General features: G+C 47.4%; 55 protein-coding genes and 1 pseudogene (1 of these 56 only partly in view). 29 read left to right on the top strand and 27 right to left on the bottom strand.

Translation table 11 applies throughout. The features are described 5' to 3' along the window. Window positions 1–129 precede the first annotated feature (129 nt). Entirely contained in the window at window positions 130–285 is a 156-nt protein-coding gene (locus tag ACJHWK_RS17075) for a Hok/Gef family protein (RefSeq protein WP_197731663.1), read from the bottom strand. 329 nt (window positions 286–614) lie between these two features. Here ACJHWK_RS17075 and ACJHWK_RS17070 point away from each other — a divergent pair, with 329 nt between their 5' ends. Both ACJHWK_RS17070 and ACJHWK_RS17065 read left to right on the top strand, forming a co-directional pair. Next, window positions 615–1673 (top strand): nucleoid-associated protein, encoded by a 1059-nt coding sequence (locus ACJHWK_RS17070; RefSeq protein WP_001586997.1) that lies wholly within the window; start codon window positions 615–617, stop codon window positions 1671–1673. Next, window positions 1645–3078, top strand: a complete 1434-nt coding sequence (locus ACJHWK_RS17065) for a hypothetical protein (protein ID WP_046788432.1) — start codon at window positions 1645–1647, stop codon at window positions 3076–3078. Before ACJHWK_RS17070 ends, ACJHWK_RS17065 begins: the two co-directional genes overlap by 29 nt. 30 nt (window positions 3079–3108) lie before the next feature. On the opposite strand, the gene ACJHWK_RS17060 is transcribed toward ACJHWK_RS17065, so the two are convergent. From ACJHWK_RS17060 to ydaS, 7 genes are all read right to left on the bottom strand, one after another. Next, complete coding sequence (locus tag ACJHWK_RS17060) at window positions 3109–3627, bottom strand: antiterminator Q family protein (RefSeq protein WP_001586995.1); 519 nt, start codon at window positions 3625–3627, stop codon at window positions 3109–3111. A 208-nt stretch (window positions 3628–3835) separates the two neighbouring features. Further along, window positions 3836–4210 (bottom strand): DUF977 family protein, encoded by a 375-nt coding sequence (locus ACJHWK_RS17055; protein ID WP_069907426.1) that lies wholly within the window; start codon window positions 4208–4210, stop codon window positions 3836–3838. A 16-nt stretch (window positions 4211–4226) separates the two neighbouring features. Continuing rightward, on the bottom strand, window positions 4227–4988 hold the full coding sequence (locus ACJHWK_RS17050) for a DUF1627 domain-containing protein (RefSeq protein WP_410234872.1): 762 nt from the start codon (window positions 4986–4988) through the stop codon (window positions 4227–4229). Window positions 4989–5010: 22 nt separating this feature from the next. After that, on the bottom strand, window positions 5011–5757 hold the full coding sequence (locus tag ACJHWK_RS17045; protein ID WP_098737459.1) for an ATP-binding protein: 747 nt from the start codon (window positions 5755–5757) through the stop codon (window positions 5011–5013). Between the two features lie 6 nt (window positions 5758–5763). Beyond that, window positions 5764–6621: a YdaU family protein gene (locus tag ACJHWK_RS17040; RefSeq protein WP_098737461.1), complete on the bottom strand. Its 858-nt coding sequence runs from the start codon at window positions 6619–6621 to the stop codon at window positions 5764–5766. A gap of 12 nt (window positions 6622–6633) precedes the next feature. Then, window positions 6634–7056 carry a toxin YdaT family protein gene (locus tag ACJHWK_RS17035; protein ID WP_000693797.1) on the bottom strand — a complete coding sequence of 141 codons (423 nt, stop codon included), beginning with the start codon at window positions 7054–7056 and terminating at the stop codon, window positions 6634–6636. A 22-nt stretch (window positions 7057–7078) separates the two neighbouring features. Beyond that, a complete protein-coding gene (gene ydaS, locus ACJHWK_RS17030; RefSeq protein WP_000712069.1) occupies window positions 7079–7375 on the bottom strand; it encodes a toxin YdaS in 297 nt (98 codons plus the stop codon). Window positions 7376–7498: 123 nt separating this feature from the next. Between ydaS and racR the strand changes: the two genes are divergently transcribed. The 3 genes from racR to ACJHWK_RS17015 all read left to right on the top strand — a co-directional run bounded on the left by racR (window position 7499) and on the right by ACJHWK_RS17015 (window position 8583). Then, a complete protein-coding gene (gene racR, locus ACJHWK_RS17025) occupies window positions 7499–7975 on the top strand; it encodes a DNA-binding transcriptional repressor RacR (RefSeq protein ID WP_033561865.1) in 477 nt (158 codons plus the stop codon). A gap of 307 nt (window positions 7976–8282) precedes the next feature. After that, window positions 8283–8417 (top strand): hypothetical protein, encoded by a 135-nt coding sequence (locus ACJHWK_RS17020; RefSeq protein WP_000233806.1) that lies wholly within the window; start codon window positions 8283–8285, stop codon window positions 8415–8417. 10 nt (window positions 8418–8427) lie between these two features. Then, entirely contained in the window at window positions 8428–8583 is a 156-nt protein-coding gene (locus ACJHWK_RS17015; RefSeq protein WP_001169151.1) for a YdaF family protein, read from the top strand. Here the strand turns inward: ACJHWK_RS17015 and ACJHWK_RS17010 are convergent. Beyond that, the gene (locus ACJHWK_RS17010) at window positions 8580–9068 is read right to left on the bottom strand and encodes a superinfection exclusion B family protein (protein WP_001312793.1); all 489 of its coding nucleotides are present in this window, start codon (window positions 9066–9068) and stop codon (window positions 8580–8582) included. The genes ACJHWK_RS17015 and ACJHWK_RS17010 overlap by 4 nt on opposite strands. Window positions 9069–9509: 441 nt before the next feature. On the opposite strand from ACJHWK_RS17010, the gene kilR reads away from it, so the two are divergent. From kilR to ttcA, 10 genes are all read left to right on the top strand, one after another. Continuing rightward, window positions 9510–9731, top strand: coding sequence for a killing protein KilR (gene kilR, locus ACJHWK_RS17005; protein WP_000560223.1), 222 nt, complete (start codon window positions 9510–9512; stop codon window positions 9729–9731). Further along, entirely contained in the window at window positions 9731–9901 is a 171-nt protein-coding gene (locus tag ACJHWK_RS17000) for a YdaE family protein (protein ID WP_002431205.1), read from the top strand. Before kilR ends, ACJHWK_RS17000 begins: the two co-directional genes overlap by 1 nt. 74 nt (window positions 9902–9975) lie before the next feature. Then, window positions 9976–10251, top strand: coding sequence for a protein RacC (locus ACJHWK_RS16995; RefSeq protein ID WP_000632297.1), 276 nt, complete (start codon window positions 9976–9978; stop codon window positions 10249–10251). 101 nt (window positions 10252–10352) lie between these two features. Then, window positions 10353–12953 carry an exodeoxyribonuclease VIII gene (recE, locus tag ACJHWK_RS16990; protein ID WP_098737463.1) on the top strand — a complete coding sequence of 867 codons (2601 nt, stop codon included), beginning with the start codon at window positions 10353–10355 and terminating at the stop codon, window positions 12951–12953. Beyond that, entirely contained in the window at window positions 12946–13779 is an 834-nt protein-coding gene (gene recT, locus ACJHWK_RS16985; protein ID WP_000166322.1) for a recombination protein RecT, read from the top strand. The genes recE and recT overlap by 8 nt, the downstream gene beginning before the upstream one ends. 56 nt (window positions 13780–13835) lie before the next feature. Further along, the gene (ralR, locus tag ACJHWK_RS16980) at window positions 13836–14030 is read left to right on the top strand and encodes a type I toxin-antitoxin system endodeoxyribonuclease toxin RalR (protein ID WP_072130784.1); all 195 of its coding nucleotides are present in this window, start codon (window positions 13836–13838) and stop codon (window positions 14028–14030) included. Further along, window positions 14023–14211: a DUF1187 family protein gene (locus tag ACJHWK_RS16975; protein WP_001302840.1), complete on the top strand. Its 189-nt coding sequence runs from the start codon at window positions 14023–14025 to the stop codon at window positions 14209–14211. Before ralR ends, ACJHWK_RS16975 begins: the two co-directional genes overlap by 8 nt. A 99-nt stretch (window positions 14212–14310) precedes the next feature. Continuing rightward, entirely contained in the window at window positions 14311–14526 is a 216-nt protein-coding gene (xisR, locus tag ACJHWK_RS16970; RefSeq protein ID WP_000079604.1) for an excisionase XisR, read from the top strand. 1 nt (window position 14527) lies between these two features. Continuing rightward, a complete protein-coding gene (locus tag ACJHWK_RS16965; RefSeq protein ID WP_000040843.1) occupies window positions 14528–15763 on the top strand; it encodes a tyrosine-type recombinase/integrase in 1236 nt (411 codons plus the stop codon). A gap of 51 nt (window positions 15764–15814) precedes the next feature. Next, window positions 15815–16750 (top strand): tRNA 2-thiocytidine(32) synthetase TtcA, encoded by a 936-nt coding sequence (ttcA, locus tag ACJHWK_RS16960; RefSeq protein ID WP_001559049.1) that lies wholly within the window; start codon window positions 15815–15817, stop codon window positions 16748–16750. Between the two features lie 128 nt (window positions 16751–16878). On the opposite strand, the gene dbpA is transcribed toward ttcA, so the two are convergent. From dbpA to ydaN, 4 genes are all read right to left on the bottom strand, one after another. Beyond that, the gene (gene dbpA / locus ACJHWK_RS16955; RefSeq protein ID WP_000123748.1) at window positions 16879–18252 is read right to left on the bottom strand and encodes an ATP-dependent RNA helicase DbpA; all 1374 of its coding nucleotides are present in this window, start codon (window positions 18250–18252) and stop codon (window positions 16879–16881) included. Window positions 18253–18281: 29 nt separating this feature from the next. Beyond that, window positions 18282–18455 carry a protein YnaL gene (gene ynaL / locus ACJHWK_RS16950; RefSeq protein WP_001296046.1) on the bottom strand — a complete coding sequence of 58 codons (174 nt, stop codon included), beginning with the start codon at window positions 18453–18455 and terminating at the stop codon, window positions 18282–18284. A 274-nt stretch (window positions 18456–18729) separates the two neighbouring features. After that, window positions 18730–19713, bottom strand: a complete 984-nt coding sequence (zntB, locus tag ACJHWK_RS16945) for a zinc transporter ZntB (protein WP_000387388.1) — start codon at window positions 19711–19713, stop codon at window positions 18730–18732. 13 nt (window positions 19714–19726) lie between these two features. After that, a complete protein-coding gene (gene ydaN / locus ACJHWK_RS16940) occupies window positions 19727–19774 on the bottom strand; it encodes a protein YnaN (RefSeq protein ID WP_211180494.1) in 48 nt (15 codons plus the stop codon). Between the two features lie 193 nt (window positions 19775–19967). Between ydaN and dgcM the strand changes: the two genes are divergently transcribed. Next, entirely contained in the window at window positions 19968–21200 is a 1233-nt protein-coding gene (gene dgcM / locus ACJHWK_RS16935) for a diguanylate cyclase DgcM (RefSeq protein ID WP_001523166.1), read from the top strand. A gap of 20 nt (window positions 21201–21220) precedes the next feature. Here dgcM and smrA read toward each other — a convergent pair whose 3' ends face one another. The 3 genes and pseudogenes from smrA to ACJHWK_RS16920 all read right to left on the bottom strand — a co-directional run bounded on the left by smrA (window position 21221) and on the right by ACJHWK_RS16920 (window position 24518). Then, a complete protein-coding gene (gene smrA / locus ACJHWK_RS16930) occupies window positions 21221–21784 on the bottom strand; it encodes a DNA endonuclease SmrA (RefSeq protein ID WP_001046832.1) in 564 nt (187 codons plus the stop codon). A gap of 253 nt (window positions 21785–22037) precedes the next feature. Then, window positions 22038–23493, bottom strand: a pseudogene (locus tag ACJHWK_RS16925) (DHA2 family efflux MFS transporter permease subunit). Beyond that, window positions 23490–24518, bottom strand: coding sequence for an HlyD family secretion protein (locus ACJHWK_RS16920; protein ID WP_001523164.1), 1029 nt, complete (start codon window positions 24516–24518; stop codon window positions 23490–23492). The pseudogene ACJHWK_RS16925 and the gene ACJHWK_RS16920 overlap by 4 nt, the downstream one beginning before the upstream one ends. Before the next feature lie 96 nt (window positions 24519–24614). Between ACJHWK_RS16920 and ACJHWK_RS16915 the strand changes: the two genes are divergently transcribed. Continuing rightward, window positions 24615–25430, top strand: coding sequence for an AraC family transcriptional regulator (locus ACJHWK_RS16915; RefSeq protein WP_000156573.1), 816 nt, complete (start codon window positions 24615–24617; stop codon window positions 25428–25430). A 172-nt stretch (window positions 25431–25602) separates the two neighbouring features. Here the strand turns inward: ACJHWK_RS16915 and ACJHWK_RS16910 are convergent, their stop codons facing one another. Then, window positions 25603–26511, bottom strand: a complete 909-nt coding sequence (locus ACJHWK_RS16910; protein WP_000885457.1) for a LysR family transcriptional regulator — start codon at window positions 26509–26511, stop codon at window positions 25603–25605. A 175-nt stretch (window positions 26512–26686) separates the two neighbouring features. Here ACJHWK_RS16910 and abgA point away from each other — a divergent pair, with 175 nt between their 5' ends. From abgA to uspE, 6 genes are all read left to right on the top strand, one after another. Continuing rightward, the gene (abgA, locus tag ACJHWK_RS16905) at window positions 26687–27997 is read left to right on the top strand and encodes a p-aminobenzoyl-glutamate hydrolase subunit AbgA (RefSeq protein ID WP_001523163.1); all 1311 of its coding nucleotides are present in this window, start codon (window positions 26687–26689) and stop codon (window positions 27995–27997) included. Then, the gene (gene abgB / locus ACJHWK_RS16900; RefSeq protein ID WP_001523161.1) at window positions 27997–29442 is read left to right on the top strand and encodes a p-aminobenzoyl-glutamate hydrolase subunit AbgB; all 1446 of its coding nucleotides are present in this window, start codon (window positions 27997–27999) and stop codon (window positions 29440–29442) included. The genes abgA and abgB overlap by 1 nt, the downstream gene beginning before the upstream one ends. 36 nt (window positions 29443–29478) lie before the next feature. After that, on the top strand, window positions 29479–31005 hold the full coding sequence (gene abgT / locus ACJHWK_RS16895; RefSeq protein ID WP_170886125.1) for a p-aminobenzoyl-glutamate transporter: 1527 nt from the start codon (window positions 29479–29481) through the stop codon (window positions 31003–31005). 10 nt (window positions 31006–31015) lie between these two features. Continuing rightward, entirely contained in the window at window positions 31016–31531 is a 516-nt protein-coding gene (gene ogt, locus ACJHWK_RS16890; RefSeq protein WP_000945046.1) for a methylated-DNA--[protein]-cysteine S-methyltransferase, read from the top strand. A 194-nt stretch (window positions 31532–31725) separates the two neighbouring features. Beyond that, window positions 31726–32478: a fumarate/nitrate reduction transcriptional regulator Fnr gene (gene fnr, locus ACJHWK_RS16885; protein WP_000611911.1), complete on the top strand. Its 753-nt coding sequence runs from the start codon at window positions 31726–31728 to the stop codon at window positions 32476–32478. Between the two features lie 151 nt (window positions 32479–32629). Next, window positions 32630–33580, top strand: coding sequence for a universal stress protein UspE (gene uspE / locus ACJHWK_RS16880; protein WP_001262123.1), 951 nt, complete (start codon window positions 32630–32632; stop codon window positions 33578–33580). Window positions 33581–33629: 49 nt separating this feature from the next. Here uspE and ACJHWK_RS16875 read toward each other — a convergent pair whose 3' ends face one another. Continuing rightward, complete coding sequence (locus ACJHWK_RS16875; protein WP_000605090.1) at window positions 33630–33887, bottom strand: DUF2534 family protein; 258 nt, start codon at window positions 33885–33887, stop codon at window positions 33630–33632. A 243-nt stretch (window positions 33888–34130) separates the two neighbouring features. On the opposite strand from ACJHWK_RS16875, the gene ynaI reads away from it, so the two are divergent. Next, on the top strand, window positions 34131–35162 hold the full coding sequence (gene ynaI, locus ACJHWK_RS16870) for a low conductance mechanosensitive channel YnaI (protein ID WP_000559903.1): 1032 nt from the start codon (window positions 34131–34133) through the stop codon (window positions 35160–35162). Window positions 35163–35212: 50 nt separating this feature from the next. Here ynaI and mppA read toward each other — a convergent pair whose 3' ends face one another. Together mppA and pgrR are read right to left on the bottom strand one after the other, a co-directional pair. Beyond that, window positions 35213–36826 carry a murein tripeptide ABC transporter substrate-binding protein MppA gene (gene mppA, locus ACJHWK_RS16865; protein ID WP_000683027.1) on the bottom strand — a complete coding sequence of 538 codons (1614 nt, stop codon included), beginning with the start codon at window positions 36824–36826 and terminating at the stop codon, window positions 35213–35215. 336 nt (window positions 36827–37162) lie between these two features. Then, a complete protein-coding gene (pgrR, locus tag ACJHWK_RS16860; protein WP_000817700.1) occupies window positions 37163–38062 on the bottom strand; it encodes a DNA-binding transcriptional regulator PgrR in 900 nt (299 codons plus the stop codon). Window positions 38063–38199: 137 nt separating this feature from the next. Between pgrR and ACJHWK_RS16855 the strand changes: the two genes are divergently transcribed. The 3 genes from ACJHWK_RS16855 to mpaA all read left to right on the top strand — a co-directional run bounded on the left by ACJHWK_RS16855 (window position 38200) and on the right by mpaA (window position 40848). After that, window positions 38200–39120 (top strand): alpha/beta hydrolase, encoded by a 921-nt coding sequence (locus tag ACJHWK_RS16855; protein WP_001523155.1) that lies wholly within the window; start codon window positions 38200–38202, stop codon window positions 39118–39120. A 70-nt stretch (window positions 39121–39190) separates the two neighbouring features. After that, window positions 39191–39829 (top strand): SDR family oxidoreductase, encoded by a 639-nt coding sequence (locus ACJHWK_RS16850; RefSeq protein ID WP_001523154.1) that lies wholly within the window; start codon window positions 39191–39193, stop codon window positions 39827–39829. 290 nt (window positions 39830–40119) lie between these two features. Beyond that, a complete protein-coding gene (gene mpaA, locus ACJHWK_RS16845; protein WP_000219121.1) occupies window positions 40120–40848 on the top strand; it encodes a murein tripeptide amidase MpaA in 729 nt (242 codons plus the stop codon). Here mpaA and ycjG read toward each other — a convergent pair. Next, window positions 40823–41788: an L-Ala-D/L-Glu epimerase gene (gene ycjG, locus ACJHWK_RS16840; protein WP_001366252.1), complete on the bottom strand. Its 966-nt coding sequence runs from the start codon at window positions 41786–41788 to the stop codon at window positions 40823–40825. The two genes, mpaA and ycjG, sit on opposite strands and share 26 nt — an antisense overlap. A gap of 118 nt (window positions 41789–41906) precedes the next feature. On the opposite strand from ycjG, the gene tpx reads away from it, so the two are divergent. Beyond that, window positions 41907–42413, top strand: coding sequence for a thiol peroxidase (gene tpx / locus ACJHWK_RS16835; RefSeq protein WP_000084387.1), 507 nt, complete (start codon window positions 41907–41909; stop codon window positions 42411–42413). 43 nt (window positions 42414–42456) lie between these two features. Here tpx and tyrR read toward each other — a convergent pair whose 3' ends face one another. From tyrR to ACJHWK_RS16820, 3 genes are all read right to left on the bottom strand, one after another. Beyond that, window positions 42457–43998: a transcriptional regulator TyrR gene (gene tyrR / locus ACJHWK_RS16830; protein ID WP_001306544.1), complete on the bottom strand. Its 1542-nt coding sequence runs from the start codon at window positions 43996–43998 to the stop codon at window positions 42457–42459. Window positions 43999–44145: 147 nt separating this feature from the next. Further along, a complete protein-coding gene (locus tag ACJHWK_RS16825; protein WP_000138728.1) occupies window positions 44146–45207 on the bottom strand; it encodes a YcjF family protein in 1062 nt (353 codons plus the stop codon). Continuing rightward, window positions 45204–46601, bottom strand: a complete 1398-nt coding sequence (locus tag ACJHWK_RS16820) for a YcjX family protein (protein WP_000825768.1) — start codon at window positions 46599–46601, stop codon at window positions 45204–45206. Before ACJHWK_RS16820 ends, ACJHWK_RS16825 begins: the two co-directional genes overlap by 4 nt. Window positions 46602–46755: 154 nt before the next feature. On the opposite strand from ACJHWK_RS16820, the gene ACJHWK_RS16815 reads away from it, so the two are divergent. Further along, on the top strand, window positions 46756–47754 hold the full coding sequence (locus ACJHWK_RS16815; protein ID WP_000075360.1) for a LacI family DNA-binding transcriptional regulator: 999 nt from the start codon (window positions 46756–46758) through the stop codon (window positions 47752–47754). 110 nt (window positions 47755–47864) lie between these two features. Here the strand turns inward: ACJHWK_RS16815 and ompG are convergent, their stop codons facing one another. The 3 genes in view from ompG to pgmB are tightly spaced (at most 44 nt apart) and all read right to left on the bottom strand, a layout consistent with a single transcriptional unit that may run on beyond the window. Further along, a complete protein-coding gene (gene ompG, locus ACJHWK_RS16810; RefSeq protein WP_248889910.1) occupies window positions 47865–48770 on the bottom strand; it encodes a monomeric porin OmpG in 906 nt (301 codons plus the stop codon). A 44-nt stretch (window positions 48771–48814) separates the two neighbouring features. Beyond that, window positions 48815–49897, bottom strand: coding sequence for an ABC transporter ATP-binding protein (locus tag ACJHWK_RS16805; protein ID WP_170886128.1), 1083 nt, complete (start codon window positions 49895–49897; stop codon window positions 48815–48817). Between the two features lie 13 nt (window positions 49898–49910). Next, a protein-coding gene (gene pgmB / locus ACJHWK_RS16800; protein ID WP_001523149.1) for a beta-phosphoglucomutase crosses the window boundary here: on the bottom strand, window positions 49911–49982 show its final stretch. Its footprint extends 588 nt past the window's final position; only the last 72 of its 660 coding nucleotides appear in the window; the start codon falls outside the window, past its right edge; the stop codon is at window positions 49911–49913.

Here is a 49982-nt window from a genome sequence, read left to right as displayed (position 1 = left end):
GCTTACCAATATGGGCCAGAATTGCTGACCAGTTATCGTGAGAGTAATTCATCGGCACGTTAAATCATATCAGGCGTAATACCACAACCCTTAAGTTAGCGCTTATGGGATTTCTCCCCGCCGGTCCTCTTACTCCCCAAGTTCGTAAGCTGTGAAGACAGCGACCTCCGTCTGGTCGGTTCGGATTCGTACCTCGCAGAGGTCTTTCCTCGTTACCAGTACCGTCACTATAACGGTTAAACAGATGACGATCAGGGCGACTAACATCGCCTTTTGCTGCTTCATAGCCTGCTTCTCCTTGCCTTTCGGCACGTAAGAGGCTAACCTACATGTGCAAAGCATGAAATTGGCCTCAGATTAATGTTAAGCGTCTTGCCGGATGCGTAATGTTAACTGGGGCTTTTCTCTATCTGCCTTTGATGTTCATGCCCGAGGCAGATAGCCTCAAGTATCCGCAGCTATTTGTCTGCTGTTACCACCTACCTGCGCCAATCACTGACTCTACAAAGATCTATCCGCGATAACATTTTGAGTTTAAGAACTTTTGCGTACGCACCAAAAGATGCATATACTAGACTAGTCATAGTTCTAATCTGCTTGATTATGGAGTCAGGATGAGTTTCCTTTCTGAACAAGACGTACAAAATTTAGTCATTAATAAAATGATCTTTCACGTTGTAGGTAAGAATCTTGAAGCACCGACACTTCTCAAAGAAATAAAACCAGTTCAGCATGTGGATTTTTTTCTTGAACGTATCAAATCTTCACTGAAAGGAAATCTTTTCACTTTTCTGGAGAATTCAAATACCGAAAGAATCCTGCGTATCATTAGAGATAAAGCAGATGCTGAAGCTAATTGTTTTACAGAACAATCGAAGCTACTGGCCAGTGATTTTCAGTCACACCATTCTAGCGGTAACACGAGTATGGGATGCTTTTTCTTATTTGAATTGGTTTCAGATAAGGAAAAATTCTATGCAATTATAAAATACGATAATGAAGATGTGGTTCGTTATGTTCTTGACGAAAAGTTATCTGAAGAACAAATGCCTACTTTAGAAAGATTTCATGAAACTTTCGTAAAAAAAGCTGAGGCAATGCAAAAAATAGCGTTAATTCAACTTGATCCAAGTGGGAAAGGCGGGAAAGTTATTGTAAAAGACAGGAGTAAAAGAACCAATATTTCAGGATATTTTAAAGGCTTCTTAAATGTTAAAAGAGTCAACTCTGAAATTGAACTTTGCAATAAGCTTATTGATGCGCTGAAAATAACCTTCAAAAGGCATAAAGAATTATTGCCAGAGTCAATTCAAAAAAGCGGCGTAAATAAAATATATGAAGTTTTAAGCAGAGCTGATTTCGAATATAATCCTGAAGATGCTTCTCCGTTATTGACCAGCATTTTTGGGCCGTTAGATGAAAAATCACCAATTCTCAACACATTCAAAACTCAAACAAAAAATGCTGGTATTGAAGGCGAATCCTTTACTATAAAAGCAGATGGCATTCATAAACCACCAAGACGAAAAATTGAAACTGCAGAAAGTGTAGTAATTAGTTATAATGAAGATGACCGTCCAGAAATAAGAAACTTAGATGATGGGCGAAAACAAATTATTGTTACTACTGCGAGGATTATTACTGATGACATCGATACTTCAAAAAATCGATGAGTCTATACAGGCGTCAAGGAAAGACCCTGAATTTTTGGCATCAGAATCAATAAAAAATGATTCTGCGCGCGTTCTAATTTCTGCCAAAATGGACAAAGATGCACTCATTCTTTGGCAGTACGTTTACGAAAACGTACCAAATTGGATTGAAATTACTGTTAAAGATGACTGTAATGATGAAGTAAAACCATCGTCATGCAGTGAAGGTGATAAACTTAACATTACGCTAAAATGCATTGCATTCGAAAATAACAGGTATATTTTTACGCTCGAAGGGTGGAATGTTTTTCTACACAATGATGATTTAGTATCAATAACCAATAAAGTGAATATTCTCGGTTTGAAACATGGATTTGAAACTTTAGGATATTCTGTTGAGCCATGGAACCATGCTCCAGAAAAAATTGAACCTAATGAAACCGTACGAACTTCAATCAATTTACAGAGCTACGTTAAATTCTATTCTAGTGAGTTCATGCCTGCATCTGATATAGCTCCTTGGGTACTTTATAAAATGCCTGAGGCAGAGGACAACTTTTTCAAAAAATGGTTACAAGTTTCCTGCAATATGCTTTGTCGCACTCTCGTTAATGAATTATTAGCAGATGAAAAGAAATCAATTTGTTTAACTGGAAAGCCACCAAAAAAATTAATTTATGGAGATCCAGACATTCTGCTTTCCGACTATTCAGTTTTACAAACTGTAATAAACTGGATCTTTATTGAGGGCAATGAGATTGAACTCAAACATACTTTCTTCACAAGTGAGTTAGCACGAGAATGGCCAGAGTATGTATCCTTCTGTGAGGGTTTACCAAAAAAACTCCCTATGGCCTTTGAGTCAGCAAAATTACTATATAAGGCCCACATTCGCGCTAGCAGCAGAGAGACTATTAAATCTCTGTCCGATCTAAGGAAAACCTTAGCTGAAGACACGCAAAAAATAATAAGTCAGTCTAAAGACATCACATCCGCTCTTTGGAAAGATCTGGCTCTGGTTATAAGTCTATTTGCAATAAAATATGCGCTAGACGCATCAAAGATTAATATAACCAATAACATATTCCCATATATGTTCTTCGCGTTATCTATATATATTTTTATATCTCAGGTTACAACTCTCTTCATAAATAAAAATTACTTTAAGATACTTGATAATACTAGGCTAGTCTGGAGAGATAAACTATATGGTTTTCTTGATGATACTGACTATGAGAATCTTGCAGTCACACCATTAAGAGAGGCATACAAAGCTTATCAGATTATAGCCACATTCGTTGTGATTCTGACTTTGCTGATTTCATTTATAATGATCATATTAGGATTCTCAATGCTTGATGAACATGCTACGAATGCAATTACCTCTTGGCTCAGTTCTCACTTAATCAATAGTTACTGTAGTTAATTTAAGGCGAGAGAAACTCGCCTTAAAAAATCAACGGTAATAGATACAACCTGCAATAAATCCCATTGCCATTTGCATTTTTTTCCTTATTTTACCATCTGAACATTCGTTTATCTTAGCTAAACAACGCAATGAAACTCCCATAACAAAATGAGCGATAATTAACTCATAGTCATCTATCCTATATTGTTTAAGCCTCAACATGCAGGTATCAATTATACCCCCTTCATCATTGCTGCACTGACGACGTGATTTTTTACCATGAGGAACAACATTTTTATATTTATCAGCTATTTCCTGCCAATCAATAGAACTATTTTCAGCTACAGCCCAGGCTCCCCAACCGTCCAAAATATCATATATATTAGCATTGCTATCTACCTGTTTTTTATATTCTTTTTTGAAGCGCGCAAGAAGCATCCTAGCCATCGTTATTATTTCTATACTTGTAACTGATTCATAAGCATCAGGAGAAATAATTCTCCCATCACTTAATGCCCCATCACTAAGATTTGCTATTTCCAATAATCGTTCTTTAGTTATTTCCATTATTATCTCCACCGCCTTTTCGGGCGGCCTCCTGATGATTTGAGAGTGCAGGAATTCCTCCGGTTAAGGACTCTATTTTATTCACAGTGCTGAATTTAATTATTCAGATTTGGATTATGCTTTCTCTTTCACTTCACCAAGTTCCGATTATTAATTTGGCTCACAACAGCACCTCTTGAAAGTTTCCCCGATAAAACGCCAGTACACGCTACATAACTTCTCTTTTACGGCACTCACTACAAATTATATTATGACGCCTGTCGTAACGACGTATTTCTCCGTCAGATAACGAGCAGATAAGGTCAGGATCAACCATAACCGGTTCCTTCGACTTTGCACTCGAGAGTTTTTTGCTGGCGTTTTGCCAGTCTTTACGTGCCTGCTCAGACGGGAATAACCCGTAGCCAGAGTTGTATACGTAACCACTCGAAACCAGCTCTTTGGCGAGAATACTTATCAGATATCTGGTTGCCCCTGTTTTAGCTTCCAGTTGTCGTAACGTCTCTCGCTCACTCTGGCGTACGAGATCAACAATCTGCCCTTTAATTTTTTCTCGCTCTTCCTGTGTTAATACTTTTGCCATAAGCCCTCCCCTAGAATCACTTTTCCGACACAATACGACTGGAGGAATCGACAATCTGACGGACAATATCCTGGTGCTTGTTCAACTCACGCAGCGCGGCGCAGACACGCTCCCACTTCTGGACATGATTTTTCGCCCGACGCAGTTCGCGGTTTGCCATATGCAGTGATGGTAAAACCAGGTCATCCGCTCGCGTTTCAGTAAACGATGGCAGCGACTGCACAATGTCCGCCACAGTTTCTGTTTTAATATCTTCCTGTGTTGCAGCCTCCTGTACTGGTAACGCAACACCTGCGGTCTGAGGAAAGGCCTTACCATCAGTTTCCGCTACCGATGCTGCTTTCGGCTCTGCTGGTAAATTATCGCCCGGTATGCAGTAACGAAATTTACCGCCCTGATTTACGCGAATCAGACGACCTTTGCTGATTGCCATTGCCAGCGTTGAAGCCACTTTGCGTGATGTGGTACCAAACAATGTAGCCAGCTCATCAGCCGTTTGTGGTTCTCGTTGTTCAATCGTCGCGGTTAAATCGCACTCTGAGATTTTCGCTACTGTTGCTGTGGTGATTTCTTCCGGCAGTTCTGCCTGCGCTGGCTGTTCCTGCTGAACATTGTTATCAGCCACACGCCAGGTGTACGCGCTTTTATCAACAAAACCAGCCTTTTTCAGTTCCCATAGTTCGTTCAGCACTTCTTCACGACTGATATCAAGTCGCGCAGCAAGTTCTATGGATGTGGCTTTTCCCATTGCTTTCAGTGCGTCAAAAACAGTCTCCATTAAATTTTTCTCCCGGTAAAAATTACTTCGCAATTCCTGGCTGGACGACATTCGGACGCCAGCTCTCCCAGTTAAAATTCACCCATCGCCCGCCGTTCATGGTCATGCGATCCATAATCCGCTCGCCGAGCAATGTTTTCATGGCCTCATAGTTCAGGTTTGTCAGCATCCCCACGCTGCGCATCGACGCTGTCCGGCGATCAACAATCTGGTGCAGTACCACCTGCTCGTTTTTCGTCTCGCGCTGAATGCCAATTTCATCAAGAACCAGCAGATCCACTTCGCACAGTTCCCGCAAAAATTTTTCGCCTGACTGCCCATCGTCATAGCTGGCGTGCAGGGCACTCATAACATCAGCCACGGTAACCACAATCACTGTCTGACCGTCTTTCAGCAGGCGATTCCCGATAGCTGCCGCTAAGTGGTTCTTCCCGGTACCAGGTTTTCCGCTGAACGCAAAATTTGTACACCCGGTCATCAGTTCATCAGCGATGGATTTCGCCTGACTCAACGCGTATCGCTGCCCTTCGTTCTGCACCTGGTAATTCGAAAACGAGCATTTGCGGTGCAATGGCTGGATGCCAGAGCGATTCAGAATTTTTTCCACCCGCAACTGACGATTCTGACGGTTGATCTCCTCACAACGTTTCTGGCCTTCTGCAAGTTGCCACTCGCGCCACTCCGCCACCGTCCTGAATGGCGCGGTTACATGTGGCGGGGCCAGTCTGCGGATACGTTCCAGAACGCCGCCTGTCGCAATATTTTTCATGCTTCGTTACCCCCTGAAGCCTGGTGGGATCGCACTGTCCGGAAACGAGACGGTGTTAACCTGTCGAAGCAACGTCTCAGGCCGAACGCCTTTCGGCGCGAACAAGCCCTGGTATTCATGGGCAATGCTGTGTCTAATCACCTGCTCAGGTGAAAAACCCTGCTGGCGGAATTTTTCCAGCTCCCGTATCGCCCCGTTAGCGCCCTGCTCCGTTCGAATCGGTTTTCGCAATGCCTGGCGAAATTCAACCCACTCACGCCAAAGCGAGACAGAAATCCAGTTCGGCAAAGCAATATCCAGAGGGTCAAACTTTTTGACACCTCGATTCCCCCGGGGGGGATTTAGGGGGGGATCTGTTTTTAGATCTTTATCTGTATCTTTATTAGTTGCCTTTGTGTTGACATCATGTTCAAACACCACTTCAACATCTGTTTGAACACCTGTTAAATTTCTCTCTTGTTTTGTTTGAACATCTGTTTCCTTTCTGCTTCTTCTGGCCTGAACAGATGCTTTTCCTGCGGCTGATTTTTTGGTTAATTTTTCCCTGACTGATGCCAGATCTTCCTCAATCCGAAGATGCACCCATTCCTCGCCGTTATCGCAAAAAAACTCCTGCAAGGATGGTTCAACATCAGCCCATCGCTCGTTAGTCAGACGGGCAATTTTTGCCAGCCTGTTTTTAGGTATTGGCTTTCCTGTTTGCCAGTAATTGAACATCAGCAACAAATACGCACCATGCTCCTCTGCTGACAAATGCATGGTGTCAGCCAGGTAATCAGCTATGTACAGTTGCATGTATGGTAATGCGGCCATAATTGCCCCGTATGATGCTGCCCGGTGGCTTAGAATAAGCACAAACAGCATGGAAACTTTTGCTTAATGAACAATGACAGAATCGTCGGAAGAACCGCCGCCGCTGAAATGCGCTTTCCGGTAAACGGCCTGGACTGCATCATCATGCGCATCAATTGCCGTACTTAACGCTTCCTGCGCCGCCAGTAATGCACGGCGTTCCAGGGTATCGAAGATGCAGAGTCGGTGACGCAACTCGCGCGGAAGGATTGCCAGAATTGCTGGGATCAGCTTCTGAATTTTTTCTCTTTGCGTTTTCGTTTCACCTTTCAACCAACGGTGATAGATATTCTGCTGATTGTTCCAGTCCTTGCCTGGAACCAGGGGCAATTCGCCGCCCCCCTGGCGCAGATATTCTTCAGTAATTGCATTGGCTACCCATGCCTGCCCTTTTTCGGCTGCCAGGGCAAACAACACTGATTCGATGTGCTCATGCTTGATTTTCATGAATCATTTGCCTCTTGATGTTTCAGGTATGATCAAATGAGGATTTGTTACTGTCATTTAGTTGCTTCACTGACATATTCTGCGAACAACATGCCGAACGTCGTAAATATGACCAGTCAATATCAGGACGAAGCTCTTCGCACAGAACCTCACCTCTTGTTGCTCGTTCAATTGCTGGACATCTCTCGGCAGGCAATTGACGTACCCCTTTGATCCATTGATTTACGCTTGGAGGTGATACACCTAAAAGCCTAGCCATTGCTGATTGCCCACCGACAACAGCACAAGCTTGCTTGAATGAATAGTTCTCTTTTTTCATCGAATGAACTCCAAAAACACACAGAAATATTAGGCGACGCCTAACATAAATGTCAATAGGCTATGCCTAATGCGATAAAGATAGGGATTGCCTAATGCAATGAGCATAGGAGAATATTAAGCAATGCTTAGTGGTAAAGACTTAGGCCGAGCGATAGAGCAGGCCATTAACAAAAAAATCGCATCGGGATCCGTCAAATCAAAGGCGGAGGTCGCACGCCACTTCAAAATCCAACCACCATCAATTTATGACTGGATTAAGAAAGGCTCCATAAGTAAAGATAAACTTCCAGAATTATGGCGTTTCTTTTCTGATGTTGTTGGTCCAGAGCATTGGGGGCTTAACGAATACCCCATACCAACCCCCACCAATTCAGATACAAAAAGTGAACTTTTAGATATAAACAACCTTTATCAAGCAGCCTCTGATGAAATAAGAGCGATTGTAGCTTTCCTGTTATCTGGAAATGCTACAGAACCAGATTGGGTTGACCACGATGTTCGCGCCTACATAGCAGCGATGGAAATGAAAGTGGGTAAGTATCTGAAAGCTCTAGAATCTGAACGGAAAAGCCAGAACATCACAAAAACTGGAACTTAAACTTATATGGTCTGACGGAAAACTCCTGGATTCCGTTATTTAACCCCCCATCACTTTCTCCTGTCGCCATCACCTATTAGGTTACGCCCAAAACATTAGGCATAGCCTATTGACAATCAATTAGGCATTACCTATAGTTCCAGCATACCACCCACCCCGCCCCACAGAACGCCGGGCAATACTTCGAGTTACCAGGCAGTGGTAAGGGGTTAAGTAGCCAGCCCGAGGCGTATGAACATGACGGCGGGATTCAAATTTTGCAGTGCAGCAGTTAGTTCCGCCACCCGGCGTTAAGGGGAGAGATAAGATGGTGCATTACGAAGTAGTTCAGTATTTGATGGATTGTTGCGATATCACTTACAGCCAGGCTGTACAGGCTCTACGCAGCAACGACTGGGATCTCTGGCAGGCAGAAGCCTCTATCCGCAACAACAAAATGTGAGGTGCGAAAAATGCAAAAAATCGACCTCGGCAACAACGAATCCCTGGTGTGCGGCGTGTTCCCCAACCAGGATGGAACGTTCACTGCCATGACGTATACCAAAAGCAAAACATTTAAAACCGAAACTGGTGCGCGCCGATGGTTGGAGAAGCACACAGTAAGCTAACGATTAAAACGTCTACTCCTGCTGTTCCAGAATAACTTCATAAAATGGGAGTATTTTTCGGTGACGAGATAATAAGAACAGTTTGCGCTATCACTCTGATGTTGAATGATGCCCTTCCGTTCTAATTTTTTCATAACCGGGTTACGGCAAGGAGAAGTGATAATAAGATTTCCTGTTTTAAGGAAATCTTTAAATACAGCGATTTCTTTCTCAGATAAACGAAGCAATACTCGTTGCTCTGGTAGTAATGAATAATGCTTTTGAATATGTGCTCGCAATCTTGAGAAGGAAATGGCGACCACGAAAGAAAAGGCAAAAACGATAATCTGAAAGAGCCAAGGTATTTCAGTATAAGCATTGAATGCGACAGTAAACTCTTTCGGTATCAGCCAGAGAGTGAGACCAAAAATGATAATCGTATACATAAGTCTTTCGAGTGGCTCGTTAGCAAAAAGTTTCAACAATGGAGTAAATACATCCAACATATCAATAACTCTCAACTGTAAGGGTATTGAAATGTTAACACAAGCTCTCGCTGTAGGGGTATAGCCGAGACCACCGAAGCCCGGAGGTGGTGAAATAAAACCGGGCACAACACGAAGGCGCATTTCCGATATCCATAAAGAGTCGGTCTTGTCTGTTAAATTTAAATGGTGGGAGTGCGCCTCCGGTTGTAAATAACGACATTGCTGTGTGTAGTCCTGGCGGCATCAGTTTTTTTCTTGAAGTTCGGCTGATGTCCGCCCTTTTTAAAGTGAATTTTGTGATGCGGTGAATGCGGCTAAACGCACGTGGCACAGTTAAAAGTCATGTTAGTCCTTATTGGTTTGGGTGGGAAAGCCGACTGTAATTGTTAACTGGTTGCAGTCACCTGGAGGCACCAGGCACCGCATCAACAAAGTTCATTTGTAAAAATGGAGATAATTATGATTGCACATCACTTCGGAACTGATGAAATACCACGTCAGTGTGTGACTCCTGGCGATTATGTTCTTCATGAAGGCCGGACATATATTGCCTCGGCAAACAATATTAAAAAGCGAAAACTATATATTCGTAACCTGACCACAAAAACATGCATTACTGACCGCATGATTAAAGTCTTCCTCGGTCGTGATGGTTTACCTGTAAAGGCGGAGTCATGGTGATGACTAAGAAAATAAAATGTGCTTACCACCTTTGCAAAAAAGACGTTGAAGAAAGCAAAGCTATTGAAAGAATGCTTCACTTCATGCACGGGATTTTATCAAAAGACGAACCGAGAAAATATTGCAGTGAAGTTTGTGCCGAAAAAGACCAGATGGCACATGAACTTTAATTAATTGACTATTCGAAACTGAATTTATGCCAGAAATGGCAGGTATTCGCTCAACCTTAATTAAGGAGAAAAACATGATTACCAATTATGAAGCCACTGTTGTAACTACCGATGACATTGTTCACGAGGTGAATCTGGAAGGAAAGCGCATTGGCTACGTAATTAAAACAGAAAATAAAGAAACCCCATTCACTGTGGTTGATATCGATGGTCCATCAGGCAACGTAAAAACACTTGATGAAGGTGTCAAAAAAATGTGCCTGGTGCATATCGGAAAGAATCTGCCCGCAGAAAAAAAAGCCGAATTTCTGGCAACTCTAATTGCAATGAAATTAAAAGGTGAAATCTGAAAGAAATAGCCTGCGTATGGCGCAGGCTATGAACAGTGTGTATCCGGCAAGATCATTCACTGAACAAAACGAATTTTAATCTGAGTTGAGGTTAAAAAACAATGAGCACAAAACCACTCTTCCTGTTACGGAAAGCGAAAAAATCATCCGGTGAACCTGACGTCGTCCTGTGGGCAAGCAACGATTTTGAATCGACCTGTGCCACTCTGGACTACCTGATCGTTAAGTCAGGTAAAAAACTGAGCAGCTATTTTAAAGCTGTTGCCACGAATTTTCCTGTCGTTAATGACCTGCCCGCTGAAGGTGAGATCGATTTTACCTGGAGTGAACGCTATCAACTCAGCAAAGACTCCATGACATGGGAACTAAAACCGGGAGCAGCACCAGACAACGCTCACTATCAAGGCAATACCAACGTCAACGGCGAAGACATGACTGAGATTGAGGAGAATATGCTACTCCCAATTTCTGGCCAGGAACTGCCCATTCGTTGGCTTGCTCAACACGGCAGCGAAAAACCGGTAACGCACGTTTCACGCGACGGACTCCAGGCATTACACATTGCTCGGGCTGAAGAACTACCGGCTGTTACTGCCCTGGCTGTTTCCCACAAAACCAGCCTGCTCGACCCGCTGGAAATTCGCGAACTCCACAAACTGGTTCGTGACACTGACAAAGTTTTCCCTAATCCTGGTAATTCAAACCTGGGACTGATAACTGCTTTTTTCGAAGCATACCTGAACGCTGACTACACCGATCGAGGACTGCTGACAAAAGAGTGGATGAAGGGTAATCGTGTTTCACACATCACTCGCACGGCTTCCGGTGCTAATGCTGGCGGCGGAAACCTCACCGATCGCGGCGAAGGTTTCGTACACGATCTGACGTCACTGGCGCGCGACGTAGCCACTGGCGTACTGGCCCGTTCAATGGACGTGGACATCTATAACCTTCATCCGGCACACGCTAAACGCATTGAGGAAATTATCGCTGAAAATAAACCGCCCTTTTCTGTTTTCCGCGACAAATTCATCACCATGCCTGGCGGGCTGGATTATTCACGCGCCATCGTGGTTGCGTCCGTGAAAGAAGCACCAATTGGGATCGAGGTCATCCCCGCGCACGTCACTGAATATCTGAACAAAGTACTGACTGAAACCGATCATGCCAACCCTGATCCGGAAATCGTGGATATTGCCTGCGGTCGCTCCTCTGCCCCGATGCCGCAGCGTGTAACAGAAGAAGGAAAACAGGATGATGAAGAAAAACCGCAACCATCTGAAACAACGGCAGATGAACAGGGAGAGGCTGAAACAATGGAACCGGACGCAACTGAACATCATCAGGACACGCAGCCGCTGGATGCTCAGTCACAGGTAAATTCTGTTGATGCGAAATATCAGGAACTGCGGGCAGAACTCCATGAAGCCCGGAAAAACATTCCATCAAAAAATCCTGTCGATGCCGATAAATTGCTTGCTGCATCACGTGGTGAATTTGTTGACGGAATTAGCGACCCGAACGATCCGAAATGGGTTAAGGGGATCCAGACTCGCGATTCTGTGTACCAGAACCAGCCAGAAACGGAAAAAACCAGCCCGGATGTGAAACAACCTGAGGCAGTAGTGCAACAGGAACCGGAAATAGTCTGCAATGCCTGCGGTCAGACTGGCGGAGATAACTGCCCTGACTGTGGGGCGGTGACGGGCGACGCAACATACCAGGAAACATTCGGTGAAGAGAATCAGGTTGAAGCTAAGGAAAAAGATCCGGAGGAAATGGAAGGCGCTGAACATCCGCACAATGAGAATGCTGGCAGCGATCCGCATCGCGATTGCAGTGATGAAACTGGCGAAGTCGCAGATCCCGTAATCGTAGAAGACATAGAGCCCGGTATTTATTACGGAATTTCGAATGAGAATTACCACGCGGGTCCCGGTGTCAGTAAGTCTCAGCTCGATGACATTGCTGATACTCCGGCACTGTATTTGTGGCGTAAAAATGCCCCCGTGGACACTACAAAGACAAAAACGCTCGATTTAGGAACCGCTTTCCACTGCCGGGTACTTGAACCGGAAGAATTTAGTAACCGCTTTATCGTAGCACCTGAATTTAACCGCCGTACAAACGCCGGAAAAGAAGAAGAGAAAGCGTTTCTGATGGAATGCGCAAGCACAGGAAAAACGGTTATCACTGCGGAAGAAGGCCGGAAAATTGAACTCATGTATCAAAGCGTTATGGCTTTGCCGCTGGGGCAATGGCTTGTTGAAAGCGCCGGACACGCTGAATCATCAATTTACTGGGAAGATCCGGAAACAGGAATTTTGTGTCGGTGCCGTCCGGACAAAATTATTCCTGAATTTCACTGGATCATGGACGTGAAAACCACAGCGGATATTCAACGATTCAAAACGTCTTATTACGACTACCGCTATCACGTTCAGGATGCATTCTACAGTGACGGTTATGAAGCACAGTTTGGTGTGCAGCCAACTTTCGTTTTTCTGGTTGCCAGCACAACTGTTGAATGCGGACGTTATCCGGTTGAGATTTTCATGATGGGCGAAGAAGCAAAACTGGCAGGCCAGCAGGAATATCACCGCAATCTGCGGACCCTGGCTGACTGCCTAAATACCGATGAATGGCCAGCTATTAAGACGTTATCACTGCCCCGCTGGGCTAAGGAGTATGCAAATGACTAAGCAACCACCTATCGCAAAAGCCGATCTGCAAAAAACTCAGGGAAACCGTGCACCAGCAGCAGTTAACGATAAGGATGTGCTGTGCGTGATTAACAGCCCGGCAATGAAAGCGCAACTGGCAGCAGCTCTGCCACGTCACATGACAGCGGAACGCATGATCCGCATTGCTACAACAGAAATCCGTAAAGTACCGGAACTAAGAAACTGTGACTCGACGAGTTTTATCGGTGCCATCGTACAGTGTTCACAGCTCGGACTTGAGCCAGGTAGCGCCCTCGGTCATGCATATCTGCTACCGTTCGGCAACGGAAAAGCAAAAAACGGTAAGAAGAACGTACAGCTGATCATCGGTTATCGCGGCATGATCGACCTTGCCCGTCGATCAGGTCAAATCATCAGTCTGTCAGCTCGTGTTGTCCGTGAATGTGATGAATTCAGCTATGAACTTGGCCTTGATGAAAAACTGGTTCATCGTCCCGGTGAAAACGAAGATGCCCCTATAACCCATGTCTATGCTGTTGCAAAACTGAAAGACGGAGGAGTGCAGTTTGAAGTCATGACCCGCAAACAAGTAGAAAAAGTTCGCGACACACACAGCAAGGCGGCAAAAAACGCAGCGTCAAAAGGGGCGTCGTCCATCTGGGATGAACACTTTGAAGACATGGCCAAAAAGACAGTGATACGAAAACTGTTCAAGTATCTGCCGGTATCTATTGAAATCCAGCGTGCAGTATCGATGGATGGAAAAGAGGTGGAAACAATTAATCCAGACGACATATCGGTTATAGCCGGGGAATACAGTGTAATCGATAATCCAGAAGAATAATCCAGCCTGGCGGTGTAATGCACCGCCAACGTGAGATAGTTTTTATGACAAAAACTTTGAGATATGACGATGTTAAACCATGTCCGTTTTGTGGTTGTCCATCAGTAACGGTGAAAGACATTTCAGGATATTACCGGGCAAAATGCAACGGATGCGAATCCCGAACTGGCTATGGTGGAAGTGAAAAAGAAGCGCTCGAAAGATGGAATAAACGAACCACTGAAAATATTAATGGAGGCGTTCATGTATAAAATTACCGCTACAATTGAAAAGGAAGGTGGCACTCCTACTAACTGGACAAGATATTCAAAATCTAAACTAACGAAATCAGAATGCGAAAAAATGCTCTCAGGTAAAAAAGAAGCAGGCGTTTCCAGAGAGCAGAAAGTAAAACTGATAAATTTTAATTGCGAGAAACTTCAGTCCTCGTGAATTGCATTGTATTCAAATTAAAACTTCATAGCTGATTATTAATAATCAACATCAGGCGTCAATTTCAGTCTAACATTGGCGCCTGCCAGAGGTGATGCGATGGCACAAGTAATCTTTAATGAAGAGTGGATGGTTGAATACGGCCTGATGCTTCGCACTGGTCTGGGGGCCAGACAAATTGAAGCATACCGCCAGAACTGTTGGGTGGAGGGCTTCCACTTCAAACGAGTATCTCCTTTAGGTAAGCCAGACAGCAAACGAGGGATTATCTGGTACAACTATCCAAAGATAAATCAGTTTATCAAAGACTCATGATATGTCTAAATTACCAACAGGTGTCGAGATTAGAGGTAGAAACATTCGCATCTGGTTCATGTTTCGAGGAAAACGATGTCGGGAAACATTAAAAGGCTGGGAGATTACAAACAGTAATATTAAAAAAGCCGGAAATTTAAGAGCGCTGATAGTTCATGAAATAAACTCCGGTGAATTTGAGTATTTAAGACGTTTTCCCCAGTCCAGCACTGGGGCAAAAATGGTGACAACGAGAGTCATAAAAACGTTCGGGGAGCTTTGTGATATCTGGACAAAAATTAAAGAGACAGAGTTAACAACAAACACAATGAAGAAAACGAAATCACAATTAAAAACACTCAGAATAATAATTTGTGAAAGTACCCCGATATCATATATTCGTTATAGCGATATCTTAAACTACCGGAATGAACTGCTGCATGGAGAAACGCTTTACCTGGATAATCCAAGATCCAACAAAAAAGGAAGAACCGTGCGCACAGTTGATAACTATATCGCCCTGCTCTGTTCGCTGTTACGTTTTGCGTATCAGTCGGGATTTATATCAACCAAACCATTTGAAGGAGTAAAAAAATTACAGCGAAACAGAATAAAGCCTGACCCGTTATCTAAAACAGAATTCAATGCATTAATGGAAAGTGAAAAAGGACAGAGCCAAAACTTGTGGAAATTTGCCGTTTACTCCGGGCTTCGTCACGGGGAACTGGCAGCTCTGGCGTGGGAGGATGTGGATTTCGAGAAGGGAATTGTGAATGTCAGAAGAAACCTGACGATACTTGATATGTTCGGTCCCCCAAAAACAAATGCCGGGATCCGGACGGTAACATTACTACAGCCAGCTCTTGAAGCACTGAAGGAGCAATACAAACTGACCGGGCATCATCGCAAAAGCGAAATCACTTTTTATCATCGGGAGTACGGCAGAACCGAAAAGCAAAAACTGCATTTTGTTTTCATGCCCAGGATGTGTAACGGAAAACAGAAACCTTATTACTCGGTAAGCAGTTTGGGTGCGAGATGGAATGCAGCAGTAAAACGTGCTGGTATTCGCCGCCGTAATCCGTACCATACGCGACATACTTTTGCCTGCTGGCTGTTGACGGCAGGAGCGAACCCGGCATTTATAGCCAGCCAGATGGGGCATGAAACTGCGCAGATGGTGTATGAAATTTACGGTATGTGGATTGATGACATGAACGACGAACAGGTAGCTATGTTGAATGCGCGGTTATCGTAGTTGCAAAGTTTGCCCCCAATTTGCCCCATTTAGTACCAGAGAACTGAAATAATGCAAGAAAATCAAAAGAATACGAAGAAAGAGATATACAACCTGAACAAATTACAAAAACGTCTGCGTCGTAACGTGGGCGAAGCCATTGCTGACTTCAATATGATTGAAGAAGGCGATCGCATCATGGTTTGCCTCTCCGGGGGTAAAGACAGCTATACCATGCTGGAAATTCTGCGCAATTTGCAGCAAAGCGCGCCAATCAATTTTTCGCTGGTGGCTGTCAACCTCGATCAAAAACAACCGGGCTTCCCGGAACACGTTCTGCCCGAGTATCTTGAAAAGCTGGGCGTTGAGTACAAGATTGTGGAAGAGAACACTTACGGTATCGTGAAAGAGAAGATTCCGGAGGGCAAAACCACTTGCTCACTGTGTTCTCGTCTTCGTCGCGGAATTCTTTACCGTACCGCAACGGAACTGGGAGCGACGAAGATCGCGCTGGGTCACCATCGTGACGATATCCTGCAAACGTTGTTCTTAAATATGTTCTACGGCGGCAAGATGAAAGGTATGCCTCCGAAACTGATGAGCGATGATGGCAAACATATTGTGATTCGTCCGCTGGCCTACTGCCGCGAGAAAGATATTCAGCGCTTTGCCGATGCAAAAGCATTCCCGATTATTCCGTGCAATCTGTGCGGTTCACAGCCTAACCTGCAACGTCAGGTGATTGCTGACATGTTGCGTGACTGGGATAAACGTTATCCAGGGCGTATCGAGACGATGTTCAGCGCGATGCAGAATGTGGTGCCGTCGCATCTGTGCGATACCAACCTGTTCGATTTCAAAGGCATTACCCACGGTTCTGAAGTGGTTAACGGGGGTGATCTGGCGTTTGATCGCGAAGAGCTCCCTCTACAACCGGCGGGTTGGCAGCCTGAAGAAGATGAAAATCAGTTGGATGAGTTACGACTGAATGTGGTTGAAGTGAAATAACCCGGATAGCGCCCGATGCGCAAGCTTATCGGGCTACTCTTATGGAGGCCGGATAAGACGCGGCCAGCGTCGCATCCGGCAATCCCGAATAAGATGTTTACTCTTGCACCCTGCGATTCAACATTTCATTATTTTAATAACCGCACCCGGCACGTTTTTCCTTTAATCTTCCCGCCCTGTAACTGTTTCCATGCTTTATGAGCAACAGCCTGACGCACCGCGACATAGACATGCGCCGGATGCACGGCGATTTTGCCAATATCTGCGCCATCAAGCCCGATATCTCCTGTCAGCGCACCTAATACATCACCCGGGCGCATTTTGGCTTTTTTCCCGCCATCGATACATAACGTTGCCATTTCGGCTTCCAGCGGCACAATGGAACTATTAACTGGCGGCGTTTGCCAGTTAAGTTTTATCTGCAACATGTCAGAAATGATATTGGCCCGCTGTGCTTCTTCCGGGGCACAGAAACTGATCGCCAGACCGCTATTTCCTGCACGCGCTGTACGACCGATGCGATGTACATGAACTTCAGGATCCCACGCCAGCTCAAAGTTCACCACCAGCTCAAGCGATTTAATATCCAGACCTCGCGCAGCAACATCAGTCGCAACCAGTACACGGGCGCTACCGTTAGCAAAACGTACCAGGGTCTGATCGCGATCACGTTGCTCCAGATCGCCGTGTAACGACAATGCACTTTGCCCTACTTCATTCAGCGCGTCGCAGACAGCCTGGCAATCTTTTTTGGTATTGCAAAACACCACGCAAGAGGATGGCTGATGTAAACTTAATAACCGTTGCAACAACGGAATTTTGCCTTTGCTGGATGTCTCATAAAATTGTTGTTCAATAGGTGGCAGAGCATCTGTTGAGTCAATTTCAATCGCTAAAGGATCGCGTTGCACTCGTCCGCTGATTGCGGCGATGGCTTCCGGCCAGGTTGCCGAAAACAGAAGCGTCTGTCGAGATGCTGGCGCAAAACGGATGACATCATCAATGGCGTCGCTAAATCCCATATCCAGCATGCGGTCGGCCTCATCCATCACCAGCGTATTCAACGCATCCAGTGATACCGTGCCTTTTTGCAGATGATCCAACAAACGGCCCGGCGTTGCCACGATAATATGCGGCGCATGTTGCAACGAATCACGCTGCATACCGAACGGTTGACCACCGCACAACGTCAAAATTTTGGTATTTGGTAGAAAACGCGCCAGCCGACGCAATTCACCTGCCACCTGATCCGCCAGTTCACGCGTAGGACACAGCACTAAAGCCTGGGTTTGAAATAGCGACGCATCAATTTGCTGTAACAAGCCGAGGCCAAAAGCCGCCGTTTTGCCGCTGCCGGTTTTCGCCTGCACGCGAACATCTTTTCCGGCAAGGATCGCCGGAAGCGCGGCGGCCTGCACCGGCGTCATGGTTAAATAACCCAACTCATTAAGGTTCGTGAGTTGGGCGGGAGGCAAAACATTCAGGGTAGAAAAAGCGGTCACAATCTATTCTCGTGGTCATCGACGCAAAGTTAGCAGGCGCGTATCCTCGCAGATCTACGCTCACGATGCGACAATTTAATCGGTTCTTCATCGGGTGGTGGGTCAGGCATGGGTTGCGGGCGAGGGATCGGATCGGGCACTGGAACAGGATCGCCAGGAATCGGTTCAGGGACAGGAATTTGCAAATAAATAAGTGTCGTCATATTTCCCTCCGGTCATTGGGTGGACTCTTAAAGGGTAGACGCTGATAAATAACAGGCAAAAAAAAGCCGACTCATCAAAGTCGGCGTCGTACGAATCAATTGTGCTATGCAGTAATTCAAAAAAGGAAGTAAGACAATATGGAGCGCAACGCCCATCGCTTGACGTTGCATTCACCTGCAAGAGAGATATTGCCCTGAATGGGTAGAGAGTTTATTGACTTCGCTCAAACTTTGCGGCGTTTTTGTATACAGATAGCCGGAAAAATTGCTTTTGTTACAACCATTTACTACGATGCAACCATAAAGCAACACCACCAATAAGAACAACTAACAGAATACAAAAAATTGAAAATCCGAATTGCCACCCGCCGCCAGGGATCCCACCAAGGTTGACGCCAAATAACCCGGTCAGAAAGGTACTGGGTAAAAAGACCATTGCCATCAACGACATTGTATAGGTACGACGCGCTAAATTTTCCTGCATCACCTGAGCGATTTCATCAGCCATCACGCCAGTCCGTGCTATACAGGCGTCGATTTCGTCAAGCCCGCGCCCAAGGCGATCGGCAATATCCTGCATACGACGGCGTTGGTCATCGCTCATCCACGGCAAACGTTCACTGGCAAGACGAGCATAAACATCACGTTGCGGTGCCATATAGCGACGCATCACAATTAATTGTTTGCGCAGCAGAGCCAGGAATCCACGCGGTGGAATTTGCTGATCAAGGAGATTATCTTCAAGGTCGATAATTTTATCGTGCAGCTGCTCAATAAATTCGCTGGAATGATCGGTCAACGCATCACATACATCCACCAGCCATCCCCCGCAATCGGTCGGACCCGTGCCCTCTTCCAGATCGCTTACCACATCGTCCAGCGCCAGCACTTTGCGTTGTCGGGTCGAAACAATTAACCGCCCGTCCATATATACACGCATGGCGACCAGTTGATCGGGGCGTTCATCGGTGCTGCCGTTTATACAGCGCAATGTAATCAGCGTGCCTTCACCGAGACGGCTGACTCGGGGCCGTGTGCTCTCGCCCGCCAGCGCATCACGTACGTTATTGGGAAGCAGCGGTGTTGTCGCCAGCCATTGGGCGCTATCATGGTGTACATAATTAAGGTGGAGCCAGCAGGGATGCGCTTCATCAATCACATCTGTATTTTCCAGCGGTTTAACGCCGCCTCTACCATCCAGCATCCAGGCAAATACTGCATCCGGGACATTAACGTCCGATCCCTTAATCGCTTCCACAGTGCCTCCATCATCAACGCATTATTTTGTAGTCTAGCCTTCTGGCCCTGTTACGCAACATCTCATCACCCCATTACCCTGAAATGATTAATAAAATTCTGTCTAAATTGAATACAAAAAGCAAAATGCTTTTCCATATACAAACCGTGTGAAGTGTTAAATAGCGTCTATCATTATCAGAATTATCTGATCATATGACGTGGCTTTTTTGCGATCGGATAGCAACAAAAATTGATAAAAATAACGGGATCTCAATGATTACGCACAACTTCAATACCCTGGACTTACTCACCAGTCCTGTCTGGATCGTTTCGCCCTTTGAGGAACAGTTAATTTATGCCAACAGCGCGGCGCGACTGTTGATGCAAGACCTCACGTTTAGTCAGCTACGAACCGGTCCCTATTCCGTCTCCTCACAAAAAGAACTGCCGAAATACCTCTCCGATCTGCAAAACCAACACGATATTATCGAAATCCTCACCGTTCAGCGCAATGAAGAGGAAACAGCATTGAGCTGTCGGCTTGTTTTGCGAAAGCTGACAGAAGCAGAACCGGTGATTATTTTCGAAGGTATCGAAGCACCGGCAACGCTGGGTTTAAAAGCCAGTCGCTCGGCAAATTATCAGCGCAAAAAACAAGGTTTTTATGCGCGCTTTTTTCTGACTAACTCTGCACCAATGTTGTTGATTGACCCCTCACGAGATGGCCAAATCGTCGATGCTAACCTCGCCGCGCTCAATTTCTATGGCTATAACCATGAAACGATGTGCCAGAAACATACCTGGGAAATAAATATGCTCGGGCGACGCGTCATGCCTATCATGCATGAAATTTCGCATTTACCCGGTGGCCATAAGCCTTTGAATTTTGTTCATAAACTGGCGGATGGTTCGACTCGTCATGTGCAGACCTATGCCGGTCCGATTGAAATTTATGGCGACAAGCTCATGTTATGTATTGTGCATGATATTACTGAGCAAAAACGGCTGGAGGAGCAGCTGGAACATGCTGCCCACCATGACGCGATGACCGGATTACTGAATCGGCGACAGTTTTATCACATTACCGAGCCAGGCCAAATGCAGCACCTCGCCATCGCTCAGGATTACAGCTTATTGCTCATCGACACCGATCGTTTTAAACACATTAACGATCTCTATGGGCATTCTAAAGGTGATGAGGTGTTATGCACCCTCGCCCGCACTCTCGAAAGTTGCGCTCGCAAAGGCGATTTGGTGTTTCGTTGGGGAGGCGAAGAGTTTGTCTTATTGCTACCAAGAACCCCACTGGATACCGCGCTTTCGCTGGCTGAAACTATCCGCGTAAGCGTGGCAAAAGTGGGTATTTCGGGCTTACCACGCTTTACCGTCAGCATTGGTGTGGCGCATCACGAAGGAAATGAAAGCATCGATGAACTGTTTAAACGCGTTGATGATGCTTTGTATCGGGCGAAAAATGATGGACGCAACCGCGTGCTGGCGGCATAAGCCGCGGATGCGTCTCGAGATCAACGACTGCGCTTAGCGTGGCGCTCCCAGTTTTCTTGCTTTGCCTGTGCCGTTTTACGTAGTGCGACGTAACACGCCCCGCTGCCGCCATGATGCGGTAGCGCGGTACAATATGCCTGGACATCATCAAATTCGGTCAACCAGCGCGCCACATAGCTGCGGACAATATTGGCATGCGATTTATCTTCCCGCCCTTTACCATGAATAATCAGCACATTACGCAAACCATCCGCCAGGGCTTGTTGAATGAAACTGAACACCATTTTGCGGCACTCTTCCACCGGCTGGCGCAAAAGATTCAGGCTCGCCTGTTGCGGATATTTACCACTGCGCAGCTTATCCAGCACCCCATGTTGCAACCCTTCCCGCCGAAACTCCAACGGCTGACTTAGCGGGATGATGTCGAGAAATCCGGTGGTGAGGAAATTATCAAGTTGCAGCGTGTCGATACGCTGCGGCGCACGTTGGTTACGCGTTGGATGCCAGTGGACATCTGTAGCACGTTTCAGCGGCTGGACATCTTCCATGGCGTCAAGAAACAGCGATTTGTCGTCAAGGTTCATGTAACCTCCTATGCAGCTTCACACGTCGTGATTCAGACGGGTTAATTGTTCATACTTACTGCATCGTTCCCTTCACAGATTGAAACAATACTCTACTTCATACCTGTGAGTATCTGCGCAGGCGGGGCATTTTATACTAGCCTGTTAGCAGTATCGAACAGTTTAGCCCGAGTTTAATTCAGCACAGGCTCCGATCAGGATGATTTATTCATAGCAGGAACCAACAAAAATGCGATAAATAACAGACCACTGATTAGCAGAAAGGTATCCGAAAATGCCATAGTTTGCGCCTCCCTCAGCATCAATTGACTCAATAATTTGGTTGAAGCTAGTATTTCCGATGTCTGGTCACTTCCACTGCGATTAAAAAACAAAGCACTTCTGGAAATGAAGTCATTCACCGTATGGGGAACAGAAACCATTTTTTCACCCATTCTCGAAAAATGAAAATTAGTTCGATTATTGAGAATAGAGCCACACAGGGCAATACCAATCGCGCCCCCAAGATTACGTGTTAAATTAAATACACCAGAGGCTAACTTCAGCCGTTCTTTTGGAGTTCCCCCCAGCGTTAATGTTACGATGGGGGCCATCGCAAACTGCTGCGAAATCCCTCTAATTGCCTGTGGAAACAGTAACTCCTGCCATCCCCATTCGTGGGTTATAGGGGTAAAAAGATACATTGAAAACACAAACCCACCCAGCCCCGCCATCAACAGCCATCGCAGATTTATTTTTTTACTTAACCAGAAGTAAAAGGGAACAGAAAATAACTGGAAAATACCTGTTGTGCAAACGGCAAAACCTATCTCTTCGGCATTTAATCCGCGAACCTGCCCCAAAAACATAGGTATTAAATATACAGTAGAGAATATCCCAACCCCTCCAGAAAAAGAAAAAAAACATCCCAGCGTGAAATTTTTATCCTTAAAAGCATGAAGATCCATTATCGGATTGGATATTGTAAGTGTACGCGCAGCAAATAAAATAAAACTCACCAATGCCAGAACTGATGTCAGCAAAATAGTATTATCATCCAGCCATCCCCAGCGCGCTCCTTCTTCAAGGGTATATTCCAGACATCCCAGTGTCATGGCCAACAGGATAATACTCGGATAATCAGCAACTTTCAGTAAAGAGAGATCAGGTTTATCAAAATTAACCAGAAAAGGAATACTCAAAACTAAATATATGCCAGGTAATATATTGATATAAAATAGCCATCGCCAGTCGAGGTTATCAGTGATCCAGCCCCCCAGAGTTGGCCCTAGCGTCGGTGACAGTGAGGCCAGCGCACTGACTACCGCAGCAGCCAACCCCAACTCTTTACCCTGGTAATAAATAAACGCCGTCGTGAAAACTAAAGGGATCATGGATGCGCCAGCCGCTCCCTGTAAAGCACGAAACAAAATCATGATCTGAATATTCCATGCAAGTCCACACGCGATACTCATTAAAGTAAATATTCCCGCGGATAGAGTAAAAAGCCAACGAGTGGAAAATACCCGTGACAGCCACCCAGAGAGCGGAATAACAATAATCTCAGCAATTAAATAGCTGGTCTGAAGCCAGGCCATTTCGTCTTTACCTGCGGACAGACCACCACCTATTTCATTTAGGGATGACGATACAATTTGAATATCAAGCTGAGCAATAAATAATCCCATACACATACTGGCGAAAGCAATATGTTTACGCATAGACATCATCTCTCATCAACACTGACGGTGACGGACAGCCCCGGGCGAAGAAGTTGCTTTAATTCCTTTGCGTCGTCAAATGCAATCCGTACCGGGACACGCTGAACAATTTTGGTGAAATTGCCAGTGGCATTTTCTATCGGAATCAAGCTGAAACTGGCTCCTGTCGCTGGGGAAAGGCTTTCAATGTGACCGTGAAACACTTCCCCTTTGAGAATATCAGCACGGATCTCAGCCTTCATTCCTGGCTTCATTCCCGCTATTTGGTTTTCTTTATAATTTGCATCAACCCACAACTCACTGACTGGTACTAGTGAAACTAACGATGTGCCGCCTTCCACCCAACTGCCTGTATGGGCGCTGCGGTTTGCGACAATGCCATCAATCGGCGCACGAACAAGGGTATATTCCAGATCCAGTAGTGCCTGAGTCAAAGCGGCCTGAACTTCTTCGATACTTGCACGTACGTTTTCTTCCTGAGCAGATAAAACTGCCAGCCGTTGCTTCTCCACCATGAAATCGTTCGCGGCTTTGCGCTCCTTTGCTGTGACCTGCTGGTAGTCAAACCTTGCGTTATCAATAACTTGTTGCGATATTGCCGCTGATTGTGCGAGTTTTTCATAACGTTCAGTATCTCGCAGGCGCTTTTGCTCCTCATGTTTTACTGCCTGCCATGTTTCACTGGCACTTTGAATTATCGACTGCTGCATCGTAATAGTGGCTTGAATGCTTTCGAGATTGGCTTTGCTACTTTTTATTTTTGCCTCAAGCCTGGCGACATTTGCACGATAATCCCGATCATCGAGACGCAGGATAATATCGCCTTTTTTTACGCTCTGATTATCGCGCACCTCTATAGCAGAAATATAACCAGAAACTTTACTTGCCACCGTGGTGATATTACCACCAATGTAAGCATCATCCGTCGTCTGTATAAATCTTCCTTTGCTTACCCACCAGATAAAAAAGGCAACGCCAGCCAAAATAATACCGATCGCTACCACCCCAATAAGCTGTTTTTTAGAAATTATCATCACTCTTTACACCGTATATATCCGGAAACTTGCATTCGTCATATTTAAAATTTAACATGGCTTATTTGATGATTTCTGACAAAATACCTACTGTAAATGACAATCACACTGCAACCCAAAGCATCACCAGGGCATCACATTATCGGACTGGATTCGGAACATCTGAATGGAGGCACAGTTCCCTGGCATAAACATCTCTATGCCCAGTTGCTTTACCCGGCTGAAGGAGTCGTTCGTGTATGGGCTGGAGAAAGCGTCTGGTTAGTGCATGCCAGCAGCGCGCTTTGGCTGCCCCCACAAATGCCGCATAAGTTTGTTGCGACAGGCAACGTACTTTTAAAAACCGTACTGGTTTCAGAAGCGGAAAGTGAAACGCTGGGAAAAGTTTGCTTCATGACGGGTATTTCACCCCTGTTAAGGGAATTACTAATTGCAATTAACCAACTTCCACCGTCGCAAAGTACCACAGATAAACAACAGTTACGTTTTTCAGCCCTCGAGACACTGATACTTCAGGAAATAAAAATGGGGGTGAAAATGTCACTTGAACTCCCTTGGCCAAATGATGAGCGGCTACAGCAGCTTTGTGAGAATTTGCTAAACAACCAAGGGTATCTGCCAACACTGGATAATCTAGCGGATAAAATTAACGTCAGTAGCCGTACACTCATGCGCTTATTTGTTAAAGAGACGGGATTAACATTTCGCCACTGGGTTCAGCAAATGCACGTTATTTCTGCAGTGACGCTTCTTGATGATGGATATTCGTTGACCAAAATTGCCCATCGTCTGGGCTATGCCTCAGCTGAATCGTTCGGCAATATGTTTAAGCGTCGAACGGGCTACTCGCCCGGTAAATTTACTCGTCGATTAACGATGCATGATTATGCAATCACAAGACAAATGATTTAACTTATATTTTCGTGAAATCTGTCACTGAAGAAAATTGGCAACGGATGGGTAAAACCGTTATAACACTGTCACCGGCCACCAGGACCCCAGGCCGGATTTAAGACGAGGATGCACTGCTGTGTGTACTGTAGAGTCTGGCGGATGTCGACAGGCTCTATTTTTTTATGCAGTTTTAACTTTGCAGATAGCCGCATTCTCGCCGAAATTGCGTGATTAATGACGCGGTCAGTGGTGTCTGGCGACTATCACGCCGCTGAATCAAATAATAGGTCGCTTTCGGTAAAATTTCGCTAACCGGCAACATCACCAGCCCCTGTCCGTGCAAGGGATCGCAGCCCATTTCTTCAGGTAGTATGCTGAGAAAATCGCTTTTTGCCACCAGACTGATACAGGCTGAGAACGTCTCGCAGACTACACCGACCTGTGGCGTTTGCGCCTGATCGTCAAGCAATTCACTCAACTGTTTGTAGTAGCTGCCGTGTGGCGTCGGCATTGTCCAGCTGTAGTCCAGTAACTGTTTGATCGAACGGGCACCAATGGCGGGATGTCCCGGGCGGCAAAAGATCGCGAATTGCTTTTCCAGTAATTTCTCAAAAGTAAATTCGTGGTCGTAGGGTCCCTGATAATAGGTATTGATGGTGAAATCCAGTTCTCCCTGGCGCAATTCATTAATCATCGACACCAGTTGCCCTTCCATAATGCGTACTTTTACCTGCGGATGCTGCTGATGAAAACGAGATATGACAGCTGGCATCAGACTGCGGGAAATACTGGCCCCCATGCCGATATTAATTTGCCCTGCCAGTTGCCCTTGTCGTTGGCGAATATCCTCTTGCGCTGCGCGCAGCTCTTCAAGAATAAGACTGGCGTGCTGATAAAAACTTTCACCGGCATCAGTTAACGTCACGCCTTTACTACGGCGAAAAAAGAGTTGTGCCGCCAACCCTTCTTCCAGCTCCTGAATAGATTTACTCAGTGCCGGTTGCGACATATTCAACATTCGGCTCGCTCCGCGAATGCTGCCCTGACGAGCCACTTCAACAAAAGCCCGAATTTGATGAATTTTTACCTGAAAAGCCATGACGCCACCGATAACCGTTATTTATCAGACCAAAGAAACTGGCATCTACTTTAATGCAGATGATTGTGTCAGGGTAATTTATGAACGGTTAAAACTGTGAAAAATCAGTTAGTGATAAGTAAAAACTATCGCTACGTGAACCGGGTCACACTTTTTACTGATGACGGGAAAGGTTATGGAGTCTTTGAATCAATTTGTTAATTCGTTTGCCCCAAAATTATCGCACTGGCGACGTGATTTTCACCACTATGCAGAGTCTGGCTGGGTGGAATTCCGCACTGCCACCCTTGTTGCGGAAGAATTGCACCAGCTCGGTTATTCACTGGCGCTGGGCCGCGAAGTAGTTAATGAAAGTAGCCGGATGGGATTACCTGATGAATTCACTCTACAACGCGAATTCGAGCGCGCTCGTCAACAGGGTGCGCTAGAACAATGGATTGCGGCTTTTGAAGGCGGTTTCACTGGCATCGTCGCTACCCTGGATACCGGTCGCCCCGGTCCGGTGATGGCTTTCCGTGTCGATATGGACGCGCTGGATCTCAGTGAAGAACGGGATGTCAGCCATCGCCCCTACCGCGACGGTTTTGCGTCATGTAACGCCGGAATGATGCATGCCTGTGGTCATGATGGACATACCGCCATTGGACTTGGGCTGGCGCATACCCTTAAACAGTTCGAGTCCGGACTACATGGCGTCATCAAACTGATTTTTCAACCTGCAGAAGAAGGTACGCGTGGCGCGCGGGCGATGGTCGATGCAGGTGTAGTGGATGATGTTGATTATTTTACTGCCGTGCACATTGGCACTGGCGTACCTGCGGGCACCGTGGTGTGCGGCAGTGATAATTTTATGGCAACCACCAAATTTGACGCGCACTTCACCGGGACCGCCGCTCACGCAGGCGCAAAACCAGAAGACGGTCACAATGCCTTGTTGGCGGCAGCACAAGCAACTCTTGCACTGCATGCAATCGCCCCGCACAGCGAAGGCGCTTCCAGAGTAAACGTGGGCGTTATGCAGGCAGGAAGCGGTCGTAATGTTGTTCCCGCCTCAGCGTTGCTGAAAGTGGAAACACGCGGGGCCAGCGACGTCATTAATCAATATGTTTTTGAACGTGCACAACAAGCGATTCAGGGCGCAGCAACCATGTATGGTGTCGGCGTTGAAACTCGTCTGATGGGTGCAGCTACCGCCAGTTCTCCTTCGCCGCAATGGGTCGCATGGTTGCAAAGTCAGGCAGCTCAGGTCCCGGGGGTCAATCAAGCCATTGAACGTGTTGAAGCGCCTGCGGGTTCCGAAGATGCCACATTAATGATGGCCCGCGTGCAGCAACATCAAGGGCAAGCCTCCTATATGGTGTTTGGCACACAGCTGGCGGCAGGTCATCACAACGAAAAATTCGATTTTGACGAGCAGGTTCTCGCTATTGCCGTCGAAACGCTGGCGCGCACCGCGCTCAATTTTCCCTGGACGCGAGGTATCTGATGCAGGAAATCTATCGTTTTATCGACGATGCGATTGAAGCCGATCGCCAACGTTATACCGATATTGCCGATCAAATCTGGGATCATCCAGAAACACGTTTTGAAGAGTTCTGGTCAGCGGAGCATCTGGCTTCGGCGCTGGAGTCTGCAGGCTTCACCGTTACCCGCAACGTAGGCAATATCCCAAATGCCTTTATTGCTTCGTTTGGTCAAGGCAAACCGGTTATCGCCCTGCTGGGGGAATATGACGCCCTGGCAGGTTTAAGTCAGCAAGCAGGTTGCGCGCAACCTACATCCGCGACGCCCGGTGAAAATGGTCACGGTTGCGGACACAATTTGCTGGGAACCGCCGCCTTTGCCGCAGCAATAGCCGTCAAGAAATGGCTGGAACAATATGGGCAATGCGGCACGGTGCGCTTTTATGGTTGTCCTGGCGAAGAAGGCGGCTCGGGTAAAACGTTCATGGTCCGCGAGGGGGTATTTGATGATGTGGATGCGGCACTCACCTGGCACCCGGAAGCCTTTGCCGGTATGTTCAATACCCGCACGCTGGCAAACATTCAGGCATCATGGCGCTTTAAAGGGATCGCAGCACATGCCGCGAATTCCCCTCATTTGGGACGCAGCGCCCTTGATGCCGTAACGTTGATGACCACTGGCACCAACTTCCTCAACGAACATATTATTGAAAAAGCGCGCGTACACTATGCCATCACAGATAGCGGCGGGATCTCGCCCAACGTGGTCCAGGCGCAGGCAGAAGTGCTTTATCTTATCCGCGCCCCCGAAATGACCGATGTGCAGCATATTTATGATCGGGTCGCCAAAATCGCCGAAGGTGCGGCATTGATGACCGAAACCACGGTTGAATGCCGCTTCGACAAAGCCTGTTCCAGTTATCTCCCGAATCGCACCTTAGAAAATGCCATGTACCGAGCCCTATCCCATTTTGGTACCCCGGAATGGAACTGCGAAGAACTGGCTTTTGCGAAACAAATTCAGGCTACGCTCACCCCCAACGATCGGCAAAACAGTCTGAATAATATCGCTGCAACCGGTGGCGAAAACGGCAAGGCTTTTGCACTACGTCATCGTGAAACGGTACTGGCGAATGAAGTCGCTCCATATGCCGCCACCGATAACGTGCTTGCGGCATCGACTGATGTCGGCGACGTCAGTTGGAAACTGCCTGTTGCCCAGTGTTTCAGCCCCTGCTTTGCCGTCGGTACCCCGCTACATACGTGGCAACTGGTTAGCCAGGGGCGAACATCTATTGCTCATAAAGGAATGCTGCTGGCGGCGAAAACTATGGCAGCAACCACACTTAATCTCTTCATTGATTCAGGGCTATTGCAAGAATGCCAACAAGAGCATCAGCAAGTTACGGACACGCAACCGTATCACTGCCCTATCCCGAAAAACGTGACACCGTCACCTTTAAAATAACAACAACAACGCAAACACAACAAACGAGGAATGCCCATGAGTATGTCATCCATACCGTCGTCCTCCCAATCCGGGAAGCTCTATGGCTGGGTCGAAAGAATTGGTAACAAGGTTCCCCATCCTTTTTTGCTCTTTATCTATTTGATTATCGTACTCATGGTTACGACGGCAATTTTGTCGGCCTTTGGCGTCAGTGCGAAAAACCCGACCGATGGTACGCCGGTGGTCGTGAAAAACCTGCTCAGTGTGGAAGGATTACACTGGTTTTTACCCAATGTTATTAAAAACTTTAGCGGTTTTGCTCCACTTGGCGCGATCCTGGCGCTGGTTTTAGGTGCCGGTCTGGCGGAGCGCGTCGGCTTACTGCCAGCGTTGATGGTTAAAATGGCATCGCATGTTAATGCCCGCTACGCCAGTTATATGGTGCTGTTTATTGCTTTTTTCAGCCACATTTCTTCCGATGCGGCGTTAGTGATCATGCCACCGATGGGTGCACTGATTTTTCTGGCGGTGGGCAGGCATCCAGTTGCAGGTTTACTGGCTGCCATTGCAGGCGTAGGTTGCGGCTTTACGGCTAATTTACTGATTGTCACAACCGACGTGTTGCTGTCGGGGATCAGCACGGAAGCGGCGGCTGCGTTCAATCCGCAAATGCACGTCAGTGTAATTGATAACTGGTATTTTATGGCCAGCTCCGTAGTCGTACTGACGATTGTTGGCGGCCTGATAACCGACAAAATCATCGAGCCACGGTTAGGTCAATGGCAGGGAAACAGCGATGAGAAACTGCAGACATTGACCGAAAGTCAGCGTTTTGGTTTACGCATAGCAGGTGTCGTATCGCTACTTTTTATTGCTGCGATTGCGCTGATGGTGATCCCGGAAAACGGGATATTGCGCGATCCGATTAATCACACCGTGATGCCATCACCCTTTATTAAAGGTATCGTGCCACTGATCATTCTTTTTTTCTTTGTGGTCTCGCTGGCTTATGGCATCGCTACCCGCACAATTCGACGTCAGGCGGATTTACCGCAATTAATGATTGAACCGATGAAAGAGATGGCGGGATTTATCGTGATGGTTTTTCCCCTCGCCCAGTTTGTCGCCATGTTTAACTGGAGCAACATGGGGAAATTCATCGCCGTGGGGCTGACCGATATACTGGAAAGTTCAGGGCTTAGCGGCATCCCGGCGTTTGTCGGTATGGCGTTGCTTTCCTCTTTCTTATGCATGTTTATCGCCAGCGGTTCCGCAATCTGGTCGATTCTGGCCCCCATTTTCGTACCGATGTTTATGCTACTTGGCTTTCACCCGGCATTTGCGCAAATCCTCTTTCGTATTGCCGACTCATCCGTATTGCCTTTAGCGCCGGTATCTCCTTTTGTTCCACTGTTTCTTGGATTCCTGCAACGCTACAAACCAGACGCGAAACTGGGTACTTACTATTCGTTAGTTTTGCCCTATCCACTTATCTTTTTGGTGGTATGGCTGCTGATGTTGCTGGCGTGGTATCTTGTCGGTCTGCCGATAGGTCCGGGGATTTACCCACGTTTGTCTTAAGAGAGAACGGATGCTGAGATTACTTGAAGAAAAAATTGTCACGCCACTGGGTCCACTGTGGGTGATTTGCGATGAGCAATTTCGCCTGCGGGCGGTTGAATGGGAAGAGTACAGCGAACGCATGGTGCAGCTGCTGGACATCCATTACCGCAAAGAAGGCTATGAACGCATTTCTGCCACCAACCCAGGTGGTTTAAGCGACAAGCTTCGTGAATATTTTGCCGGTAATCTTAGCATTATTGATACGCTTCCCACTGCCACGGGGGGGACGCCATTTCAGCGCGAAGTCTGGAAAACACTACGTACTATCCCCTGCGGGCAGGTAATGCATTACGGTCAACTGGCCGAACAATTGGGTCGCCCTGGCGCGGCGCGTGCCGTTGGTGCGGCTAACGGATCGAATCCCATCAGCATTGTTGTGCCTTGTCATCGGGTCATTGGCAGAAACGGTACCATGACCGGATATGCAGGCGGAGTTCAGCGAAAAGAGTGGTTATTACGCCACGAAGGTTATCTTTTGCTGTAAACATTAAACAATTTGTGCCAGCTTGTTCACACTTTTATGTAAAGTTACCCTTAACAACTTAAGGGTTTTCAAATAGATAGACATATATTTACATCTAATATCGGAATTCTCTGCTGTTAAGGTTTGCTTAGACTTACTTGCTCCCTAAAAAGATGTTAAAATTGACAAATATCAATTACGGCTTGAGCAGACCTATGATCCCGGAAAAGCGAATTATACGGCGCATTCAGTCTGGCGGTTGTGCTATCCATTGCCAGGATTGCAGCATCAGCCAGCTTTGCATCCCGTTCACACTCAACGAACATGAGCTTGATCAGCTTGATAATATCATTGAGCGGAAGAAGCCTATTCAGAAAGGCCAGACGCTGTTTAAGGCTGGAGATGAACTTAAATCGCTTTATGCCATCCGCTCCGGTACGATTAAAAGTTATACCATCACTGAGCAAGGCGACGAGCAAATCACTGGTTTCCATTTAGCAGGCGACCTGGTGGGATTTGACGCTATCGGCAGCGGTCATCACCCGAGCTTCGCGCAGGCGCTGGAAACCTCGATGGTATGTGAAATCCCGTTCGAAACGCTGGACGATTTGTCTGGTAAAATGCCGAATCTGCGTCAGCAGATGATGCGTCTGATGAGCGGTGAAATCAAAGGCGATCAGGACATGATCCTGCTGTTGTCGAAGAAAAATGCCGAGGAACGTCTGGCAGCATTCATCTACAACCTGTCCCGTCGTTTTGCCCAACGCGGCTTCTCCCCTCGTGAATTCCGCCTGACGATGACTCGTGGCGATATCGGTAACTATCTGGGCCTGACGGTAGAAACCATCAGCCGTCTGCTGGGTCGCTTCCAGAAAAGCGGTATGCTGGCAGTCAAAGGTAAATACATCACCATCGAAAATAACGACGCGCTGGCCCAGCTTGCTGGTCATACGCGTAACGTTGCCTGATTTTTCCGCATAACTCACTATCCTTCTGTCATATCATTAAATTTTTCTGATTTATTGATCTGGCAGAAGGTTCATCACTGTTTCATTCACCAGATATGGGTTAATCTTTTAATTACAAACTGCGTTGACAGTTGTTGTAAGGAGACCCTGTATGGCTATGTATCAGAACATGCTCGTTGTTATCGATCCTAACCAGGACGACCAACCAGCATTGCGGCGAGCTGTTTATTTACATCAACGGATTGGTGGCAAAATTAAAGCCTTTTTGCCGATCTATGACTTCTCATACGAAATGACTACCCTGCTCTCCCCGGACGAACGTACCGCTATGCGTCAGGGCGTCATCAGCCAGCGTACAGCCTGGATCCACGAGCAGGCAAAATATTATCTCAATGCTGGCGTTCCCATTGAAATTAAAGTGGTCTGGCATAACCGTCCTTTCGAAGCCATCATTCAGGAAGTGATCAGCGGCGGGCACGATTTGGTGCTAAAAATGGCGCACCAACATGACCGTCTGGAAGCGGTGATTTTTACGCCAACGGACTGGCATCTGTTACGCAAATGCCCAAGCCCGGTGTGGATGGTGAAAGACCAGCCGTGGCCGGAAGGGGGTAAGGCGCTGGTGGCGGTGAATCTCGCCAGTGAAGAGCCGTACCATAATGCGCTCAATGAAAAACTGGTCAAAGAGACGATCGAACTGGCGGAACAAGTCAACCATACCGAAGTTCATCTGGTTGGCGCTTATCCGGTAACGCCAATTAATATCGCGATTGAACTGCCGGAATTTGATCCGAGCGTTTATAACGATGCCATTCGTGGGCAACATTTGCTGGCAATGAAAGCCCTGCGGCAGAAATTCGGCATTAATGAAAACATGACGCACGTAGAAAAAGGTCTGCCAGAAGAGGTGATTCCTGATTTGGCGGAGCATTTACAGGCGGGGATTGTGGTTCTGGGCACGGTCGGACGCACCGGTATTTCAGCAGCATTCCTCGGCAACACGGCGGAACAGGTGATTGATCATCTTCGCTGCGACCTGCTGGTCATTAAACCTGACCAATATCAGACACCCGTTGAACTGGATGACGAAGAAGACGATTAACGACTCTTCAATAACTGACAAGGCCCGAGTTAACGGGCCTATTTTTTACTTACTGCTCTTCGCCGCCAAGGAAATAAATTCCCAACGGGATTGCCAGTAACACAGTAAAGACCAGGCTATAAACAAAAATCATCGATGACTGAATCACATACATTGATGTCGTCCACTCAGACAGCGGAATATTGTACTGTTCTATCACGCCGCCGATGGTCGCGCGAGTCACAACCGACGCCGCAATAATGAAAACCGCCAACAAACCAAAGAGAAATTTCTTCCCTTTCGCTGACTTCAGTTTCGCCATAATCATGATGTAATCCTTGTGCAGACAAATTTCTTGTTACCTAAACATAACAATACCATGACATTTTACCGTTGTCTGCTCTGAAAACCTCACCTCTTAGCTGGATTTACAATCAACGCATTGATTAGTTAGCTAATGTTGCTACTTCCTTCCCTGACTATTGATGATCTGAATGAATTGTCGCGGTAAAATAGCCCCGCCAGGGGTTTCCGGCATGACGACAATTATCTGGAGGAGCCTGATAAAACAATGATCGCTGAACTGTTTACAAATAATGCGCTTAATCTGGTCATTATTTTCGGTAGCTGCGCAGCATTGATTCTGATGAGCTTTTGGTTTCGCCGCGGAAATCGTAAAAGAAAAGGATTTTTATTCCATGCGGTGCAATTTTTAATCTACACCATAATTATCAGTGCTGTTGGTAGCATCATTAATTATGTTATAGAAAACTATAAACTCAAATTTATCACCCCAGGCGTTATCGATTTTATCTGTACGTCCCTGATTGCGGTTATTCTGACGATTAAACTATTTCTGCTGATAAATCAGTTTGAAAAACAGCAGATTAAAAAAGGTCGCGATATCACCAGTGCGCGGATTATGTCGCGTATCATCAAAATCACCATTATTGTGGTGCTTGTTCTGCTTTATGGCGAACATTTCGGCATGAGCCTTTCTGGCTTGTTGACCTTTGGTGGTATTGGTGGTCTGGCTGTCGGTATGGCCGGTAAAGATATTCTGAGTAACTTCTTTTCCGGGATTATGCTCTATTTCGACCGTCCTTTTAGTATTGGCGACTGGATCCGTTCACCGGACAGAAATATCGAAGGTACAGTATCGGAAATTGGCTGGCGAATTACCAAGATTACGACTTTTGATAATCGTCCGTTGTACGTACCGAACTCGCTGTTTTCGTCAATCAGCGTAGAAAACCCAGGACGAATGACCAACCGGCGCATTACCACGACCATTGGTTTACGTTATGAGGATGCGGCAAAAGTGGGCGTTATTGTCGAAGCCGTACGTGAGATGCTGAAAAATCACCCGGCCATTGACCAGCGACAAACCTTACTGGTTTATTTCAACCAGTTTGCTGACTCCTCATTGAATATTATGGTTTATTGCTTTACCAAAACCACGGTATGGGCTGAATGGCTTGCTGCACAGCAAGACGTTTATTTGAAGATTATCGATATTGTACAGTCACACGGCGCGGACTTTGCCTTCCCCAGCCAGACGCTGTATATGGATAACATTACACCGCCGGACCAGGGTCGCTAAATCAGACATCACTGGCGTTATCCACAAGGGTAACGCCAATTCCCATCACATCAATGCTTCACAATATACATAGTCCGACTGTACGCCACATCTTCCGGGTTATTAATGGGATAACCTTTCAGCCACGGCTTGATTAATCGTCCATTGGTATATTGATAAATTGGTGCAATCGGTGCTTGCTCCATGAGGATTTTTTCTGCCGCATTGTAATCGGCATTACGCGCTTTAACGGTATTTTCCGTTGATGCCTGGGCCAGTACTTTGTCGTATGCCGGATTGTTAAAGCGTGAAATATTCCCTGAATGCGTTGACGTTAACAACGTAAGGAAAGTGGAGGGTTCATTATAATCCCCTACCCATGAGGCGCGGATAACATCAAAATTGCCGGTGTTACGGCTATCGATATAGGTTTTCCATTCCTGATTCTGCAATTTAACATCTACGCCAAGGTTCTTTTTCCACATCGATGCTACAGCAATCGCAATTTTTTGATGGTTTTCTGAAGTGTTATACAAAAGCGTCAGCTTCAGCGGTTTTTGCGGACCATAACCAGCTGCGCTCAACAAAGTTTTTGCCTGCGCATTCAGTTCTTCCTGACTCATTTGTTCAAACGGCGAAGGCTCCGGCGTAAAACCGGCAGTAACATCTGGTGTAAAATGCCACGCTGGCTTTTCCCCCGTCCCCAACACTTTTTCGGTCATCAGGCGGCGATCTATCGTCATACTTAATGCCAGGCGAACACGCTGATCGGCCGTCGGCCCTTTTTGCGTGTTAAACGCATAATAATAGGTCCCGAGCTGCGGCGGCGTATAAACCTGCCCCGGAATATCCTTCAACAGCTTCTGATACATATTTTTCGGGAAGGATTCGGTGATATCAATATCCCCCGCGAGATAACGCTTAGTGGCTGCGGATTCCTGATTAATTGGCAGGAAGGTCACTTTTTGCAGCACCGTTTTGGCGTTATCCCAATAATGGGTATTCGGTACCACGACCAGTTTTTCATTGACTACGCGCTCTTTAAGAACATAAGCGCCATTACCGATCAGTTTTCCGGGTTTCGTCCACTCTTTACTACTTTCTACGTTGGCTTTTTGCACCGGGAAGAAGGCAAAGTTAGCGGTTAAATTCACAAACCACGGCAACGGTTTATCAAGCTGGATTTTCAAAGTATGGGCATCAACTGCGGTGACGCCAAGCTGGTCAGGCGTGGCTTTACCATCAATAATCGCCTGTGCGTTGTTGATTCCCGCCAGCGCGGCAAACCATGCAAATGGCGACAATGTTTTTGGGTCCACCAGACGTTGCCAGCTGTAGACAAAATCTTGCGCCGTTACCGGTGTGCCATCCGCCCATTTTGCGTTATCGCGCAGGGTAAAAGTCCAAATACGGTTGTCATTACTTTTCCACTGAGTCGCAACGCCGGGGACAATCTCCCCTTTCTCGTTCTGATTCACCAGTCCTTCAAACAGATCGCGAATGACCTGAATCTCCGGCAGGCCCACGGCTTTAGCGGGATCCAGAGACGCTGGCTCATCTTTAATGTGGCGCACCAGCTCCTGCTTCTCTGCCAGTACTGTGCCGCTCGGAACTTCAGCAGCATACGAAAGAGAAATGCTGCTGACCAACAGCGCACAACACGTGACTGAAACAGAGTGCTTCATAAGTTTCCCTCTAACCGACATTAAAATTGATGCGTAATTATTTGTTTCGCCTTAAAGAAATGCAAACAACTTCCATCAAAAAAGTGACAAAGGAAGCATCAAATGTTTTAAGTATCAATATATCAAATCAGATTTAGTGTAAATAATAGTCTCCAAAATGCGGTAAAGCACATAGAACTCCGAACACTACGTTCGGGCTTCGCACGTTCAAACCCGTTTTCGGTATCATAATCAGCATCTGTCGCCATTGTACGAAGAATAAAAAATGACCAAAACGTTGAAAGGAACTGAGAATACGTTAAGAGAAGAATTAAATTAATGTATCAGCAAGTAGTGCTAAACAGCACCTTTATACTTCAGCCTATCTATAAATAATGAGAATGCCGAGCCAGCATGTCGACGGTGTGGATAGTACAGGTGATAACCGGGTAAATCTGGTGTGAATTTATCCAAAACACGTATCAGTTTTTTTTCTTTAATAGCCCGCTCAACCTGATCATAAGGTAGATACGCCAATCCATGCCCATCAATTGCAGCATCAATGATCAGGTCTATCGTATTCAGTAAAAGCTGACCTTCCATGCGAACACGAACTTCACGTCCACCGCGTATTAATCTCCAGCGATTTGCTGTACCCGATGTGGGAAGATACAAATTAATTGCCTGATGATCTATTAATTGTGACACTGACGTTGGAGCACTTCGACGAGAAAAATAATCCGGTGAGCCAACAATAGCCATTGGTATATCTGGCCCGATTCGAATGGCGATCATATCTTTATCCATCTCCCCACCCAGACGGACGCCTGCATCAAAACGTTCAGAAACGACATCGGTCAAACCATAATCAATGGTAAGCTGGATATCAATTTCAGGATGCGATTTCAGGAATGTGCGCATAGCTGGTAACAATATCGTTTTTGCTGCATGTTCTACAGTAGTAATACGTATTGTCCCGGATGGGCGGTTCTGCAGATCGCTCAGGGATGTCAGGGCAGAATCTATGTCATGCAACATAGGGCCAAGAACAGACAAAAGATGCTCGCCCGCTTCAGTGGGTACAACGCTGCGCGTGGTTCGTGTCAGAAGCCGCAATCCCAATCGTTCTTCTATACGGCGCACTATCTGGCTTAAAGCTGACTGCGCCATGCTCAGGCGGGCTGCTGCGCGAGTGAAGCTACGCTCCTCTGCAACGACGACAAACGCCATCAGATCAGCGATTTCTTCACGCTTCATTCAGTATCTCCATACAATCTATTAATCATTTAAATGATAGGTCTAATCATGATTTTGGGTCTAATCAACTTAATGATCAATATCTATAGTGATATCACCAACCGTTAAAACGAACCGACAACTCCATGAGGAACGGAATGATGAATAATAAAGTCAGCTTCACTAACAGCAATAATCCAACCATCTCTTTGTCTGCAGTGATCTATTTCCCTCCAAAATTTGATGAAACCCGTCAGTATCCGGCAATTGTGGTATCTCACCCAGGTGGGGGCGTTAAAGAGCAAACGGCTGGAACCTATGCCGAAAAACTGGCGGAAAAGGGATTTGTCACTATTGCTTATGACGCATCTTATCAAGGTGAAAGCGGCGGCGAGCCGCGTCAGTTAGAAAACCCATACATTCGTACTGAAGACGTCAGTGCCGTGATTGATTATCTGACAACGCTTTCTTATGTCGACAATAGCCGAATTGGTGCGATGGGAATTTGTGCCGGTGCAGGATATACAGCCAATGCTGCAATTCAGGATCGCCGCATCAAGGCCATCGGTACTGTTAGTGCGGTCAATATTGGTTCGATGTTCCGTAATGGTTGGGAAAACAATGTGAAATCTATTGATGCCCTACCATACGTTGACGCGGGTTCAAACGCCCGAACCAGCGATATTAGCAGCGGAGAATACGCCACCATGCCACTGGCACCAATGAAGGAGTCCGATGCGCCGAACGAAGAACTGCGTCAGGCCTGGGAGTATTACCACACCCCTCGCGCGCAGTATCCAACAGCACCGGGTTACGCTACTTTGCGCAGCCTTAACCAGATTATTACCTATGATGCTTACCATATGGCGGAAGTGTACCTGACTCAGCCGATACAGATTGTGGCGGGCAGCCAGGCAGGGAGCAAATGGATGAGTGACGACCTGTACGATCGAGCATCAAGCCAGGATAAACGCTATCACATTGTTGAAGGCGCAAACCATATGGATCTTTATGACGGCAAAGTCTATGTGGCTGAAGCAATTTCAGTATTAGCGCCGTTCTTTGAGGAAACTCTGTAATGAAACATATTCAAATCCGTAATAGTGATATGGCCTGGCATATTGCTGCCAATAATCTGGGAAAAGTTTCATGAAAAATGTACTGATTCTTGGTGCTGGCGGTCAGATAGCCCGCCATGTGATTAATCAACTGGCAGATAAACAAACCATTAAACAAACTTTATTTGCCCGTCAGCCAGCAAAAATCCACAAACCCTATCCAACTAATAGCAAGATTATTATGGGGGATGTACTGAATCATGCAGCACTGAAGCAGGCCATGCAGGGACAGGATGTTGTGTATGCCAACCTTACGGGGGAAGATTTAGATATTCAGGCAAATTCAGTGATCGCTGCGATGAAAGCCTGTGATGTTAAACGTCTGATCTTTGTTCTTTCCCTCGGTATTTATGATGAAGTTCCAGGAAAATTTGGCGAATGGAATAATGCAGTTATTTGTGAGCCCCTAAAACCATTCCGCAGGGCTGCGGATGCAATTGAGGCTTCTGGACTGGAATATACAATTCTTCGCCCTGCCTGGCTGACCGATGAAGATATTATTGATTATGAGCTTACCTCACGCAATGAACCATTCAAAGGTACGATCGTATCACGTAAGAGTGTCGCAGCATTAATTACAGATATCATCGATAAACCTGAGAAACACATTGGTGAGAATATAGGCATCAATCAGCCCGGGACTGATGGCGATAAGCCATTCTTCATGTAAATCAATTATATAGCTACCTTCGTACTGTACTATGTGCAGTACGATTTATTAAACTTATTAAGGTGAACTGATCAATCAGATGCGATTAACATGTGTAGAACCAGTAAGAATAAAATACGCCATGTATATAACATTACGACAATTCTAATATCTGCACATCAATGAAAATGCAAACAACTTCCGGCAAAAAAGTGATACAAGATCGATGACATAGCGTTGAAGAAAAGGATTTGATAATCCGCAAAATTTGCACAACACTGCCTGTAATACTTCCTGAACCAGAGACGATCATGACCGTAACCCGCCCACGCGCCGAACGCGGCGCATTTCCGCCCGGAACAGAACATTACGGACGTTCATTATTGGGCGCGCCGTTAATCTGGTTTCCTGCCCCTGCAGCCAGCCGCGAAAGTGGTTTGATTCTGGCTGGCACTCACGGTGATGAAAACTCTTCGGTCGTCACGCTCTCCTGTGCTCTGCGGACGTTGACACCTTCTTTGCGCCGTCATCATGTGGTGCTGTGTGTGAATCCTGACGGCTGCCAGTTGGGGTTACGGGCCAATGCTAATGGTGTGGATTTAAACAGAAACTTTCCGGCGGCGAATTGGAAGGAAGGTGAAACCGTTTATCGCTGGAACAGCGCCGCTGAAGAACGTGATGTCGTATTGCTGACAGGTGACAAACCTGGCTCTGAACCTGAAACCCAGGCGCTGTGCCAGCTTATACACCGCATTCAACCCGCCTGGGTGGTCTCATTCCACGATCCGCTGGCCTGTATTGAAGATCCCAGACACAGCGAATTAGGTGAATGGCTGGCCCAGGCGTTTGAATTGCCTCTGGTAACCAGCGTCGGTTATGAAACGCCTGGCTCTTTCGGCAGTTGGTGTGCGGATCTCAACCTGCATTGCATCACCGCAGAGTTTCCACCCATCTCCTCCGACGAAGCCAGCGAAAAATATCTCTTTGCGATGGCAAACTTGCTGCGCTGGCATCCTAAAGATGCAATTCGCCCGTTGTGAACTGAAGCGCCGGTTCCACATCTACCGCCAGCCAGGTCGGTCCGTCAAGATCGGCGAAACTGACCTGCGGCACCAGCGGTAAAGCGGCGCTAATGGCACGAGAGGTACACAACATGCAGCCCAGCATCAGACTGAAACCCTGTGCACGCGCTTCAGTCGCCAGCGCCAGCGCTTCCGTCAGACCGCCGGTTTTATCGAGCTTAATGTTAACCATCTCATAGCGCCCTTTCAGCGCCTTCAGATTGCTACGAGTATGACAACTTTCATCTGCACAAATCGGTAACGGATGAATAAAATTCTCCAACGCCGCATCGTCCTGCGCAGGAAGCGGTTGTTCAAGCATTGCAACGCCTAAATCCGCCAATAGCTGGCAACGCGCCGCCAACCCTTCTGCACGCCAGGATTCATTTGCATCAACGATCAGCGTCGCATCGGGCACAGCGGTGCGAATTGCCACCATCCGCTCACTGATAAGATGGTTATCCAGCTTCACTTTCAGTAATTTCGCGCCAGCCTGCCAGAGTGTTGATGCACTATTGGCCATCTGATCAGGCGTACCGATGACTACCGTCTGTGCAGTGATAACTGTCCCGGGAAGCGTTATGCCGATCAAATCAGCCAGCGATTCCTGCTGTTTTCGCGCCGCGAGATCCCACAATGCACAATCCAGCGCATTACGTGCTGCGCCGGCAGGGAGAATTTTTTGCAACTCCTCCCGTGTCAGCCCTTTCTCTAATTGCGGTACGACGCTCATAATTTGCGCCATTACCGAGGCATCACTTTCTCCATAACGCGGATACGGCGTGCATTCGCCGGTGCCTTTAATACCTTCTTCTTCCAGTTCAACCACCACCACGCGCGCTTCACTGCGACTTCCCCGAGCAATCACAAACGGGGTATGTAAGGGCCAGGCTTCCTCGAATACCTTAACGGTTCTCATCTTTACTCCTTGTTGTCGCGGTGGTCTGCGGATTAAGCGCAAATAGCGTTTGCTGTGTTATTGACAGTTAGCATAAACTAGGTGTGACGTTAACTATATGTAAACAGGAAAGATAATCATGTCACAAACCGTTCATTTCCAGGGCAACCCGGTTACAGTCGCCAATTCCATCCCGCAGGCGGGTAGCAAAGCGCAGACTTTTACTCTCGTGGCAAAAGATCTGTCTGACGTCACCCTCGGTCAGTTTGCGGGTAAACGCAAAGTGCTGAACATTTTCCCGAGTATTGATACCGGTGTTTGCGCCGCATCAGTACGTAAGTTTAACCAACTGGCAACCGAGATCGACAACACCGTTGTGCTGTGTATTTCTGCCGATCTGCCGTTCGCCCAGTCTCGTTTCTGCGGCGCAGAAGGTCTGAACAACGTTATCACCCTCTCCACTTTCCGTAACGCTGAATTCCTGCAAGCCTACGGTGTGGCAATTGCTGATGGCCCACTGAAAGGTCTGGCAGCGCGTGCCGTTGTGGTTATTGATGAAAATGACAATGTGATTTTCAGCCAACTGGTGGATGAAATCACCACCGAGCCGGATTACGAAGCAGCTCTGGCTGTACTGAAAGCATAAGTTAATATGCCTGATGGTGTTGCACCATCAGGCATATTCGCGCTTACTCTTCGTTCTTCTTCTGACTCAGACCATATTCCCGCAACTTATTGGCAATCGCGGTATGCGAAACGCCGAGACGTTTTGCCAGTTTGCGCGTGCTGGGATAATTGCGATAAAGCTGGGTTAATACCGAGCGTTCAAAACGGCTGGTGATTTCGTCCAGCGAACCTTCCATCGCATCTTCGCCCACGGCTACCGTTGCGGCGTCATAATCCGGCAACAAAATATCCTGAGGACGCAGCTCATAACCGTCCAGTTGTGTTAGTGCGCGATAAATAGCGTTCTTTAACTGCCGCACATTTCCCGGCCACGCATAACGCGTAAGTACAGTATTCAGGTCAGCGGCCAGTTTCGGACGCGGCACGCCCTGCTCGTCGGCAAAGCGGGCGACGAACAGCTCGGTTAAAGGCATGATGTCCTGCGGACAGTCACGTAGCGGCGGCAGATTGAGCGTCAACACGTTCAGACGATAATAGAGATCTTCACGGAACACGCCTTTTTGCACCAGTTCGACCAGATTCTTCTGCGTAGCGCAAATCACCCGCACATCGACATGCACCTCATGGTCTTCGCCAACCCGACGGAAAGTGCCATCATTAAGGAAACGCAGTAATTTCGCCTGCATCCGTGGTGACATCTCACCTATTTCATCCAGCAGTACCGAACCACCGTTCGCCTGCTCAAAGAACCCTTTCTTCCCTTCCGGAGCATGACCAAACAGTTCACTCTCGACCGCATCTTCCGGGATAGAAGCACAGTTCAGCGCCAGATAGGGTTTGCCCGCGCGTGGGCTTGCCTGATGACAGGCATACGCAAAGAGATCTTTTCCGGTGCCGGTATCACCGGTTATCAGCAATGGCGCGCTTAGCATCGCCAGTTTCTGCGCCTGTTCGACAACATGCTTCATTTTCGGGCTGACGGCGACAATTTGACTAAAGGCGCTGACGTCCTGGGCGGCGACATTTTGCAACTGACGACCCATACGAATCGTTGATCGCAACATCACCACCGCACCGGTCAGGACGTGTTGATCATTTTCATCCTGAAGATAAACAGGCGTAATCTCCATCAGGAAATTCTGCCCATTAATAACGACATGCTCGTTATGCGAATCCTGCGGTTCGCTTTCCAGCCAACGCAAAAAATTAAAGCCGTTAATCAATTGCGCGGCGGTATGGTTGCGCAGGCGATCCAATTTTTGCCCAAAAAGCTGACAGCTCGCCGGGTTCGCCATATCCACTTTGCTTTTCATATCGACAGAGAGCACAGGTTCAGGCAACGCTTCCAGTAACGCGCTCAACGCCAGATGCTCACGTTCAGAAGGCATCCACGGGACAGTACGGACATCGGTAACACCTGCAATACGGCGTATTTCGGCCATCAGACTGCTGAAACTCTCAAACTCCAGTTCAGCAAAATTGAGGTAGATTCGCCCAATGGGGTCAATCTCAATACCGCGTAAATCAATGCCTCTTAGCACGAGTAGATCGAGTAATTCGCGGGTCAGACCGAGTCGGTCTTCACAAAAGACTTCCAGACGCATGGGAACCTTCACCTGAAAAAAGAACAATTAATATGATGATATGACACTATTTGGATAGCAGGAAGGTTTCTGTCAACAATCATTGACACAAAGACGGAAAAACGGGCACTTCGGCGTAAAGATATCCGGTCAGCACCCGATATTGCATTATTTTTCGCTGGGCGTTTTGCCTTTTTGCAGCGTCTCTTTCACCTGACCGATAAGCTGACGACGGAAATCCCCGAGGCGAGGTTTGTCATCGTCAATCCACGGCAGAGGGCGGCAAAGCTCCATAGCTTTAATCCCCAGTCGTGCCGTCAGAAGTCCTGCACCAATCCCCTGAGCTGCCCGGGTAGACAAACGCGCAGCGAGATCTTGCGACATCCAGTCCATCCCCACTTCGCGCACCAGTTCGCTGGCTCCGGCGAAAGCGATATTCAGCAATACCAGCTTAAACAGGCGCAAACGGCTGTAATATCCCAGTTCAATGCCATACAGCGTGGCGATGCGATTGATCAAACGCAGATTGCGCCAGGCGATAAATGCCATATCCACCAGCGCCAGCGGGCTGACCGCAATCATCAACGTTGATTCCGCCGCCGAACGGCTGATTTCGCGCCGCGCCTGGGCATCTAAAACCGGCTGGACCAGATGAGCATACAGGCTGACCACTTCACGATCGTTTTGCGTTTCATGGATTGAGGCATACCAGCGTTGCAGTGCCGGATGCGACTGGTCGATGCCCGCCTGCTGCGCCAGTTTTTCGCAAAATGCGCGGCCTTTACCCGTACCGTGACTGTGCAACAAATCGCGCGCTTCGTCGCGTTCATGGGCGCGCTGTCGCAAGCGCCATAAGCGCCGCCACTCTGTTACCACAGAACCTACGCCAGCGCCGATAATCAATGCCCCAGCGGCACATCCACCCAGCGCTACCCAATCCTGAGTTTGCCAGGCGTTCATTGTCCACTGCACGCCCTGCCCGACAACGCTTGCGCCAAACAGAGCCAACCCGCCCATCACCATTTTGCGCCACAGGCTGCGTTTCGGACGTAACGCTGCGTCCATCACCGCTTCAACTTGCCCCTCTTCTTCCTGCGCTTCGTCGAGCGTGGCCGGGGCAAAATTTTGCGCCTGATTTTCGTCAAAGGTCTGCTGCGCCCTGAATTTTGGATTCTGATCGACCTCCAGTGGACCGTCGAAATCAATACGTGGTTTTAACGGTTCGGTCATCGCAATTTATCTCCTATTAAAAATTCCAGCGCAGCATCAAGACGAATATGCGGCAGCGGTTTGTCGACATCCATCACCTGCGGACGAAACGCCTCAAACTGGAAGCCTTGCTTATCCCAGAACGCCTGACCAGGCAAACGTGCGGGAACTTCGCCAGGATAAACAGTGAGCGGTGCGCCATCGCTGAGTCGATTACCGCGCAGCGCCGGGATTTTCTCACCGTTAACATCAATAATGCCGCTGGTGGTCGCCTGAACTGACGCCAGCCCCAGGCAATCCATGCTGATCCCTTCGAACGCCGCATTTTGCCAGGCATCCTGAATTAGTTGTTGCAGTAATGAAACCATATTGGCGTGCTGATCGATGGTCACATGGTCTGCTTTAGTAGCAGCAAACAATAGCTTATCGATAACCGGCGAAAACAAACGCCGGAACAGGGTTCGCTGCCCGTAGTGGAAACTTTGCATCAGCTGCGTCAGCGCCAGACGCATATCATTAAATGCCTGTGGCCCACTGTTGAGAGGCTGCAGGCAATCCACCAGCACAATCTGGCGGTCAAAGCGCAGAAAATGATTCTTATAGAACCCCTTCACCACTTTCTCGCAGTAATAATTAAACCGCTCGCGCAGCATTCCGGCATTGGTATGCTTATCGGCCTGCGCCAGTTTGGACTCGCCCCAGGCATCGACATCCGGCCACGGGAAGAATTGCAGCGCGGGTGCTCCTGCCATATCTCCCGGCAAGACAAAGCGCCCAGGCTGAATAAAGTGCAACCCCTGCTGTTTGCAGTGGTGGAGATACTCGGTCCAGGCGGCGGCAATGTCTGCCAGCCGGTTTTCGTCGGCAGGCGCTAGCGGGTCCAGCCCTTCGCACATCATTCGCCATTTCGCCGACCATTCGCCGCGCTGACCATTGAGTAAGCCCGTCATCTGGCGCGACCAGCTTAAATAGTCCTGCGCCAGCATCGGCAGGTCGAGCAACCATTCGCCGGGGTAATCCACAATTTCCAGATACAGCGTGGAGGTGTCCTTAAAGTGGCGTAGCAGCGAATCGTTCGATTTAAAACGTAACGCCAGGCGAATTTCACTGACGCCGCGCGTAGGCGTCGGCCAGGCGGGAGGATCGCCATATAACTGCGCCAACCCTTCATCATAGGTGAAGCGCGGAATGCCAAAGTCACGCTGGGGAATGCGTTTTACGCCCAGCAGGCGCTCTTCACGCACCGCACTTAAAAGCGGCAAACGTGCTCCGGCATGAATATTGAGCAACTGATTAACCATCGCGGTGATAAACGCTGTTTTGCCGCTGCGGCTAAGTCCGGTTACAGCGAGGCGCAGATGTCTGTCGACACCCCGATTCACCAGCGCATTAAGTTCATTTTTAAGTCGCTTCATTGCTGTCCTGTGCTGCTCTGAAGACCAGAAAAAAATCATTCGTAAGGATATGAATGTGGGGGCCAGGCCATTGATTATCAACTGCCCGTGTTGTCATCGACGGGCGAACTCCATAAGATGTGCAACATTCACGTTCGGACGGAGTTCCTGACCTATGTCCCCTACTATTTATGATATTGCCAGGGTTGCAGGCGTATCAAAATCCACCGTATCACGCGTGCTGAATAAGCAAACCAATATCTCCCCGGAAGCGCGCGAAAAAGTGTTACGGGCCATTGAAGAATTACAGTATCAACCAAACAAGCTGGCACGCGCGCTGACCTCTTCGGGTTTTGATGCCATTATGGTGATTTCTACCCGTTCGACCAAAACTACGGCGGGTAATCCGTTTTTCTCGGAAGTTTTACATGCCATCACCGCCAAAGCTGAAGAAGAAGGTTTCGACGTGATATTGCAGACGTCGCACAACCTGGCAGAAGACTTACAAAAATGCGAAAGCAAAATTAAGCAGAAAATGATTAAAGGCATTATTATGCTAAGTTCGCCAGCGGATGAGTCATTTTTTGCCCAACTCGATAAATATGATATTCCGGTGGTGGTAATTGGCAAAGTTGAAGGTCAATATGCCCATGTTTATTCTGTCGATACCGATAATTTTGGCGACAGCATTGCGTTGACCGATGCGTTAATTGAAAGTGGGCATCAAAATATTGCCTGCCTGCATGCTCCGCTTGATGTCCATGTTTCGGTTGACCGCGTTAATGGCTATAAGCAAAGTCTGGCTGCGCATAATATTGCAGTGCGTGATGAATGGATTGTTGACGGCGGTTATACCCATGAAACAGCCTTGCAAGCCGCACGGCAATTATTAAGCCAGTCGCCGTTGCCAGAAGCCGTATTTGCCACTGACAGCCTGAAATTAATGAGCATTTATCGTGCGGCAGCAGAGAAAAATATTGCTATTCCGCAGCAGTTAGCGGTGGTGGGTTATAGCAATGAAACGCTGTCATTTATTTTAACGCCTGCACCGGGCGGCATCGATGTTCCGACGCAGGAGTTAGGGCAACAAAGCTGCGAGTTATTATTCCGCTTAATTTCTGGAAAACCGTCACCACAGAATATTACCGTTGCCACGCATATGACGCTGAAATAAATACCAGCTACCTTGCCTGAATGCCGGATGCGATGCTAGCGCATCTTATCCGGCCTACATTTATAGATCGGATAAAGTACTCGCGCCGCATCCGGCAATTTAACCCATTATCAGAACGAGTAATTTACGCCGACACCTGCATAATGGAATTTATCGCTGTCGCCTTCGTCGTGATCCTGCCACTCAAACGCGTATTCCAGCGAAACGGAAAGACCATTCTGGAAATCATAACCGTAAAATAACCCCACACGGTTAAAATCATGGCCTTCACGTTCAATATCATCCTGCCAGTCCCAGTTACTCCAGCGATCCAGCCCAATGCGCGTATACGGCGTCACCGAGTGGTTGCCGAGCGTCAGCGGCAAATAGGCACGAATTTCTTGCGTGGAAAACTCACCGTTATTGCGGCTGTCGTCCATATTGAAGCCGCGCTCGAGATAATAGTTCACTCGCAAAGCAACCGTTTCGTTGAAGGTATATTGCAGACCTGTTTCCGTTTCGACTCGGGTATCAGCGTAACCGGTCGTGTTCAGATCGTTGGCAAATTTATACATCGATAACCAACCGTTGAAACGTAAATCGTCAGTCAGTTTCACATCCCAGTCTGGCGCGATTTTCCAGCGCTGCATATTCGCCGTGTCTTTACCCGGTTCATCAACGTAGTGATAACCATAATTACGAAAACCGCCGGTCAGGCCGAAACTGAAATCATCGCTTTCGAGGAACTGATAATGCACCTCCAGCTCCGGGCGATCAAACCATGTTCCACGTTTACCCGCGCTATAATCTACCGGCCCTTCCTGATAATAAGCCAGAGAAATTCTCCACGGCCCGTTGGCGGCATTAAAATAGACAGAAGGCTCCGCGAGCCCATCCATATCTTCGCCATAACCCTCGACGTTTTCTATTTCGTACATCGCGCCGATATTAAAGTGCCAGTCGTTCTTTTCCTCGGCCTGTGCGCAGGCCATTCCCGCATACATCACCAGTGCGGTACAGGGTAATAACTTTTTCATTATTGTTCCTTGTATTATCCTGGGGGAATGCCTTCCCCCTGTATTTAGCGAATTGCTATTTCCGTTTCTGCATCAAAGAAATGACATTTAGTCATATCAAAATGAATAGTGATATTTTCTCCTGCATGATAATCATTTAACGCACCAGCACGGACCACTAACTCGTGCCCCCCAACCGTGGTGTAGAGCATAAATTCCGCACCGGTTAATTCTGCCACGCTAATTTTGGCGGAAATGTTATTTTCCTCTTGCGCGTCCGGATGAATATCTTCCGGGCGTATTCCCATCACGATGGGCTTATGCAAACTTTCCTGTGTTTTCAGAACCGCTAATTTCTCTTCGGGAATGGTTAATTTAAGCGTTTCAGTAACGATTTTATCGCCATCGATCGTGCCGCGAATAAAATTCATCGCCGGTGATCCAATAAATCCGGCAACAAACATATTCGCGGGTTGGTTATAAACCGTTTTCGGCGCACCTACTTGCTGAACAATCCCATCCTTCATAATCACAATCCGCGTCGCCATGGTCATCGCTTCGGTCTGATCGTGGGTCACGTAGATCATGGTGGTGTTCAGTTTCTGATGCAGCTTGCTGATCTCTGCGCGCATTTGTACGCGCAGCTTGGCATCAAGGTTAGAGAGCGGTTCATCCATTAAAAACACGCCCGCTTCGCGCACAATCGCCCGCCCGAGCGCCACACGCTGGCGTTGCCCGCCAGAAAGCGCCCCCGGCTTGCGTTTCAGGTACTCACGCAGGCCGAGAATTTGCGCCGCCCAGTTCACCCGCTCATCAATCACCTCTTTGGCGATTTTTTGCATCTTCAGGCCAAACGCCATGTTGTCGTAGACCGTCATATGCGGATACAGCGCGTAGTTCTGGAACACCATCGCAATATTGCGCGCTTTGGCTGGAACGTCATTCATTCGTTTGCCGTCGATCAACAGATCGCCGCCGCTGATCTCCTCAAGCCCGGCAATCATGCGCAGGGTGGTCGATTTACCGCAGCCTGACGGACCGACAAAGACAATGAACTCTTTATCGGCAATTTCCAGGTTGAAGTCCTTCACCACATGCACCTGGTTATCGTAGATTTTTTGAATATGTTGTAACGAAAGCTGAGCCATGTTGATTCCTTTGCTATACGTTTTGCCAGAAGGCCGATAACCGCGGCCAGGTCAGGGAGTCCGTTGAGGGCAACAATAATTGCGC

This window comes from Escherichia sp. WS547, from assembly GCF_046486065.1.
GTDB lineage: Bacteria > Pseudomonadota > Gammaproteobacteria > Enterobacterales > Enterobacteriaceae > Escherichia > Escherichia coli.
This window is presented reverse-complemented; position numbering and strand designations above follow the sequence as displayed.

Bases quoted from the DNA above. Each gene is read 5' to 3' on its own strand.
- ACJHWK_RS17075 (WP_197731663.1), bottom strand. From the start codon at position 285: ATGAAGCAGCAAAAGGCGATGTTAGTCGCCCTGATCGTCATCTGTTTA.
- ACJHWK_RS17070 (WP_001586997.1), top strand. From the start codon at position 615: ATGAGTTTCCTTTCTGAACAAGACGTACAAAATTTAGTCATTAATAAA.
- ACJHWK_RS17065 (WP_046788432.1), top strand. From the start codon at position 1,645: ATGACATCGATACTTCAAAAAATCGATGAGTCTATACAGGCGTCAAGG.
- ACJHWK_RS17060 (WP_001586995.1), bottom strand. From the start codon at position 3,627: ATGGAAATAACTAAAGAACGATTATTGGAAATAGCAAATCTTAGTGAT.
- ACJHWK_RS17055 (WP_069907426.1), bottom strand. From the start codon at position 4,210: ATGGCAAAAGTATTAACACAGGAAGAGCGAGAAAAAATTAAAGGGCAG.
- ACJHWK_RS17050 (WP_410234872.1), bottom strand. From the start codon at position 4,988: ATGGAGACTGTTTTTGACGCACTGAAAGCAATGGGAAAAGCCACATCC.
- ACJHWK_RS17045 (WP_098737459.1), bottom strand. From the start codon at position 5,757: ATGAAAAATATTGCGACAGGCGGCGTTCTGGAACGTATCCGCAGACTG.
- ACJHWK_RS17040 (WP_098737461.1), bottom strand. From the start codon at position 6,621: ATGCTGTTTGTGCTTATTCTAAGCCACCGGGCAGCATCATACGGGGCA.
- ACJHWK_RS17035 (WP_000693797.1), bottom strand. From the start codon at position 7,056: ATGAAAATCAAGCATGAGCACATCGAATCAGTGTTGTTTGCCCTGGCA.
- ydaS (WP_000712069.1), bottom strand. From the start codon at position 7,375: ATGAAAAAAGAGAACTATTCATTCAAGCAAGCTTGTGCTGTTGTCGGT.
- racR (WP_033561865.1), top strand. From the start codon at position 7,499: ATGCTTAGTGGTAAAGACTTAGGCCGAGCGATAGAGCAGGCCATTAAC.
- ACJHWK_RS17020 (WP_000233806.1), top strand. From the start codon at position 8,283: ATGGTGCATTACGAAGTAGTTCAGTATTTGATGGATTGTTGCGATATC.
- ACJHWK_RS17015 (WP_001169151.1), top strand. From the start codon at position 8,428: ATGCAAAAAATCGACCTCGGCAACAACGAATCCCTGGTGTGCGGCGTG.
- ACJHWK_RS17010 (WP_001312793.1), bottom strand. From the start codon at position 9,068: ATGTTGGATGTATTTACTCCATTGTTGAAACTTTTTGCTAACGAGCCA.
- kilR (WP_000560223.1), top strand. From the start codon at position 9,510: ATGATTGCACATCACTTCGGAACTGATGAAATACCACGTCAGTGTGTG.
- ACJHWK_RS17000 (WP_002431205.1), top strand. From the start codon at position 9,731: ATGACTAAGAAAATAAAATGTGCTTACCACCTTTGCAAAAAAGACGTT.
- ACJHWK_RS16995 (WP_000632297.1), top strand. From the start codon at position 9,976: ATGATTACCAATTATGAAGCCACTGTTGTAACTACCGATGACATTGTT.
- recE (WP_098737463.1), top strand. From the start codon at position 10,353: ATGAGCACAAAACCACTCTTCCTGTTACGGAAAGCGAAAAAATCATCC.
- recT (WP_000166322.1), top strand. From the start codon at position 12,946: ATGACTAAGCAACCACCTATCGCAAAAGCCGATCTGCAAAAAACTCAG.
- ACJHWK_RS16975 (WP_001302840.1), top strand. From the start codon at position 14,023: ATGTATAAAATTACCGCTACAATTGAAAAGGAAGGTGGCACTCCTACT.
- xisR (WP_000079604.1), top strand. From the start codon at position 14,311: ATGGCACAAGTAATCTTTAATGAAGAGTGGATGGTTGAATACGGCCTG.
- ACJHWK_RS16965 (WP_000040843.1), top strand. From the start codon at position 14,528: ATGTCTAAATTACCAACAGGTGTCGAGATTAGAGGTAGAAACATTCGC.
- ttcA (WP_001559049.1), top strand. From the start codon at position 15,815: ATGCAAGAAAATCAAAAGAATACGAAGAAAGAGATATACAACCTGAAC.
- ynaL (WP_001296046.1), bottom strand. From the start codon at position 18,455: ATGACGACACTTATTTATTTGCAAATTCCTGTCCCTGAACCGATTCCT.
- dgcM (WP_001523166.1), top strand. From the start codon at position 19,968: ATGATTACGCACAACTTCAATACCCTGGACTTACTCACCAGTCCTGTC.
- smrA (WP_001046832.1), bottom strand. From the start codon at position 21,784: ATGAACCTTGACGACAAATCGCTGTTTCTTGACGCCATGGAAGATGTC.
- ACJHWK_RS16920 (WP_001523164.1), bottom strand. From the start codon at position 24,518: ATGATAATTTCTAAAAAACAGCTTATTGGGGTGGTAGCGATCGGTATT.
- ACJHWK_RS16915 (WP_000156573.1), top strand. From the start codon at position 24,615: ATGACAATCACACTGCAACCCAAAGCATCACCAGGGCATCACATTATC.
- ACJHWK_RS16910 (WP_000885457.1), bottom strand. From the start codon at position 26,511: ATGGCTTTTCAGGTAAAAATTCATCAAATTCGGGCTTTTGTTGAAGTG.
- abgA (WP_001523163.1), top strand. From the start codon at position 26,687: ATGGAGTCTTTGAATCAATTTGTTAATTCGTTTGCCCCAAAATTATCG.
- abgB (WP_001523161.1), top strand. From the start codon at position 27,997: ATGCAGGAAATCTATCGTTTTATCGACGATGCGATTGAAGCCGATCGC.
- abgT (WP_170886125.1), top strand. From the start codon at position 29,479: ATGAGTATGTCATCCATACCGTCGTCCTCCCAATCCGGGAAGCTCTAT.
- ogt (WP_000945046.1), top strand. From the start codon at position 31,016: ATGCTGAGATTACTTGAAGAAAAAATTGTCACGCCACTGGGTCCACTG.
- fnr (WP_000611911.1), top strand. From the start codon at position 31,726: ATGATCCCGGAAAAGCGAATTATACGGCGCATTCAGTCTGGCGGTTGT.
- uspE (WP_001262123.1), top strand. From the start codon at position 32,630: ATGGCTATGTATCAGAACATGCTCGTTGTTATCGATCCTAACCAGGAC.
- ACJHWK_RS16875 (WP_000605090.1), bottom strand. From the start codon at position 33,887: ATGATTATGGCGAAACTGAAGTCAGCGAAAGGGAAGAAATTTCTCTTT.
- ynaI (WP_000559903.1), top strand. From the start codon at position 34,131: ATGATCGCTGAACTGTTTACAAATAATGCGCTTAATCTGGTCATTATT.
- mppA (WP_000683027.1), bottom strand. From the start codon at position 36,826: ATGAAGCACTCTGTTTCAGTCACGTGTTGTGCGCTGTTGGTCAGCAGC.
- pgrR (WP_000817700.1), bottom strand. From the start codon at position 38,062: ATGAAGCGTGAAGAAATCGCTGATCTGATGGCGTTTGTCGTCGTTGCA.
- ACJHWK_RS16855 (WP_001523155.1), top strand. From the start codon at position 38,200: ATGATGAATAATAAAGTCAGCTTCACTAACAGCAATAATCCAACCATC.
- ACJHWK_RS16850 (WP_001523154.1), top strand. From the start codon at position 39,191: ATGAAAAATGTACTGATTCTTGGTGCTGGCGGTCAGATAGCCCGCCAT.
- mpaA (WP_000219121.1), top strand. From the start codon at position 40,120: ATGACCGTAACCCGCCCACGCGCCGAACGCGGCGCATTTCCGCCCGGA.
- ycjG (WP_001366252.1), bottom strand. From the start codon at position 41,788: ATGAGAACCGTTAAGGTATTCGAGGAAGCCTGGCCCTTACATACCCCG.
- tpx (WP_000084387.1), top strand. From the start codon at position 41,907: ATGTCACAAACCGTTCATTTCCAGGGCAACCCGGTTACAGTCGCCAAT.
- tyrR (WP_001306544.1), bottom strand. From the start codon at position 43,998: ATGCGTCTGGAAGTCTTTTGTGAAGACCGACTCGGTCTGACCCGCGAA.
- ACJHWK_RS16825 (WP_000138728.1), bottom strand. From the start codon at position 45,207: ATGACCGAACCGTTAAAACCACGTATTGATTTCGACGGTCCACTGGAG.
- ACJHWK_RS16820 (WP_000825768.1), bottom strand. From the start codon at position 46,601: ATGAAGCGACTTAAAAATGAACTTAATGCGCTGGTGAATCGGGGTGTC.
- ACJHWK_RS16815 (WP_000075360.1), top strand. From the start codon at position 46,756: ATGTCCCCTACTATTTATGATATTGCCAGGGTTGCAGGCGTATCAAAA.
- ompG (WP_248889910.1), bottom strand. From the start codon at position 48,770: ATGAAAAAGTTATTACCCTGTACCGCACTGGTGATGTATGCGGGAATG.
- ACJHWK_RS16805 (WP_170886128.1), bottom strand. From the start codon at position 49,897: ATGGCTCAGCTTTCGTTACAACATATTCAAAAAATCTACGATAACCAG.